The following is a 53,653-nucleotide window of genomic DNA, read 5'->3' on the forward strand; positions in this document are numbered from 1 at the left end:
AGGACGGAAATATCATCGCGCCAGCAGGTTTTCACTGCAGCAATAAGGTTATCGGTGGCGTTGAGGAAATCATCCTTTAGCGCTGCGGGGATCATTGCAGACGTTTCGAATACTTGGCGCGGTTCAAGAAGGTATTCCTGAATCCCGATAGTCGGGCGGGCAATAAAGGCTTTTTTGCGTCCCGTCTGGTGTATACGCCCAAGATAGCGGGCAACCCACTCCATCTGATCGATATTATCCGCTTCAAACTGGCGCCCCCCCAGGCTCGGGAATACAGCGTAGTAAAACCCTTCGTGCGTGAGGAGCGTTTGGTTATTGAATTTCAGCGGTGCGGCAACGGGAACATCGTCATCCAGCAGATCGTGAGCAAACTGATGCTCTTCCTGAATTTGTTCTGCGGACCAGCGTTCAGGACGATAGAATTTTACGACGTAGCGCTGACGATCCTCGTCCTGAAATTGATAGACGCGGTTTTCGTAGCTGTTTAAAGGTGTTAGCCCGGAATCCACCCGAATACCCTGTTCAAACAGGGCATCCATAATGGTGTCCGGGTGTAATGTCTGGAAAGTAAAAGCCTGGTCGTTCATCCGATCATCCGGAAATTATACGAATGATTCAGGATATCATCTTGTGGCGATTTCGGTGCCGCCGCTTACAAGCTTTTACTCTTTAATTACGCCTCGTGCGCGCAATAATGCGGTCTTAAAATCTTCCTCATAATCTTTCTGAATACCAGGAATAACAGCATCTTTGGCAGAGTCGCGCATTTTAAGGTGGTAGATCAGGATGTCGTCAGAAAGGTCAGCCAGATCGCCGTCAAAACCTGACTCTTTCGCCAGTTTCTGTAAAAATTGCATCAGATTTAGCTCTGGCTCTTTTTGCCAGGCGGGCTGTAGGAGTTCAATAACTTCATTAAGACGTTTACATTTCATGGTGGTGCTCCTTTCATTTAGAGTGACACGTTAGCAGGGTCAATCCCACAATAAAAGAGGCGATATTCGTGAATCTTAGCCAGGAAATCATCGGGGTCGTTCTGGCAGGCGGCAGAGCAACGCGAATGGGCGGAAAAGATAAGGGGCTTCAGCTTCTTAATGGAAAACCCTTATGGCAGCATGTCGCCGATACGCTCTCAGGCCAGGTGTCGACAATGGCCATCAGCGCTAACCGGCATATCGACACTTACCGAAGCAGCGGGTACGCCGTCTACCAGGATATCGTTGAGGATTACCCAGGACCGCTGGCCGGTATGCTTTCGGTCATACAACAGTCTCAAGGAGAGTGGTTTATCTTCTGCCCCTGCGATACCCCGTTTATTCCGTCCTGTCTTGCCGAGCGTTTATTACAGCTTCGCAGTACAGCTCCAGTGGTTTGGGTACATGACGGCGAGCGTGACCATCCTGCTATCGCATTAATGCACAGATCGCTAGCTCCTGCTCTGCAGAGCTATCTGGCTGGGGGAGAGCGCAGGGTAATGGTCTTCATGCGTGAGTCTGGCGGCCATTCCGTTGATTTTAGCGATGTGAAATCAGCGTTTGTGAATGTGAATACGCATGAAGATTTGCAGATGATGCAGGAGAAAAAATGATACCTGTTGTAGCCATATCCGCCTGGAGTGGAACCGGGAAAACCACGCTGCTGAAAAAGCTCATTCCTGCGCTGTGTACCAGAGGTATCCGTCCAGGATTGATTAAGCATACCCACCATAATATGGATGTCGATAAACCGGGAAAAGACAGCTTTGAGCTGCGTAAAGCGGGTGCAGCGCAAACGATGGTGGCAAGTTCTCAACGCTGGGCGTTAATGACAGAAACGCCGGACGAGGCGCCGCTGGATCTCGCTTATCTTGTCAGTCGGATGGATCGCTCCACCCTGGATCTGGTGCTGATTGAGGGATTTAAGCATGAGGCCGTGCCTAAGATCCTGCTATTCAGAATCGATGCCGGGCATGATTTTAGTGAGTTAACGCTGGATGAGCATGTGATTGCGGTGGCAAGTGATGTTGTATTGCCACTTGAAGTTCCGGTACTGGATTTAAATGATGTGGATGGGATTGCGGAGTTTATTATGGAGTGGAGTGCGATCTGACTTGCCGGGTGGCGGCTTTGCCTTGCCCGGCCTACAAAATTCGGTGGTTCCGAAACGCAAAAAGGCCATCCTTCCGGATGGCCTCTTCACTTGTTTGATGCCTGGCAGTTCCCTACTCTCACATGGGGAGACCCCACACTACCATCGGCGCTACGGCGTTTCACTTCTGAGTTCGGCATGGGGTCAGGTGGGACCACCGCGCTAAAGCCGCCAGGCAAATTCTGTTAAATCTGTATCAGGCTGAAATTGATTGTTCTGTCTCTTCGCCAAAACATCTTCGGCGTTGTAAGGTTAAGCCTCACGGTTCATTAGTATCGGTTAGCTCAACGCATCGCTGCGCTTACACACCCGACCTATCAACGTCGTCGTCTTCAACGTTCCTTCAGGACCCTTAAAGGGTCAGGGAGAACTCATCTCGGGGCAAGTTTCGTGCTTAGATGCTTTCAGCACTTATCTTTTCCGCATTTAGCTACCGGGCAGTGCCATTGGCATGACAACCCGAACACCAGTGATGCGTCCACTCCGGTCCTCTCGTACTAGGAGCAGCCCCCCTCAATTCTCCAGCGCCCACGGCAGATAGGGACCGAACTGTCTCACGACGTTCTAAACCCAGCTCGCGTACCACTTTAAATGGCGAACAGCCATACCCTTGGGACCTACTTCAGCCCCAGGATGTGATGAGCCGACATCGAGGTGCCAAACACCGCCGTCGATATGAACTCTTGGGCGGTATCAGCCTGTTATCCCCGGAGTACCTTTTATCCGTTGAGCGATGGCCCTTCCATTCAGAACCACCGGATCACTATGACCTGCTTTCGCACCTGCTCGAGCCGTCACTCTCGCAGTCAAGCTAGCTTATGCCATTGCACTAACCTCCTGATGTCCGACCAGGATTAGCTAACCTTCGTGCTCCTCCGTTACTCTTTGGGAGGAGACCGCCCCAGTCAAACTACCCACCAGACACTGTCCGCAACCCGGATCACGGGTCTACGTTAGAACACCAGCCATTAAAGGGTGGTATTTCAAGGACGGCTCCACGCAGACTGGCGTCCACGCTTCAAAGCCTCCCACCTATCCTACACATCAAGGACCAGTGTTCAGTGTCAAGCTATAGTAAAGGTTCACGGGGTCTTTCCGTCTTGCCGCGGGTACACTGCATCTTCACAGCGAGTTCAATTTCACTGAGTCTCGGGTGGAGACAGCCTGGCCATCATTACGCCATTCGTGCAGGTCGGAACTTACCCGACAAGGAATTTCGCTACCTTAGGACCGTTATAGTTACGGCCGCCGTTTACCGGGGCTTCGATCAAGAGCTTCGCGTTACCGCTAACCCCATCAATTAACCTTCCGGCACCGGGCAGGCGTCACACCGTATACGTCCACTTTCGTGTTTGCACAGTGCTGTGTTTTTAATAAACAGTTGCAGCCAGCTGGTATCTTCGACTGATTTCAGCTCCACCCGCAGGGGCTTCACCTACATATCAGCGTGCCTTCTCCCGAAGTTACGGCACCATTTTGCCTAGTTCCTTCACCCGAGTTCTCTCAAGCGCCTTGGTATTCTCTACCTGACCACCTGTGTCGGTTTGGGGTACGATTTCGTGTTACCTGATGCTTAGAGGCTTTTCCTGGAAGCAGGGCATTTGTTACTTCAGCACCGTAGTGCCTCGTCATCACACCTCAGCGTTAAAAGGTACCGGATTTACCTGGAACCTCCGCCTACATGCTTAAACCGGGACAACCGTCGCCCGGCTAACATAGCCTTCTCCGTCCCCCCTTCGCAGTAACACCAAGTACAGGAATATTAACCTGTTTCCCATCGACTACGCCTTTCGGCCTCGCCTTAGGGGTCGACTCACCCTGCCCCGATTAACGTTGGACAGGAACCCTTGGTCTTCCGGCGAGCGGGCTTTTCACCCGCTTTATCGTTACTTATGTCAGCATTCGCACTTCTGATACCTCCAGCAACCCTCACAGGCCACCTTCAACGGCTTACAGAACGCTCCCCTACCCAACAACACATAGTGTCGCTGCCGCAGCTTCGGTGCATGGTTTAGCCCCGTTACATCTTCCGCGCAGGCCGACTCGACCAGTGAGCTATTACGCTTTCTTTAAATGATGGCTGCTTCTAAGCCAACATCCTGGCTGTCTGTGCCTTCCCACATCGTTTCCCACTTAACCATGACTTTGGGACCTTAGCTGGCGGTCTGGGTTGTTTCCCTCTTCACGACGGACGTTAGCACCCGCCGTGTGTCTCCCGTGATAACATTCTTCGGTATTCGTAGTTTGCATCGGGTTGGTAAGCCGGGATGGCCCCCTAGCCGAAACAGTGCTCTACCCCCGAAGATGAGTTCACGAGGCGCTACCTAAATAGCTTTCGGGGAGAACCAGCTATCTCCCGGTTTGATTGGCCTTTCACCCCCAGCCACAAGTCATCCGCTAATTTTTCAACATTAGTCGGTTCGGTCCTCCAGTTAGTGTTACCCAACCTTCAACCTGCCCATGGCTAGATCACCGGGTTTCGGGTCTATACCCTGCAACTTAACGCCCAGTTAAGACTCGGTTTCCCTTCGGCTCCCCTATACGGTTAACCTTGCTACAGAATATAAGTCGCTGACCCATTATACAAAAGGTACGCAGTCACACCACGAAGGTGCTCCCACTGCTTGTACGTACACGGTTTCAGGTTCTTTTTCACTCCCCTCGCCGGGGTTCTTTTCGCCTTTCCCTCACGGTACTGGTTCACTATCGGTCAGTCAGGAGTATTTAGCCTTGGAGGATGGTCCCCCCATATTCAGACAGGATACCACGTGTCCCGCCCTACTCTTCGAGTTCACAGCCTGTGTGCTTTCGTGTACGGGACTGTCACCCTGTACCGTGCGACTTTCCAGACGCTTCCACTAACACACAAGCTGATTCAGACTCTGGGCTGCTCCCCGTTCGCTCGCCGCTACTGGGGGAATCTCGGTTGATTTCTTTTCCTCGGGGTACTTAGATGTTTCAGTTCCCCCGGTTCGCCTCGTTAACCTATGTATTCAGTTAACGATAGTGTGACGAATCACACTGGGTTTCCCCATTCGGACATCGCCGGGTCAAAGGTTCATATCACCTCGCCGGCGCTTTTCGCAGATTAGCACGTCCTTCATCGCCTCTGACTGCCAGGGCATCCACCGTGTACGCTTAGTCGCTTAACCTCACAACCCGAAGATGTTTCACTTCTGATTGCGAAAATTTGAGAGACTCGAACACACCTTAAAGATGTGTCGTTTCAATTTTCAGCTTGATCCAGATTTTTAAAGAGCAAATATCTCAAACGTGACTCGTAAGTCAGTTTTGAGATATGACGGCAGGTGACTTTCACTCACGAACCAGCAAGTGGCGTCCCCTAGGGGATTCGAACCCCTGTTACCGCCGTGAAAGGGCGGTGTCCTGGGCCTCTAGACGAAGGGGACGTGTAGTCTCAATCGCAAGACGCCTTGCTATTTACTTTTCATCAGACAATCTGTGTGAGCACTACAAAGGCAGGTTCTTTAAGGTAAGGAGGTGATCCAACCGCAGGTTCCCCTACGGTTACCTTGTTACGACTTCACCCCAGTCATGAATCACAAAGTGGTAAGCGCCCTCCCGAAGGTTAAGCTACCTACTTCTTTTGCAACCCACTCCCATGGTGTGACGGGCGGTGTGTACAAGGCCCGGGAACGTATTCACCGTAGCATTCTGATCTACGATTACTAGCGATTCCGACTTCATGGAGTCGAGTTGCAGACTCCAATCCGGACTACGACGCACTTTATGAGGTCCGCTTGCTCTCGCGAGGTCGCTTCTCTTTGTATGCGCCATTGTAGCACGTGTGTAGCCCTACTCGTAAGGGCCATGATGACTTGACGTCATCCCCACCTTCCTCCAGTTTATCACTGGCAGTCTCCTTTGAGTTCCCGGCCTAACCGCTGGCAACAAAGGATAAGGGTTGCGCTCGTTGCGGGACTTAACCCAACATTTCACAACACGAGCTGACGACAGCCATGCAGCACCTGTCTCAGAGTTCCCGAAGGCACCAAAGCATCTCTGCTAAGTTCTCTGGATGTCAAGAGTAGGTAAGGTTCTTCGCGTTGCATCGAATTAAACCACATGCTCCACCGCTTGTGCGGGCCCCCGTCAATTCATTTGAGTTTTAACCTTGCGGCCGTACTCCCCAGGCGGTCGACTTAACGCGTTAGCTCCGGAAGCCACGCCTCAAGGGCACAACCTCCAAGTCGACATCGTTTACGGCGTGGACTACCAGGGTATCTAATCCTGTTTGCTCCCCACGCTTTCGCACCTGAGCGTCAGTCTTTGTCCAGGGGGCCGCCTTCGCCACCGGTATTCCTCCAGATCTCTACGCATTTCACCGCTACACCTGGAATTCTACCCCCCTCTACAAGACTCTAGCCTGCCAGTTTCGAATGCAGTTCCCAGGTTGAGCCCGGGGATTTCACATCCGACTTGACAGACCGCCTGCGTGCGCTTTACGCCCAGTAATTCCGATTAACGCTTGCACCCTCCGTATTACCGCGGCTGCTGGCACGGAGTTAGCCGGTGCTTCTTCTGCGGGTAACGTCAATCGCTGAGGTTATTAACCTCAACGCCTTCCTCCCCGCTGAAAGTACTTTACAACCCGAAGGCCTTCTTCATACACGCGGCATGGCTGCATCAGGCTTGCGCCCATTGTGCAATATTCCCCACTGCTGCCTCCCGTAGGAGTCTGGACCGTGTCTCAGTTCCAGTGTGGCTGGTCATCCTCTCAGACCAGCTAGGGATCGTCGCCTAGGTGAGCCATTACCCCACCTACTAGCTAATCCCATCTGGGCACATCTGATGGCAAGAGGCCCGAAGGTCCCCCTCTTTGGTCTTGCGACGTTATGCGGTATTAGCTACCGTTTCCAGTAGTTATCCCCCTCCATCAGGCAGTTTCCCAGACATTACTCACCCGTCCGCCGCTCGTCACCCGGGAGCAAGCTCCCTGTGTTACCGCTCGACTTGCATGTGTTAGGCCTGCCGCCAGCGTTCAATCTGAGCCATGATCAAACTCTTCAATTTAAGTTTGATGCTCGTGAATTAAACTTCGTAATGAATTACGTATGTTCACTCAGAGACTTGGTATTCATTTATTGTCCGAAGACATTAAGAATCCATGTCACTTTGAGTGCCCACACAGATTGTCTGATAAATTGTTAAAGAGCAGTGCCGCTTCGTTTTCGCTGCGGCGCGGGGTGTGCATATTACGCTTTCCCGCTTCAGAGTCAAGCGTTTATTTACGCTATTCTCTGCTGACCCGGCGGCGTGTGTGCCGTTGTTCCGTGTCAGTGGAGGCGCATTATAGGGAGTTATTCCGACGTGACAAGAGGAAATTTAAAAAAAGTTTTCATCCGCGTTTTTTTTCACCACCAGAGGTGAAATCAAGCTACAAATTGTTCTATTTGATGTATCTGCAACCACAATCACATTCGAGGTGGCATAATTATCAGCATGTATCTTTAAGGAATAAAAGCGATGCCATTAAGCGCACAACAGCTGGCCGCCCAAAAAAACCTGTCGTACGTGCTGGCAGAAAAGCTGGCGCAGCGAATTTTAGCGGGTAAATATGCCCCCGGTAGCATCCTGCCGGGTGAAATAGAGCTGGGTGAGCAGTTTGGGGTGAGTCGTACCGCGGTTCGCGAGGCGGTAAAAACCCTGACGGCAAAAGGTATGGTGCTTCCACGTCCTCGCATTGGCACACGCGTAATGCCACAGAGTAACTGGAATTTTCTCGATCAGGAGCTGCTCTCCTGGTGGATGACGGAAGATAACTTTCATCAGGTCGTCGATCACTTTCTGGTGATGCGCAGCAGCCTTGAACCTCAGGCATGTCTGCTTGCCGCTACGCTGGGAACAGCAGAGCAGAAAGCGCAGCTTAACGCGTTGATGGCAGAGATGGTGTTCCTGAAAAAACACTTCAACCGCGAACGCTGGGTTGAGGTCGATATGGCCTGGCATGAACACATCTATATGATGAGCGCCAATCCGTTCCTTACCTCTTTTGCCTCATTATTTCATTCGGTGTATCACACCTACTTTACCTCTATTACACAAAACGAAGTGGTAAAACTGGATTTGCATCAGGCGATAGTGGATGCCATCCAGGAAAGCGACGGGCAACGAGCCCTGAGTGCGTGCCAGGCATTGCTGGCCGCGCCAACCCACCAGCAGGTAAATAAATGACAAAGAAAAAAGCGCGCAGCATGGCCGGATTGCCGTGGATTGCAGCCATGGCGTTTTTTATGCAGGCACTGGATGCCACCATCCTCAACACCGCGCTTCCCGCTATTGCGCAAAGCCTCAACCGTTCCCCACTGGCGATGCAGTCAGCCATCATCAGCTACACCCTGACGGTGGCAATGTTAATACCGGTCAGCGGCTGGCTGGCCGACCGCTTTGGCACCCGCAGAGTTTTCATGCTGGCCGTAACGCTCTTTACGCTCGGTTCGCTGGCCTGTGCGCTCTCCTCATCATTAACAGAGCTGGTTATCTTCCGCGTATTGCAGGGCATCGGCGGCGCGATGATGATGCCCGTGGCGCGCCTTGCCCTACTGCGAGCCTACCCGCGCAGCGAATTACTTCCCGTGCTCAACTTCGTTACCATGCCAGGCCTTGTTGGCCCGATACTTGGACCGGTACTCGGTGGCGTGTTTGTCACCTGGGCAAGCTGGCACTGGATCTTCCTGATTAATATCCCAATTGGCGTTGCGGGGCTGCTGTATGCCCGCAAATATATGCCGAACTTCACCACGCCAAGGCGCAGCTTCGACATGGGCGGCTTTTTCCTGTTCGGCCTGAGCCTGGTGTTATTCTCCAGCGGGATGGAGCTGTTTGGCGAGAAGATCGTCGCAACGTGGATAGCGCTCTCCGTTATCCTGGGCGGTATTCTGTTATTTCTTCTTTATATACGTCACGCGCGCCGCCACCCGACACCGTTAATCTCCCTGGGGCTCTTTAATACCCGAACCTTTTCCGTAGGGATTGCAGGCAACATTGCGTCTCGTCTGGGGACGGGTTGTGTGCCGTTCCTGATGCCATTGATGCTGCAGGTGGGTTTCGGCTACCCGGCCCTGATTGCTGGCTGCATGATGGCGCCCACGGCAATGGGCTCGATTCTGGCAAAATCAACCGTTACGCAGGTGCTGCGCTGGTTTGGCTATCGTAAGACGCTGGTTGGCGTGACGGTCTTTATCGGTTTGATGATTGCGCAGTTTTCGCTGCAGTCCGCCGCGTTACCCGTCTGGATGCTGATCCTGCCGCTGTTTGTGTTGGGCATGGCGATGTCGACGCAGTTCACATCGATGAACACCATCACCCTCGCCGACCTGACTGACGAGAACGCCAGTAGCGGCAACAGCGTGCTGGCGGTAACGCAACAGCTGTCGATCAGTTTAGGGGTTGCCGTGAGTGCAGCGGTGCTGAGGTTTTATGAGGGTTTTGACAACGCAAATACCGTTGAGCAGTTCCACTATACCTTTATTACCATGGGCGCACTTACCGTGGTATCGGCGCTGGTCTTTATGCTGTTAAAACCGAAAGACGGCAGAAACCTGATTAAAGAGCGTCATAAAGAGAAAGCTAAACCGAACCGCGTTCCATCAGAACAGGAGTAAGCTGCAGGCGTTGTTGCTGCAGCGTGGGCTGCGCCATACGGTGGATCAACACATCTATGGCCAGCTCTCCCAGTTCATCCTTCGGCTGATGAATAGTAGTCAGCGGCGGCGTCATGTAGCGGGCAAGTTCAATATCATCGTAGCCAATCACCGCCATATCGTCCGGCACGCGTAGCCCCGCCTGGTACAACGCCTGATAGGCACCAAACGCCATCGCATCATTACCAATAAAGACCGCCTGCGGGCGCTGCGCTTGCGTCAGCAGTTTCTGCATTGCCTCGAAGCCACCGTTAAATTCGAAATCACCAGTGATCCGGTAGCCATCAGGAATGGCGAGCCCTGCTCGATCCATGGCGGAGAGATACCCTTCCAGACGCAAACGCGCCGGGGTTTTATCCAGCGGACCGGTAATACAGGCGATGCGGGTATAGCCTTTATCAATCAGATACTGAGTCGCCATATCACCACCCAGCAGGGAGTTATCCTGAATGAGATCGCTGGTTCCGTCGAATGGGGCCCAGTCCATCATCACGGTGGGAATAGAAGGATAGCGCTGGATGATCTCTTTCGAGGGCTGGTGCGTTTCGGTGCAGAGCAACAGTAGCCCGTCGACGCGTTTTTGCATCAGCGTCTCCAGGTTACGATTCATGCGCTGCTCGTCACCTTCGGTGTTACACAGCACCAGGCTGTAGCCGCGCTCGAAGCAGCTGCGCTCCACGCCGCGAACCAGTTCTGAATAAAAGGGGTTGGTACTTGCGGTGATCAGCATACCGATGGTGCGCGTCTGATTGAGCTTAAGGCTGCGCGCCAGCGCAGACGGCGCATAGTTGAGTTCTTTTACCGCAGCTTCGACTTTTTCCCGAATCGCCTCGCTGACGAAGCGATCTTTATTAATGACGTGGGAGACCGTCGAGGTAGAAACGCCCGCCATACGGGCGACATCTTTCATTGTAGCCAAGCGTTACCCCTGCTGACTTAAGAATTCATCGATCTCTTTACGCCACGGAACGGAAGGCTGGGCGCCCTTGCGCGTCACCGCAATCGCGGCAGCGGCGTGAGCGAAGCGAATAGCATCATCCATTATCTTGCCTTCCAGCAGCGCGGTCACCAGTGCACCATTGAAGGTGTCTCCCGCTGCAATGGTATCAATCGCCTTCACCTTAAAGCCCGGCACACGACGACCTTCGCCATTGACGCTTGCCCACACCCCACGGCTGCCAAGGGTGATAATCACGGTGCCTATGCCCTTATCATGCAGTGCACGCGCGGCTCGTGCGGCATCGTCATCATTTTCTACGCGGATGCCCGTCAGCTTTTCGGCTTCGGTTTCGTTCGGCGTAATGATGTCCACCAGCGCCAGCAGCTCGTCTGATAATACACGTGCTGGGGCCGGGTTCAGTACAACAGTGGTATGATTTTCATGTGCAATTTTTGCGGCGGCCAGCACGCTTTCAACCGGTGATTCCAGCTGCATGAGCAGGGCTTCCGCTCCGGCGATGCTTGCATGTTGCGCTTCTACGCGCTCCGTCGTCAGCGCAGCGTTAGCCCCAGCATGAATACCGATGACATTCTCACCTTCAGCGTTGACGAAAATCAGCGCCACGCCGGTAGATTCCTCTGCAACAACGCTGACCGGTGCGATATCAATGTTGTCGCTCGCGAGCTGCTTGCGTACACGCTCACCGGTATCGTCATCACCCGTGCAGGCGATAAACGCAATATTCGCCCCACTGCGACCCGCGGCCACGGCCTGGTTGGCACCTTTACCGCCAAATGCCACCTGATACTGATTACCCGTGACGGTTTCGCCCGGTGCAGGGAACGATTCAAGGTTAAGAATGTGATCGGCATTGATACTGCCAAGGACGACGAGGTTGCCTGCGGTTTTCATGGTTGGGTTGTCCATCTGAGAGCGCCACCGGTGTTACCCGGTGGCGTATGCCACACTTTTCTTTTATTGGTGTCCCTCAGGCAGCCAGCGACTGCCTGATTCGCCTTTTACTGCTTGATGACCAGCTTCAGGTCAACCGGGTATTTAGCCTGAACTTTTTCGCCCTTCAGCACTTTGTCGGCAGTTTCAACGCCAGTGGCGCCAATCTGCTCAGGCAGCTGAGCGATGGTCGCAGCCAGTTTGCCATCGTTTACTGCTTTTTCACCATCCGGCGTGCCGTCAAATCCGACAACCATCACATCAGATTTACCTGCAGTCTGCAGAGCACGCAGCGCACCGAGCGCCATTTCGTCGTTCTGCGCGAAGACCGCCTGCACATCAGGGTGTGCGGTCAGCAGGTTCTGCATGACGTTCAGACCTTTGGTACGATCGAAGTCTGCTGGCTGGCTCGCCAGCACGTTGAATTTGTGTGCGGCCACAGCCTGCTGGAAGCCTTCGCCACGCTCGCGGGCGGCAGACGTACCGGCAATCCCCTGCAGTTCGATAACTTTCGCGCCTTCGCCAGCTTTCTTCGCGATGTAATCACCCGCGATTTTGCCGCCCAGCACGTTATCAGACGCAATGTGGCTCACCACGTCGCCTTTGGTTGCCTGACGGTCCAGGGTGATCACCGGAATTTTCGCCTGGTTTGCCATCTTCACGGCGTTGCCTACGGCGTCAGAGTCGGTTGGGTTGATCAGCAGAATTTTGGTGCCACGAACGGTTAAGTCCTGAACGTTAGCCAGCTCTTTCGCCGGGTTGTTCTGTGAATCCAGCACCACCAGGTTGTAGCCCAGCTTGTCCGCTTCTTTCTGCGCACCGTCCTTCAGGGAGACGAAGAACGGGTTGTTCAGGGTTGAGACAACCAGCGCGATGGTATCTTTCGCCATGGCGTTAGCACTTACGGTTGCGCTCAGCGCGACAGCAGAAACCAGGGTAGCCAGTTTTTTCATGTTCATATCTAAGATGTCCTGTAGTGTCGTCAGTTACTGTTTTTTGTTGTCTACCAGTACCGCCAGCAAAATCACCACTGCCTTAACGATCATCTGGTAATAGGAGGAAACACCTAACAAATTCAAACCATTATTCAGGAAACCGAGAATCAGTGCGCCGATCAATGTCCCAACAATGCGACCTTTACCGCCCGCAAGACTCGTACCGCCCAGAACCACTGCCGCGATAGCATCCAGCTCATACCCCGTACCCGCCGTCGGCTGCGCGGAAGAGAGGCGCGCCACTTCGATAATGCCCGCCAGTGACGCCAGCAGACCGCACAGGGAGTAGACGATAACTTTGACTTTATTAACGCTGATACCGGACAGGCGCGTTGCCGCTTCGTTACCGCCCAGCGCATAAATATAACGGCCCAGACGGGTATGGTGCAGCATGTACCACGCCGCCAGGAAGACGATAGCCATGATCCAGACCGGTGTCGGAACACCCAGCGGGCGACCGATACCGAACCAGCCAAACAGATCGGCGTTATCGGTGAAGCCGGTATTGACCGGGCTGCCGTTGGTATAAACCATGGTCACCCCGCGCAGCAGCAGCATCATCACCAGCGTGGCGATGAATGCCTGAACGCGACCTTTTGCCACAATCACGCCGGTGACGGCGCCAATCGCGGCCCCTGCCGCCAGGGCCGCGGCCACGGCCACCAGCGCGTTGACTTCAATCCCGACAAGCGAAGCGGCGATCGCGCCGGTAAGGGCCAGCAGGGAACCGACGGACAGATCGATACCTGAGGTCAAAATTACCAGCGTCATGCCGACCGCCATAATGGCATTCACCGACGTCTGCTGCAGAATGTTGAACAGGTTATTAACGGTGAAAAAGTTCGGACTCATGGTCGATACAATCGCGATCAGCACCAGCAGGGCAATCAGCGATTTTTGCTCCATGAGCCACGCCTTTGTGAAATAGCGGCGACCAGAAACAGCCTGGGTAGTCATCTTCTTACTCCTGATTCACGCGATTAAGCTTGCCCACAGCGGCAGCCATCAGAACTTCCTGGGTGGCCTGCTCGCGAGTGAATTCACCGCCGAGATGCCCTTCATGCATAACGATAATGCGATCGCTCATGCCTAATACTTCTGGCATCTCGGAAGAGACCAGAATGATGCTCAGACCGTCGGCCTTAAACTGGTTAATCAGCTGATAGATCTCTTTCTTCGCGCCCACGTCCACGCCGCGGGTTGGCTCGTCGAGGATCAGCACTTTCGGGCGCGTCATCAACCCGCGCGCAATCGCCACTTTCTGCTGATTCCCGCCGGATAACAGGCCAATCGCCTGCTCCATCGACGGGGTTTTGACGTTAAAGAGGCGGATAAAATCGCTGACCGCCTGCTGTTCGTCTTTATGCTTCAGGCTTCCACCGCTATGGCTGAAATAGCGCAGCGCGGTCAGGGACATGTTCTCTTTTACCGACATGCCCAGCACCAGGCCATCGCGTTTGCGGTCTTCGGAGATATAGACGATGCCGTTCGCCAGACCATCCTGCGGAGAGCGGGTGACCACTTCATGGCCGTCAAGGGTGACATAACCGCTGGTGCGCGGCAGTGCGCCGTACAACACTTTCATCAGCTCGGTACGTCCCGCTCCCATCAGGCCCGCCACGCCCAGGATCTCGCCCTGGCGCAGGGTAAAGGTCACGTCGTTCACACCCGGACCGCAGAGGTTGTCCACCTTCAGGCGGATCTCTCCCGGCGCTTTATCCAAATGCGGATATTGATCTTCAAGCTTACGTCCCACCATCATTTCAATGAGCGTATCTTCGGTCAGCGTGGCCACTTCGCGCTCGGCAATAAACTGCCCGTCGCGGAAAACGGTGACGTCGTCGCAGATCTCGAAGATCTCTTTCATGCGGTGAGAGATATAGACAATCCCGCGCCCCTGCGACTTCAGCTCGCGGATAACGCGGAACAGGGATTCGGTTTCAGTATCGGTCAGGGCGTCGGTCGGTTCATCCATAATGATGACCTTCGACTCAAAGCTCAGCACCTTCGCGATTTCCACCATCTGCTGATCGCCAATCGACAAATCGCCTACCAGACGGTCGCTCTTAAAGCGCAGGTTCAGCTTCGCCAGCAGCTTGTCCGCTTCAGCATACATAGTTTTCCAGTCGATTTTGCCGAACCGGTTAACAAACTCGCGGCCGAGGAAGATGTTTTCCGCAATGGTGAGCTGCGGGATCAGGTTCAGCTCCTGGTGAATAATGCCGATACCTGCTTCCTGAGAAGATTTCGGGCCAGTGAAGGTGGTTTCTTTACCCAGCCAGAGGAGTGAACCGGCATCGCGTTGATAGATACCGGTTAGCACTTTCATCATGGTGGATTTGCCGGCGCCGTTTTCCCCCACCAGCGCCATTACGCGCCCGGGGTAGACGTTCAGCGCCGCGCCGGAGAGGGCTTTTACGCCCGGGAACGACTTATCGATCCCTTTGAGTTGCAGTAATGCGTCCATGATGGCCTCAGAAGGTGACGCCAGCACAGAGAATGATATTCGCATACGGGGAACACTCCCCGCTGCGAATTACCGCCTGACTGTCTGCGGTTTGTTGTTTGAACTGCTCGTGCGTTGTGTAACGAATTTCTATGGTGTTTCCCTGGTGTTGTTGCAGTTGCTCAATATGGCTGAGCAACGTTTCGTGGAGTTGCGGATTATGTTGTTTGATTTCCGCCGCGAGAATGGCTGCCTCAACCTGCATCTCCGCCGTCACGACTTCCAGTACCTGCATAAACGAAGGAACACCCTGCGTTAACGCCATATCAATACGGGTTGTGCTGCGCGGAACCGGTAAGCCTGCATCGCAAACCACCAGCGTATCGGTATGCCCAAGGCGGGAAATAACCGATGAGATTTCTGAGTTGAGTACCGTGCCTTTCTTCATTTTCTTGCTCCACTAGCGAAACGTTTCGCTAAAAGTAGTGTAGCGCCAGAAATGTTCAGAAAACCATCATGACGTAACAGATTTGTGATCGACGTCGAAACGTTTCGCTAAGTGAAATATTGATGGGAGAAATAGCCCGACGGCGCTTCGCTTGCAAGGGCCTACGGGTTTGGTAGGCCGGGTAAGCGCAGCGCCACCCGGCATTTTCGAAAGGACTTAAATCTCGACCTGCGTACCCAGCTCTATCACGCGGTTAGGCGGGATCTCAAACTGGTCAGGCGCGCGCAGGGCGTTACGCTGCAGGATCAGGTACAGTTTGCCGCGCAGGCGCAAATACCAAGGGCGCTTGCCGATGATAAGCGATTCGTGAGACATAAAGAACGACGTCTCCATCATCCGGCAGCTCAGCCCTTCAAGACCGCAGCGGTGGAACACCTCTTCCACATTTGGCGTCTCACGCCAGCCGTAGCTCGCCACCACGCGCCAGAATGTCGGGGAGAGCTGCTCGATTTGCACGCGACGCACGTTGTGAACGTAAGGCGCATCTTCAGTGCGCAGCGTCAGCAGGATCACGCGCTCGTGCAGCACTTTGTTGTGCTTGAGGTTATGCATCAGCGCGAAGGGAATGACGTTCAGGGCGCGAGACATGTACACCGCGGTGCCAGGCACGCGGACCGGCGGGGATTTCTCCAGAGAAGCGATCATCGCCTCAAGAGAGTTCCCGTGCTCGTGCATGCGGCGCAGCAGACGGAAACGCTCGCTTTTCCAGGTGGTCATGACGATGAACATCACCAGACCCAGCGTCAGCGGCAGCCAGCCGCCGGAGACAATCTTGTCGAGGTTTGCGGAGAACAGCGGCACGTCAATGCACAGGAAGCCCACCAGAATCATCGCCACGAGGAATTTATTCCAGTGCCAGTTTCGGTACGCCACCGTGGTGGAGAGAAGCGATGTCAGCACCATAGTACCGGTTACCGCAATACCGTACGCCGCCGCCAGGTTGCTGGAGTGCTCAAAGCTGACGATAACAATCACAACAGCGAAGTAGAGCAGCCAGTTAACGAACGGGATGTAGATCTGGCCCGACTCCATCTCAGAGGTATGAATGATGCGCATCGGTGAGAGATACCCCAGACGCACGGCCTGGCGCGTCAGAGAAAACACGCCGGAAATCACCGCCTGAGAGGCAATGACGGTCGCCAGCGTCGCCAGAATCAGCATCGGCACCAGCGCCCAGTCAGGCGCCAGCAGGAAGAACGGGTTCTTGATCGCTTCCGGATTTTTAAGTAACAGCGCGCCCTGGCCAAAGTAGTTCAGCACCAGCGACGGCAGTACCACAATAAACCAGGCCACGCGGATAGGCAGTTTCCCGAAGTGACCCATGTCAGCATATAGCGCTTCAACGCCGGTAATGGAGAGCACGACGGCACCCAGCGCCACGAAGGAAACCACTTTGTATTCAAGGAAGAAATGCACGGCCCAGTAAGGGTTTAGCGCATGCAGCACTTCCGGATTCGCGATAATGCTGCGCAAACCAAGCGCGGCCAGGATCAGGAACCAGGCCAGCATAATCGGCGCAAACAGTTTGCCCACCAGCCCGGTACCGTGCTTCTGGATCATAAACAGCAGCGTCAGGACAATAATGGCCAGAGGAACAACCCATGAATCGAGCTGCGGGGCAATAATTTCCAGCCCCTCTATCGCCGAGAGGACCGAAATCGCGGGCGTGATAACCACCTCTCCGTAGAAGAAGCTGCCGCCAATCAGGCCGATAATCACCAGAACGGAGGTCATTCTGGCTGAGGTGTTGCGCCCTGCAAGGGACATCAGGGTCAGGATCCCACCTTCACCTGCGTTATCAGCACGCATAACGAAGGAGAGATATTTAACGGAAACCACCAGGATCAGCAGCCAGAAGATGAGGGACAGGAAGCCAAATACGGCATCGCGCTCAACACCAAAGCCAAACTGGCCGGACAGACATTCACGAAGCGTATAAAGCGGGCTGGTGCCAATATCACCGTAGACAACCCCGATCGCCGCAAGCGTTATTGCGGGTAATGATTGCTTATTATCAGTGCTCATAGACTAGTCTTTTCGTTTAAATAACAAATGTGTTCCTGGTCCCTTGGCCCACAAAAAGCGCACAGTATGCACGATTCAATGCAAAATCGTACCCCTAAATGCAACCGCATTAATGTAGCGCAAAGAAAATTGCGCCGCACTTCAGTCTATTACCAGCCCTGACTGAAACGTCTATACTCGCTTCAATTGGCCGCCACGACGGCGAAAGGATGCAAAACTATTATGGCTCACTCACATTTATTAGCAGAAAGAATTTCCCGCCTCAGCAGCGCGCTGGAGAAAGGCCTTTTCGAGCGTAGCCACGCCATTCGCCTCTGTTTACTGGCGGCGTTGAGCGGCGAGAGCGTGTTTTTGCTGGGTCCGCCGGGCATCGCCAAAAGCCTGATTGCCCGCAGGCTTAAGTTTGCTTTTCAGAACGCCCGCGCGTTTGAATACCTGATGACCCGCTTTTCCACCCCGGAAGAGGTGTTTGGCCCCCTTTCCATTCAGGCGCTGAAAGATGAAGGGCGCTACGAACGTTTGACGGCGGGGTATCTGCCTGAGGCAGAAATTGTCTTTCTTGATGAGATCTGGAAAGCGGGACCGGCCATTCTGAACACCCTGCTCACGGCGATAAACGAACGTCGGTTCCGCAACGGCGCCAGTGAAGAAAAAATCCCAATGCGCCTGCTGGTGGCCGCCTCAAACGAACTGCCTGAAGCCGACAGCAGCCTGGAAGCGCTGTATGACCGTATGCTGATCCGCCTGTGGCTGGACAAAGTACAGGATAAATCCAACTTCCGCTCCATGCTGGTCAGCCAGCAGGACGAGAGCGAAAATCCGGTACCCGCTTCGCTGCAGGTGACGGATGAGGAGTACCACCAGTGGCAGCAGGATATTGGCAAAATCAAATTGCCGGACGCGGTATTCGAGCTGATCTATCTGCTGCGTCAGCAGCTTGATCACCTTCCCTCGGCGCCCTATGTCTCCGATCGCCGCTGGAAAAAAGCGATCCGTCTGCTGCAGGCTAGCGCCCTGTTTAGCGGCCGCGATGCCGTTGCCCCCATCGATCTGATCCTGCTGAAAGATTGCCTCTGGCACGACGCGGAAGGTATGAATCTGATGCAGCAGCAGCTTGACGTTTTGATGACCGGACACGCCTGGGGGCAGCAGGCGATGCTCAATCAACTGGGGGCGATTGCCCAGCGGCGCATCCAGCTTCAGCAGCAGCAAAGTGATAAAACCGCGCTGAAAGTGAATCGCCTGGGGGGGATGTTCGCACGCAAACCGCACTATGAATTACCCACCGAACTCACCAGCCCGACGCTGACCCTGCTGCTCCAGCAACCGCTTAAGCTGCATGATATGCAGGTGGTGCATGTGACGATTGAGCGCGAGGCGCTGGCACAGTGGCTGGATAAGGGCGGAGAGATCCGTGGAAAGCTCAACGGCATCGGTTTCGCGCAGCCGCTGAATATGGAAGTGGACAGCAGCCAGCATCTGGTAATCCGCGACGTCAGCCTGCAGGGATCGCGTCTGGCGCTGCCGGGCACCGCCTCGGACAGCGTACCGGAAGAGATTAAGCAGCAGCTGGAAGCGCTGGATACGGAATGGCACCAGCAGCACACCCGCTTTAGCGAGCAGCAAAAGTGCCTCTTTATTCATAGCGACTGGTTAGGTCGCATCGAAGCCAGCCTGCAGGACGTCAGCGCGCAGATCAAACAGGCACGTCAATGCTAACGCTGGATACGCTTAACGTCATGCTGGCGGTCAGTGAGGAAGGTCTGATCGAGGAGGTGGTTATTACCCTCCTGGCATCGCCGCAGCTGGCGGCCTTCTTTGAAAAATTTCCGAAGCTCAAAAAGGCGATGACGGACGATCTTCCGCGCTGGCGGGAAAATTTGCGTCAGCGGTTCAGGGAGACCGAAGTTCCGCCTGAGCTAACGGAAGAGGTGGCCTGTTATCAGCAGTGCCAGCGGCTCTCCACATCGCAGTTTATCGTTCAGCTTCCGCAAACCCTGACGCTGCTCGAAAAGGTCCACTCTCCGTTTGCCAGCCAGGCCCGGGCGCTGGTCACGGATAACGCCACGTTCACTCCCGCACTGCACACCCTCTTCTTACAGCGCTGGCGCCTCAGCCTGGTGGTGCAGGCCACGACGCTAAACCAGCAGCTGCTGGACGAAGAGCGCGAACAGCTGCTCAGTGAAGTTCAGGAGCGCATGACCTTAAGCGGCCAGCTTGAGCAGGTGCTGGTGGAGAATGAAAACGCCGCAGGGCGTCTCTGGGATATGAGCGCCGGTCAGCTCCGGCGCGGGGACTATCAGCTGATCGTCAAATACGGCGATTTTCTGGCGCAGCAGCCCGAGCTGATGAAGCTTGCAGAACAGCTGGGTCGCTCAAGGGAGGCAAAGTCGGTCCCAAAGAAAGATGCCCCCATGGAGACTTTCCGCACCCTGGTGCGCGAACCGGCTACCGTGCCGGAGCAGGTCGACGGGCTCCAGCAGAGTGATGACATTTTACGCCTGCTGCCCACGGAACTGAGTACGCTCGGCATGACCGAGCTGGAGTATGAGTTTTACCGTCGGCTGGTGGAAAAACAGCTCCTCACCTACCGGCTGCACGGCGAAGCCTGGCGCGAGAAGGTAAGCCAGCGTCCTGTGGTTCATCAGGATTTTGATGAACAGCCGCGCGGGCCATTCATCGTTTGCGTGGATACGTCCGGATCGATGGGTGGGTTTAACGAGCAGTGTGCGAAGGCGTTCTGTCTGGCACTGATGCGCGTGGCGCTCGCCGATCGCCGTCGCTGCTTCATCATGCTGTTCTCCAGCGAAGTCGTGGGCTATGAGCTGACGAACCAGCAGGGGATCGAGCAGGCAATCCGCTTCCTGAGCCAGCGTTTTCGCGGTGGAACCGATCTGGCAAGCTGTTTTCGCAGCATTGTGGAGCGTATGCAGGGCGGCGACTGGTACGACGCTGACGCAGTGGTGATTTCCGATTTTATTGCCCAGCGGCTGCCGGATGATGTGGTCAATAAGGTGAAGGAATTACAGCGGGTGCATCAACACCGTTTTCATGCGGTGGCGATGTCCGCCCATGGAAAACCCGGCATCATGCGCATCTTCGATCATATCTGGCGCTTTGATACCGGGCTGCGTAGTCGCCTGCTCAGACGCTGGCAGCGTTAATTACAGAAGAGAGCCAACGCTTTCACGTACCTGCTGCGGCCAGACGCCACACTGAACCTGACCGATATGAGGTAATTGCAGCAGCAGCATGGTCAGACGGGACTGGCCGATACCGCCGCCAATCGTCTGTGGCATTTCGCCGCGCAGCAGCGCCTGGTGCCACTCGAGTTTGAGACGGTCTTCATCACCGGTGACCGCCAGCTGGCGCTTCAGCGCGTCAGCATCCACGCGGATCCCCATAGAAGAGAGCTCGAATGCGTCTTCCAGTATCGGGTTCCAGACAAGAATATCGCCGTTCAGCCCGGCAAATTCGCCCTCACCCGCAGTACTCCAGTCATCATAATCAGGCGCACGAACGTCGTGGCGTTTGCCATCAGACAATTTGCCGCCGATACCGATCAGGAACACAGCACCTAATTCTTTGGCGATCGCACGCTCGCGGCCTTTGGCATCCAGATCCGGGAAACGGGTCAGCAGTTCCTGGCTGTGGACAAAGTGGATCGTATCCGGCAGGAACGTTGCCAGACCAAACTCTTTGCTCACTGCCGCTTCGGTTGCTTTGATCCCGGCGTAGATCGCCTCAACGGTGGATTTCAGCGTACCGATATGACGTTCACCATCACCCATTACGCGCTCCCAGTCCCACTGGTCAACGTAAACAGAATGAATCGGTGAAAGGCGATCTTCATCAGGGCGAAGGGCTTTCATGTGCGTGTAGAGCCCTTCGCCCGCGCTGAAGTCGTGTTGTCCCAGGGTCTGACGCTTCCACTTCGCCAGTGAATGAACCACTTCGAACTGGGCGTCTGGCAGTGTTTTCACTTTCACCTGTACCGCTTTTTCGCATCCAGAGAGGTTATCCTGCGTCCCGTCACCCACGCGGCTGAGGATCGGTGCCTGGACTTCAATCAGCCCAAGCTTCTCTTCCAGCTGGCGGGAAAAATGGGATTTTACGAAACTGATCTGGCGTTGTTTTGCGATGTAAGCGGTTTTCATTATTTATACTCCTGCGTCCTGTGGATATTGATTAAGCAACAGAAACGGCGCCTTATTCAATAACCCATCAACAAAAAGCCACCTTCATTTTTGATTCGATAAAATATAGCGCTAGAATAAAGTGATTCATTAATCTTCATAAGAAAAAGCTATGGAAAATTATCAGATCGACAATCTCGACCGCGGCATTCTGGAGGCCTTAATGGCTAATGCCCGCACCGCCTATGCCGAACTGGCAAAACAGTTTGGCGTCAGCCCGGGAACCATTCACGTTCGCGTAGAAAAGATGAAGCAGGCAGGGATCATTACCGGTGCGCGCATTGACGTCAGCCCAAAGCAGCTGGGTTACGACGTCTGCTGCTTCATCGGCATCATTCTTAAAAGCGCCAAAGACTACCCTTCTGCCCTGGCGAAACTGAACGCGCTGGATGAAGTCACCGAGGCGTACTACACCACCGGGCACTACAGCATCTTTATTAAAGTTATGTGCCGATCCATCGACGCGCTCCAGCAGGTACTTATCAACAAGATCCAAACAATAGATGAAATTCAGTCCACCGAGACCCTGATCTCCTTGCAAAACCCGATCATGCGTACCATCCGCCCGTGATCGGGCAAATTCATTCCCACATTTTCCACAGGTAGATCCCAGCTCGTTCACAGCGTACAATGGCCGTCTCTTTATCTGGGCGAGCGATCAATGGCGGACATTACCCTTATCAGCGGCAGCACCCTTGGTGGTGCGGAATACGTAGCGGAACATCTGGCTGAAAAGCTGGAAGAGGCGGGCTTTTCCACGGAAACCCTGCACGGCCCGTTGCTTGAAGATCTCCCGACTGACGGGGTCTGGCTGCTGATCACCTCCACGCACGGCGCGGGGGATCTGCCGGATAATCTGCAACCTTTATATGACGAACTGCTGGAACAGCAGCCCGACCTGTCAAACGTCCGTTTTGGCGCAGTGGGGATCGGCAGTCGTGAATATGACACCTTTTGCGGGGCAATAGAGAAAGTCGAAGCCGCTGTGACCTCCTGCGGAGCAAAACAGCTGGGTGAAACGCTCAAGATCAACATCCTCGATCATGACATTCCGGAGGATCCAGCCGAGATCTGGCTCGCGGAATGGAAAAATTTACTCAAAAACGATTAAAGATCGCGCGAACAGATGTGGATAACTCTGGTTAAAAGCTCGTATTAACCCGTAGTTATCCAAATAACAACCGTAGCGCAGTTTTTGGCCTGTGTATAAAGTCGCGATCTGATCCCAGCTTATACGGTCCAGGATCACCGATCATTCACAGCAAACGATCCTTTCTAACTGCATGATCTTCTTTATGAGATCGGACTTATCCACACAGGTTCGCGATCCTAATAAGAGATCACAATAGAACAGATCTCTAAATAAAAAGATCTTCTTTTTAATAGCCCAGGATCCCAATGCTTTCTCGAAAGACTAAAGTTGAGTAGAATCCACGGCCCGGGCTTCAATCCATTTTCATACCGCTTTACGCGAGGCAGACCACCATGTTTTATCAGGATCCTTTTGACGTCATCATCATTGGCGGGGGTCACGCAGGCACTGAGGCCGCAATGGCCGCAGCGCGAATGGGTCAGCAGACCCTGCTTTTGACACACAATATCGACACGCTGGGACAAATGTCCTGTAATCCGGCGATTGGCGGCATTGGGAAAGGACACCTGGTAAAAGAAGTGGATGCACTTGGCGGCCTGATGGCGAAAGCGATCGATCGGGCCGGCATCCAGTTTAGGATACTAAACGCGAGTAAAGGTCCCGCTGTACGTGCGACCCGTGCCCAGGCAGACCGCGTGCTTTACCGTCAGGCGGTGCGTACCGCCCTGGAGAATCAGCCGAACCTGATGATCTTCCAGCAGGCGGTTGAAGATCTAATCGTTGAGAACGATCGCGTCGTGGGTGCCGTGACCCAGATGGGCCTCAAATTCCGCGCCAAAGCCGTGGTGCTGACCGTGGGTACATTCCTTGACGGTAAAATTCATATTGGTCTCGATAACTACAGCGGTGGCCGTGCCGGCGATCCGCCTTCTATTCCACTGTCTCGCCGTCTGCGTGAACTGCCGCTGCGCGTCAGCCGCCTGAAAACCGGTACGCCGCCGCGTATTGATGCGCGCACCATTGATTTCAGCGTGCTGGCGCAACAGCACGGTGATAACCCAATGCCGGTCTTCTCGTTCATGGGCAATGCGGCACAGCATCCGCAGCAGGTGCCGTGCTATATCACGCATACCAACGAGAAAACCCACGATGTGATCCGCAATAACCTCGATCGCAGCCCGATGTACGCCGGCGTGATCGAAGGGATCGGTCCGCGCTACTGCCCGTCGATCGAGGACAAAGTGATGCGCTTCGCCGATCGTAACCAGCACCAGATCTTCCTGGAGCCGGAAGGGCTGACCTCGAACGAAATTTACCCGAACGGCATCTCCACCAGCCTGCCGTTTGACGTGCAGATGCAAATTGTTCGCTCAATGCAGGGCATGGAGAACGCAAAAATCGTTCGCCCTGGCTACGCTATTGAGTACGATTTCTTCGATCCGCGTGACCTGAAGCCAACCCTGGAGAGCAAATTCATCCACGGTCTGTTCTTTGCGGGTCAGATTAACGGCACCACCGGCTACGAAGAAGCGGCTGCGCAGGGCCTGCTTGCCGGTCTGAACGCCGCGCGTTTCTCTGCTGAGAAAGAGGGCTGGGCACCCGGCCGTTCTCAGGCGTATCTGGGCGTGCTGGTTGACGATCTCTGCACGCTGGGTACCAAAGAACCGTACCGTATGTTTACCTCTCGCGCGGAATATCGCCTGATGCTGCGTGAAGATAACGCCGACCTGCGTTTGACCGAAATCGGCCGCGAGCTGGGTCTGGTCGATGACGAACGCTGGGCGCGCTTTAACGAGAAGCTGGAGCGCATTGAACAGGAACGTCAGCGCCTGAAAACCACCTGGGTGAATCCGCAGGCGGAAACCGCTGCCGAAGTAAACGCTCACTTAACCGCGCCGCTGTCGCGCGAGGCCAGCGGTGAAGATTTGTTGCGCCGTCCTGAAGTCACCTACGAGAACCTGGTCAAACTGACCGCGTTCGCGCCGGGCCTGCAAGATGCTGAAGCGGCAGAGCAGGTTGAGATCCAGGTTAAGTACGAAGGTTACATCGCGCGTCAGCAGAATGAGATCGAAAAACAGCAGCGTAACGAAAACACGCTGCTGCCGGAAATGCTGGACTACCGCCAGGTGACTGGCCTTTCCAACGAAGTGATCGCCAAGCTGAACGATCACAAACCGGTCTCGGTCGGCCAGGCCTCACGTATCTCCGGCGTCACGCCTGCAGCGATTTCCATTCTGCTGGTGTGGCTGAAAAAGCAGGGCATGCTGCGCCGTAGCGCGTAAGGCCCGGAATATTGCCCGGTGGCGCAGCGCTTACCGGGCCTACTGAACCCGTAGGGCGGGTAAGCCAAGCGCCACCCGCCACCTAAGTTTTCCAACAGGTATTCACCGTGCTCAACAAACTCTCTCGTCTGCTGGATCAGGCAGGTATTTCGCTCACCGATCACCAGAAAAATCAGCTGGTGGCCTATGTCGATATGCTGAACAAATGGAATAAAGCGTACAACCTGACGTCTGTTCGCGACCCCAACGAGATGCTCGTTCGCCACATTCTCGACAGCATCGTGGTTGCCCCTTATCTGAAAGGTGAGCGTTTTATCGACGTGGGGACGGGCCCTGGTCTGCCGGGCATTCCGCTGTCGATTGTTCGCCCTGAGAGCCATTTAACGCTTCTGGACAGTCTTGGCAAGCGTGTGCGCTTTTTACGTCAGGTACAGCATGAGCTGAAGCTTGAAAATATTACGCCCGTGCAGAGCAGGGTAGAGGCGTTCCCGGCAGAGCCGCCGTTTGACGGGGTTATCAGCCGCGCATTTGCGTCGCTCAATGATATGGTGAGCTGGTGCAAGCACTTACCTGCTGAGAATGGCCGCTTTTATGCGCTAAAAGGGCAGTTGCCAGGCGATGAGATTGAACAGCTTCCGGACGGTTTTGCTGTTGAATCCATCGAGAAATTAAACATTCCTCAGCTCGATGGCGAACGTCATCTGGTGATAATTAAGCCAAACAATTTTTAAAAAATTAATAAAAAATGTGGAATTTGTGCTGTTCTTCGCATGTTAAAAAACAGCACAACTACAGGGGATTTACTGGTGAGCTCTTAACCTCGTTTTCACTAAGGTTTTTCTTCTGGTTAACCTAGCGACTATTCTTCCCCTGGAAGATAGTCATCTGTGAAAATATAAGTCTGCTAAAAGTGGAAAGCAGTAACCAGAACGCAATGTTAATTATTTATTAAGAATGTCAATAAAACGTTTTTATTGTGTACCGGGCTGTTTTGAAAATAGTTGCGATATTTTGCTTTTAATTTCATAAAGATAAATTTCTGCGATTTGCGCCTTTGATAAATACAACCTTATCGCAAATGTGTGTTTTGTGATCTCGTGCACGCTTTATCGACAACGTTTTCGCGCTGTTTGCAGTTTTGGTCGAAGGTTGGTGCTTTGCTCGAAAGTTAAAAAATAGCGGTGGGGAAAAATATTTAAACATTTATTCACCTTTTCGCTACTTAATGTTTGAAATCACGGGTGCGCACCGTATAATTTGACCGCTTTTTGATGCTTGACTCTGAGCCTTAAAGGACGTTTTATACGACACGCGGCATACCTCGAAGGGAGCAGGAGTAAAAACGTGATGTCTGTGTCGCTCTTGAGTAGAAACGTTGCTCGTAAGCTTCTGTTCATTCAGTTTCTGGCTGTGATAGCAAGTGGACTGCTGTTTAGCCTCAAAGACCCCTTCTGGGGCATCTCCGCCGTGTGCGGGGGTTTGGCGGTTGTGCTGCCAAACGTGTTGTTTATGATTTTTGCCTGGCGTCATCAGGCGCATACACCCGCCAAAGGCCGCGTGGCCTGGTCCTTCGCTCTCGGCGAAGTGTGTAAGGTGTTGCTGACCTTTGCTCTACTGGTGATGGCGCTGGCGGTTTTGAAAGTGGTCTTCATGCCGCTGATAGCAACGTGGGTTTTGGTGCTGGTGGTACAAGTTCTGGCTCCAGCTGTAATCAATAACAAAGGGTAAAAGGCATCATGGCTTCAGAAAATATGACGCCGCAGGATTACATAGGTCACCATCTGAATAACCTTCAGTTGGACCTGCGTACATTCTCGCTGGTGGATCCACATAACCCCCCGGCCACCTTCTGGACGATCAACATCGACTCCATGTTCTTCTCGGTGGTTTTGGGTCTTCTGTTCCTGGCCATGTTCCGCGGTGTTGCTAAACGAGCGACCAGCGGTGTACCAGGGAAATTCCAGACCTTCATCGAAATGATCATCGGCTTCGTCCATGGCAGCGTCAAAGACATGTACCATGGCAAGAGCAAGCTGATTGCTCCGCTGGCCCTGACCGTGTTCGTTTGGGTCTTCCTGATGAACCTGATGGACCTGCTGCCAATCGATCTGCTGCCGTTTATCGGTGAGCACATCTTCGGCCTGCCAGCGCTGCGTGTTGTACCGTCTGCGGACGTGAACATCACCCTGTCGATGGCGCTGGGCGTATTTATCCTGATTCTTTTCTACAGCATCAAAATGAAAGGCGTAAGCGGCTTTGTGAAAGAGCTTACCTTGCAGCCGTTCAACCACTGGGCGTTTATTCCGGTCAACCTGATCCTGGAAGGCGTTAGCCTGCTGTCCAAACCTGTCTCACTGGGTCTGCGACTGTTCGGCAACATGTATGCGGGTGAGCTGATTTTCATTCTGATCGCGGGTCTTCTGCCGTGGTGGTCACAGTGGGTTCTGAATGTGCCGTGGGCCATTTTCCACATCCTGATCATTACGCTGCAAGCCTTTATCTTCATGGTTCTGACGATCGTCTATCTGTCGATGGCGTCTGAAGAGCACTGATTTTTTACCAACACTACTACGTTTTAATTGAAACAAACTGGAGACTGTCATGGAAAACCTGAATATGGATCTGCTGTACATGGCTGCCGCTGTGATGATGGGTCTGGCGGCTATCGGTGCTGCGATCGGTATCGGCATCCTCGGGGGCAAATTCCTGGAAGGCGCAGCGCGTCAACCTGATCTGATTCCTCTGCTGCGTACTCAGTTCTTTATCGTTATGGGTCTGGTGGATGCTATCCCAATGATCGCTGTAGGTCTGGGTCTGTACGTGATGTTTGCTGTCGCGTAGTAGTAGTTTTAAAACCCTAAGCCACAGATATTAAAGAGGTATTGTGCTGTGAACATGAACGCAACAATCCTCGGCCAGGCCATCGCGTTTATTCTCTTTGTCTGGTTCTGCATGAAGTATGTATGGCCGCCTTTAATGGCTGCCATCGAAAAACGTCAGAAAGAAATTGCTGACGGTCTGGCTTCTGCAGAACGCGCTAAGAAAGATTTGGACCTTGCACAGGCCAACGCGACAGACCAGCTGAAAAAAGCGAAAGCGGAAGCTCAGGTTATCATCGAACAGGCTAACAAACGCCGTTCGCAGATCCTGGACGAAGCCAAAGCTGAAGCAGAACAGGAACGTACTAAGATCGTGACACAGGCTCAGGCAGAAATTGATGCTGAGCGTAAACGTGCTCGTGAAGAACTGCGTAAGCAGGTTGCGATTCTGGCTGTTGCTGGCGCCGAGAAGATCATCGAACGTTCCGTGGATGAAGCTGCTAACAGCGACATCGTGGACAAACTTGTCGCTGAACTGTAAGGAGGGAGGGGCTGATGTCTGAATTTGTTACGGTAGCTCGCCCCTACGCCAAAGCAGCTTTTGACTTTGCTGTCGAACACCAAAATGTCGATCGCTGGCAGGATATGCTGGCGTTTGCCGCTGAGGTGACGAAAAACGAACAAATGGCTGAGTTGCTTTCCGGTGCGTTAGCACCTGAAACTCTCGCCGCGTCGTTTATCGCCGTGTGCGGAGAGCAACTGGATGCCAACGGCCAGAACCTGATTAAGGTGATGGCAGAAAATGGTCGTCTCCGTGTGCTCCCGGATGTTCTCGAGCAGTTTGAGCACTTACGTGCCCTTAGTGAAGCAACCGCTGAAGTCGAAGTGACTTCTGCGACTGAACTGAGTAATGAACAGCTTGCGAAAATCACCGCCGCGATGGAAAAACGTCTGTCACGCAAAGTTAAGCTGAATTGCAAAATCGATAAGTCTGTAATGGCAGGCGTAATCATCCGTTCGGGTGATATGGTCATTGATGGCAGCGTACGCGGCCGTCTTGAACGCCTTGCAGACGTCTTGCAGTCTTAAGGGGACTGGAGCATGCAACTGAATTCCACCGAAATCAGCGAACTGATCAAGCAGCGCATTGCTCAGTTCAGTGTTGTGAGTGAAGCTCACAACGAAGGTACTATTGTTTCTGTAAGTGACGGTGTTATCCGTATCCACGGCCTGGCCGATTGTATGCAGGGTGAGATGATTTCCCTGCCGGGTAACCGTTACGCTATCGCACTGAACCTGGAGCGCGACTCCGTAGGTGCAGTTGTGATGGGTCCATACGCTGACCTCGCCGAAGGCATGAAGGTTAAGTGTACTGGCCGTATTCTGGAAGTACCGGTTGGCCGTGGCCTGCTGGGTCGCGTTGTTAACACCCTGGGTGCGCCAATCGACGGTAAAGGTCCGGTTGAGCACGATGGCTTCTCTCCAATCGAAGTTATCGCACCAGGCGTTATCGACCGTCAGTCCGTAGATCAGCCTGTTCAGACAGGTTATAAGTCCGTTGATGCCATGATCCCAATCGGTCGTGGTCAGCGTGAACTGATCATCGGTGACCGTCAGACCGGTAAAACCGCGATGGCTATCGACGCCATCATCAACCAGCGTGACTCCGGCATCAAATGCGTGTACGTGGCCATCGGCCAGAAAGCGTCCACCATTTCTAACGTGGTTCGTAAACTGGAAGAGCACGGCGCACTGTCTAACACCATCGTTGTGGTAGCGACCGCGTCTGAATCTGCTGCACTGCAATACCTGGCGCCATACGCCGGTTGCGCAATGGGCGAATACTTCCGTGACCGCGGTGAAGATGCGCTGATCGTATACGATGACCTGTCTAAACAGGCTGTTGCTTATCGTCAGGTTTCCCTGCTGCTCCGTCGTCCACCTGGACGTGAAGCGTTCCCTGGCGACGTATTCTACCTCCACTCTCGTCTGCTGGAGCGTGCTTCCCGCGTTAACGCGGAATACGTCGAGAACTTCACCAAAGGTGAAGTGAAGGGTAAAACGGGCTCTCTGACCGCTCTGCCGATCATTGAAACCCAGGCGGGTGACGTTTCTGCGTTCGTTCCGACCAACGTAATCTCTATTACCGATGGTCAGATCTTCCTGGAAACCAACCTGTTTAACTCCGGTATTCGTCCGGCAGTTAACCCGGGTATCTCCGTATCCCGTGTTGGTGGTGCTGCTCAGACCAAGATCATCAAGAAACTGTCCGGTGGTATCCGTACCGCGCTGGCACAGTATCGTGAACTGGCTGCGTTCTCTCAGTTCGCATCCGATCTGGACGAAGCAACCCGTAAACAGCTGAGCCACGGTCAGAAAGTGACCGAGCTGCTGAAGCAAAAACAGTACGCACCAATGTCTGTTGCTCAGCAGGGCCTGGTACTGTTCGCGGCTGAACGCGGTTACCTCGAAGATGTGGAACTGGCGAAAATCGGTAGCTTCGAAGCCGCTCTGCTGGCTTACGTCGACCGTGATCACGCTCCGCTGATGCAAGAGATCAACCAGACCGGTGGCTATAACGACGAAATCGAAGGCAAGCTGAAAGCTATCCTCGATTCCTTCAAAGCAACCCAATCCTGGTAATCGTCCGGCGGCTTGTCTCAGGACAAGCCGCCTGGCATTGAGGAGAAGCTCATGGCCGGCGCAAAAGAGATACGTAGTAAGATCGCAAGCGTCCAGAACACGCAAAAGATCACTAAAGCGATGGAGATGGTCGCCGCTTCCAAAATGCGTAAATCGCAGGATCGCATGGCGGCCAGCCGTCCTTATGCAGAAACCATGCGCAAAGTGATTGGTCACCTTGCAAACGGTAATCTGGAATATAAGCACCCTTACCTGGAAGAACGCGAAGTTAAGCGCGTGGGCTACCTGGTGGTGTCGACCGACCGTGGTCTGTGTGGCGGCTTGAACATTAACCTGTTCAAAAAACTGCTGGCGGATATGAAAGCATGGTCTGAAAAAGGCGTTCAGTGCGATATCGCAATGATCGGCTCTAAAGGCGTCTCTTTCTTTAACTCCGTTGGTGGCAACATTGTCGCTCAGGTGACAGGTATGGGTGATAACCCGTCCCTGTCCGAACTGATCGGCCCGGTTAAAGTGATGTTGCAGGCTTATGATGAAGGCCGTCTGGACAGACTGTACGTTGTCAGCAACAAATTCATTAACACCATGTCTCAGGTTCCAACGCTCACTCAGATGCTGCCGTTACCGGCATCAGAAGATGGCGAGCTGAAGCAAAAAACCTGGGATTACCTGTATGAACCCGATCCGAAACCGCTGCTGGATACCCTGCTGCGTCGTTACGTTGAATCTCAGGTTTATCAGGGCGTTGTAGAAAACCTGGCCAGCGAGCAGGCCGCACGAATGGTGGCGATGAAAGCCGCGACCGATAATGGCGGCAGCCTGATTAAAGAGCTGCAGTTGGTTTACAACAAAGCTCGTCAGGCCAGCATTACTCAGGAACTCACCGAGATCGTCTCGGGGGCCGCCGCGGTTTAACCAGGTTTACGAATTACGTAGAGGATTCAAGATGGCTACTGGAAAGATTGTCCAGGTAATCGGCGCCGTGGTGGACGTCGAGTTCCCTCAGGACGCCGTACCACGCGTGTACGACGCGCTTGAGGTACAGAATGGTAACGAGAGCCTGGTGCTGGAAGTTCAGCAGCAGCTCGGCGGCGGTATCGTGCGTACCATCGCGATGGGTTCTTCCGACGGTCTGCGTCGTGGTCTGGAAGTAAAAGACCTTGAGCACCCGATCGAAGTCCCGGTAGGTAAAGCAACACTGGGTCGTATCATGAACGTATTGGGTCAGCCAATCGACATGAAAGGCGACATCGGTGAAGAAGAGCGTTGGGCTATCCACCGCGCGGCACCTTCCTACGAAGAGCTGTCCAGCTCTCAGGAACTGCTGGAAACCGGTATCAAAGTTATCGACCTGATGTGTCCATTTGCGAAGGGCGGTAAAGTTGGTCTGTTCGGTGGTGCGGGTGTAGGTAAAACCGTAAACATGATGGAGCTGATCCGTAACATCGCGATCGAGCACTCCGGTTACTCTGTGTTTGCGGGTGTAGGTGAACGTACTCGTGAGGGTAACGACTTCTACCACGAAATGACCGACTCCAACGTTCTGGACAAAGTATCCCTGGTTTACGGCCAGATGAACGAGCCACCTGGAAACCGTCTGCGCGTTGCGCTGACCGGCCTGACGATGGCTGAGAAGTTCCGTGACGAAGGCCGTGACGTTCTGTTGTTCGTTGATAACATCTATCGTTACACCCTGGCCGGTACGGAAGTATCTGCACTGCTGGGTCGTATGCCTTCAGCGGTAGGCTACCAGCCTACGCTGGCGGAAGAGATGGGTGTTCTTCAGGAACGTATCACCTCTACCAAAACCGGTTCGATCACCTCCGTTCAGGCGGTATACGTACCTGCGGATGACTTGACTGACCCATCTCCAGCAACCACCTTTGCGCACTTAGATGCAACCGTGGTACTGAGCCGTCAGATCGCGTCTCTGGGTATCTACCCGGCCGTTGACCCGCTGGACTCCACCAGCCGTCAGCTGGATCCACTGGTTGTTGGTCAGGAGCACTACGACACCGCGCGTGGCGTACAGTCTCTGCTGCAGCGTTACCAGGAACTGAAAGACATCATCGCCATCCTGGGTATGGATGAACTGTCTGAAGAAGACAAACTGGTGGTAGCACGTGCGCGTAAGATCCAGCGCTTCCTGTCCCAGCCGTTCTTCGTTGCGGAAGTATTCACCGGTTCTCCAGGTAAATACGTTTCCCTGAAAGATACCATCCGTGGCTTTAAAGGCATCATGGAAGGCGAATACGATCACCTGCCAGAGCAGGCGTTCTACATGGTTGGTTCCATCGAAGAAGCTGTGGAAAAAGCCAAAAAACTTTAACGCCTTAATCGGAGGGTGATATGGCAATGACTTACCACCTGGACGTCGTCAGCGCAGAGCAACAAATGTTCTCTGGTCTGGTCGAGAAAATCCAGGTAACGGGTAGTGAAGGTGAACTGGGTATTTTCCCGGGTCACGCACCGCTGCTCACCGCCATTAAGCCTGGTATGATCCGCATCGTTAAACAGTTCGGTCACGAAGAGTTTATCTATCTGTCCGGCGGCATTCTTGAAGTGCAGCCTGGCAGTGTGACCGTTCTGGCCGATACCGCTATTCGTGGCCAGGATCTCGACGAAGCGCGAGCCCTGGAGTCGAAGCGTAAGGCTGAAGAGCACATTAACAGCTCTCATGGTGACGTGGATTACGCTCAGGCGTCTGCGGAGCTGGCCAAAGCGATCGCGAAACTGCGCGTTATCGAGTTGACCAAAAAAGCGATGTAACACCGGCTTGAAAAGCACAAAAGCCAGTCTGGATACCAGGCTGGCTTTTTTTTTCGGCCTTAATTCATGATGAAAAAGATGTAGAATTTTAAGCATCAAACGTTTTTACTTCACACTCAAACTACCGTCAGGATGCGTATGTCAAACAGTGCGATGAGCGTGGTGATCCTTGCCGCAGGCAAAGGGACCCGCATGTATTCCGATCTGCCTAAAGTGCTTCACACGCTTGCTGGAAAGCCAATGGTGCAGCATGTCATTGATGCAGCGAATGAACTGGGTGCCAATCAGGTCCACCTGGTCTACGGCCACGGCGGCGATCTTCTTAAAAAGACGCTGAGCGACGACAAGCTCAACTGGGTGCTTCAGGCTGAACAGCTGGGCACAGGTCATGCGATGCAGCAGGCAGCACCGTTCTTTGCGGATGACGAAGACATTTTGATGCTCTACGGCGATGTCCCGCTGATCTCCGTTGAAACCCTGACTCGCCTGCGTGAAGCCAAACCGCAGGGCGGCATCGGTTTATTAACCGTCGTGCTGGACGATCCAACCGGTTATGGCCGTATCACCCGTGAAAACGGTAACGTCACGGGTATTGTTGAGCACAAAGATGCCAGCGATGAACAGCGCCAGATTCAGGAGATCAACACCGGTATCCTGATTGCCAATGGCGCGGATATGAAGCGCTGGCTGTCCAGACTCGACAACAACAACGCGCAGGGTGAATTCTACATCACCGACATCATTGCGATGGCGTATCAGGAAGGACGTGAGATTGCGGCGGTTCATCCGGCGCGTATTAGCGAAACCGAAGGGGTGAATAACCGCCTTCAGCTTTCCCGTCTGGAGCGTGTTTATCAGTCCGAGCAGGCTGAAAAACTGCTTCTGGCAGGTGTGATGCTGCGCGATCCGGCGCGTTTCGATCTGCGTGGTTCGTTATCTCACGGTCGTGACGTTGAAATTGATACTAACGTTATCCTCGAGGGTAACGTGACGCTGGGTAACCGCGTCAAAATCGGTGCCGGCTGTGTGATTAAAAACAGCATCATCGGTGACGACTGCGAAATCAGCCCGTACAGCGTGGTGGAAGATGCCCGTCTTGACGTGGCCTGTACCATCGGCCCGTTTGCGCGCCTGCGCCCGGGCGCAGAGCTGCTGGAAGGCGCTCACGTGGGTAACTTCGTGGAAATGAAAAAAGCGCGTCTGGGTAAAGGCTCGAAAGCCGGTCATCTGACCTATCTGGGCGACGCGGAAATTGGCAATAACGTGAATATTGGTGCAGGGACCATAACCTGTAATTATGACGGCGCGAATAAGTTTAAAACCATCATTGGTGATGATGTGTTCGTGGGCTCCGATACGCAGCTGGTGGCGCCTGTTACCGTGGGTAACGGGGTGACCATTGCAGCCGGAACAACCGTAACGCGCGATGTGGCCGAGAACGAGCTGGTGTTAAGCCGCGTTCCGCAGGTCAGCAAACAGGGCTGGAAACGTCCGGTGAAGAAAAAGTAACGGATTTACCCCTCTCCCCAAAGGAGAGAGGGGATCGTTCGGTGCGGTGTTTTTCTCCCTCGCCCCTTTGGGGAGAGGGCCGGGGTGAGGGGATAATATAATCCTCCCCCCACAAGCAGTACCCATAAAAATAACCCCACTCTCTACAAGGCTCGGGGCGCCCGGAAAGGGCAAATACAGGTCAGCGACAACGCAGGCATAATGCCTAAATTCGGAATCTAAAATTATGTGTGGAATTGTTGGCGCAGTTGCGCAGCGTGATATTGCTGAAATCCTTCTCGAAGGTTTACGTCGTCTGGAATACCGTGGTTACGACTCTGCCGGTCTGGCTGTCGTCGATGCAGAAGGTCATATGACCCGTCTGCGTCGTCTCGGTAAAGTGCAGATGCTGGCCCAGGCCGCGGAAGAACATCCGCTGCACGGGGGAACCGGTATTGCGCACACCCGCTGGGCGACGCACGGCGAACCGTCTGAAGGCAACGCGCACCCGCATGTGTCTGAACACATCGTGGTGGTGCACAACGGCATTATCGAAAACCACGAACCGCTGCGCGAAGAACTGAAAGCGCGCGGCTACACTTTCGTCTCAGAAACTGACACCGAAGTGATTGCTCACCTGGTGCACTGGGAGCTGGAGCAGGGCGGTACACTGCGTGATGCGGTGCTCCGTGCTATCCCTCAGCTGCGCGGTGCGTACGGTACGGTGATCATGGATTCCCGCGATCCGTCAACGCTTCTGGCCGCGCGTTCCGGTAGCCCGATGGTTATCGGTCTGGGCATGGGTGAAAACTTTATCGCCTCTGACCAGCTGGCGCTCCTGCCGGTTACCCGTCGCTTTATCTTCCTCGAAGAGGGTGATATCGCGGAAGTGACCCGTCGCAGCGTGACCGTCTTCGATACTAAAGGCGAGCAGGTGAAGCGTCAGGAGATCGAATCGAATCTGCAGTACGACGCGGGCGACAAAGGCGCTTACCGTCACTATATGCAGAAAGAGATTTACGAGCAGCCAAACGCCATCAAAAACACCCTGACCGGGCGCATTAGCCACGGTGAAGTGGATCTGAGCGAGCTGGGCGCAAACGCGAACGAACTGCTCAGCAAGGTCGAGCATATTCAGATCGTGGCCTGCGGCACCTCCTACAACTCCGGTATGGTTTCTCGCTACTGGTTTGAATCCCTGGCGGGCGTGCCGTGCGATGTGGAAATCGCGTCTGAATTCCGCTATCGCAAATCTGCGGTGCGTCGTAACAGCCTGATGATAACCCTTTCCCAGTCCGGCGAAACGGCGGATACGCTCGCAGCGCTGCGTCTGTCTAAAGAGCTGGGCTACCTGGGCTCTCTGGCCATCTGTAACGTCCCGGGCTCCTCGCTGGTGCGTGAATCCGATCTGGCGCTGATGACTAAAGCGGGCACCGAAATCGGCGTGGCTTCAACCAAAGCGTTTACCACGCAGCTGACCGTTCTGCTGATGCTGGTGGCGAAGCTTGCGCGTCTGAAAGGTGAAGATGCGTCCGTTGAGCATGACATCGTTCATGGTCTGCAGGCGCTGCCAAGCCGTATTGAGCAGATGCTGTCTCAGGACAAACGCATCGAAGCGCTGGCGGAAGATTTCTCTGACAAACATCACGCCCTGTTCCTGGGTCGTGGCGATCAGTATCCGATTGCGCTGGAAGGCGCACTGAAGCTTAAAGAGATCTCCTACATCCACGCGGAAGCCTATGCGGCAGGCGAGCTGAAACACGGCCCGCTGGCGCTGATTGACGCGGATATGCCGGTCATCGTTGTGGCACCTAACAACGAACTGCTGGAAAAACTGAAATCTAACATCGAAGAAGTGCGTGCCCGTGGGGGTGTTCTGTACGTCTTCGCCGACAAAGATGCCGGTTTTGTCAGCAACGACAACATGCACATCATCGAGATGCCGCATGTGGAAGAGGTGATTGCACCGATCTTCTATACCGTTCCGCTGCAGCTGCTGGCTTACCATGTGGCGCTGATCAAAGGCACCGACGTTGACCAGCCGCGTAACCTGGCGAAATCAGTTACCGTAGAATAATCCCTTCAGGCTCCACCCTCGGGTGGAGCTTTTTTATCCCGCCCGGTTTGTTTTTAATCAATCCTGTCTCGTTTTTAATAATGACAATTTGTCATCTTCAGCTACTTTTTTCAGTGTCACATAAAGAAAATATTTCTGAAAACGTATTGTCATAAAAGTGGCTAACACGATGAAAATTAAGCTTTATTGTGTGGTATTTTAAGTTAAATTTTCATTGTCATAAAACTGTCATAATTCGTACATTTATCTGTCACCTGTTTGTCCTATTTTGCTCATCGTAGCCACTAAACAACGATTTATGAAAATCTTGCAGGAGACATTATGAAAGTTATGCGTACCACTGTCGCAACTGTTGTCGCCGCGACCTTATCTCTGAGCGCGTTCTCTGTATTTGCAGAAGCAAGCCTGACTGGCGCTGGTGCAACCTTCCCTGCGCCGGTGTATGCCAAATGGGCGGATACCTACCAGAAAGAAACCGGTAACAAGGTTAACTATCAGGGTATCGGCTCCTCCGGTGGCGTGAAACAAATTACCGCGAACACGGTTGATTTCGGCGCATCTGACGCTCCGCTGTCTGATGATAAGCTGGCTCAGGAAGGCCTGTTCCAGTTCCCTACCGTGATCGGTGGCGTGGTCCTGGCGATCAACCTGCCGGGCGTGAAGTCGGGCGAGCTGGTGCTGGACGGCAAAACGCTGGGTGACATCTACCTGGGCAAAATCAAAAAATGGGATGACGAAGCGATCGCTAAGCTCAACCCAGGCCTGAAGCTGCCTTCTCAGAACATCGCCGTGGTTCGCCGCGCGGATGGTTCCGGTACGTCTTTCGTGTTCACCAGCTACCTGGCGAAAGTGAACGAAGAGTGGAAATCTAAAGTCGGCTCCGGCTCAACCGTTAACTGGCCTACCGGTCTGGGCGGTAAAGGTAACGACGGTATCGCCGCGTTCGTACAACGTCTGCCTGGCTCCATCGGCTACGTAGAGTATGCGTACGCGAAGCAGAATAACCTGTCCTACACCAAACTGGTGTCTGCAGACGGCAAACCGGTTAGCCCGACCGAAGAGAACTTTGCTAACGCTGCCAAAGGCGCTGACTGGAGCAAATCCTTCGCTCAGGATCTGACTAACCAGAAGGGCGAAGGTGCATGGCCAATCACCTCTACCACCTTCATCCTGGTGCACAAAGAGCAGAAGAAACCTGAGCAGGGCGCTGAAGTGCTGAAGTTCTTCGACTGGGCATACAAAAACGGCGGCAAACAGGCTAACGCTCTGGATTACGCCACCCTGCCGGACAACGTAGTTGAGCAGATTCGTGCTGCATGGAAAACCAACGTGAAAGACAGCAGCGGTAAAGCGCTGTACTAACAGGATATATTTAACGAAGATGGCGGGTGGCGCTGAGCTTGCCCGCCCTACGGTTTAAGCTGTAGGCCCGGTAAGCGTCAGCGCCACCGGGCATATTCGTAAAAACGTCTCAAACAGAAGAGTAATTTATGGCTGCAACCAAGCCTGCATTTAACCCTCCGGGTAAAAAAGGTGACATGATTTTCAGCGCGCTGGTCAAACTGGCTGCGCTGATTGTGCTATTGCTGCTGGGCGGCATTATCGTGTCTCTGATTTTCTCCTCATGGCCGAGCATCCAGAAATTCGGTTTCTCCTTCCTGTGGACCAAAGAGTGGGACGCGCCGAACGACATCTACGGTGCTCTGGTGCCTATTTACGGCACGCTGGTAACCTCGTTCATCGCCCTGCTGATTGCGGTTCCGGTAAGCTTTGGTATTGCCCTGTTCCTGACGGAGCTGGCGCCAGGCTGGCTGCGTCGTCCGCTGGGGATTGCCATCGAACTGCTGGCAGCTATTCCGAGTATCGTCTACGGCATGTGGGGCCTGTTCATCTTTGCCCCGCTGTTCGCTACATATTTCCAGGAACCGGTGGGTAATGTCCTTTCTGCCATTCCGTTTGTGGGGGCCCTGTTCTCTGGCCCGGCTTTCGGTATCGGCATTCTGGCGGCAGGTGTGATCCTCGCCATCATGATAATTCCGTACATTGCGGCGGTCATGCGTGATGTGTTCGAACAAACGCCGGTGATGATGAAAGAGTCGGCCTACGGCATCGGCTGCACCACCTGGGAAGTAATCTGGCGCATTGTCCTTCCGTTCACGAAAAATGGGGTGATCGGGGGCGTGATGCTGGGCTTAGGTCGTGCGCTGGGTGAAACCATGGCGGTCACCTTTATCATCGGTAACACCTACCAGCTCGACAGCGCGTCGCTCTACATGCCGGGTAACAGTATTACCTCGGCGCTGGCGAATGAATTTGCGGAAGCGGAATCCGGGCTGCACGTGGCGGCGCTGATGGAGCTGGGTCTGATTCTGTTCGTTATTACCTTCATTGTTCTGGCGATTTCCAAGCTGATGATTATGCGTCTCGCTAAAAATGAGGGAGCACGCTAATGGCCACTCTCGAAATGCAAGCAACTGCTGAACTGGCGGAATCCCGCCGCAAAATGCAGGCCAGACGCCGCATGAAAAACCGCATTGCCCTAACGCTCTCAATGGCGACGATGGCATTCGGCCTGTTCTGGCTGGTCTGGATCCTCTTCTCGACAATCGTTCGTGGGATTGACGGAATGTCACTCTCGCTGTTCACCGAAATGACGCCGCCGCCGAACACGGCGGGCGGTGGCCTGGCGAATGCGCTGGCCGGCAGCGGGTTGCTGATCCTCTGGGCAACGGTATTCGGCACGCCGCTGGGCATCATGGCGGGGATTTACCTGGCAGAATACGGTCGTAAATCCTGGCTGGCGGAAGTGATTCGCTTCATTAACGATATTTTGCTGTCAGCCCCGTCTATCGTGGTGGGTCTGTTCGTTTACACCGTTGTTGTGGCGCAGATGGAACACTTCTCCGGCTGGGCGGGTGTGATTGCCCTGGCGCTGCTGCAGGTGCCGATTGTGATTCGAACCACCGAGAACATGCTGAAACTGGTGCCGGACAGCCTGCGTGAAGCGGCTTATGCACTGGGTACGCCGAAATGGAAGATGATCTCTGCAATTACGCTGAAGGCGTCCGTATCCGGGATCATGACCGGTATCCTGCTGGCGGTTGCGCGTATCGCGGGTGAAACTGCGCCGCTGCTGTTTACGTCCCTCTCCAACCAGTTCTGGAGCACGGACATGATGCAGCCGATCGCCAACCTGCCGGTGACGATCTTTAAATTTGCGATGAGCCCATTCGCGGAATGGCAGCAGCTGGCCTGGGCCGGGGTGCTGATCATTACCCTTTGCGTACTGTTGCTGAACATTCTGGCGCGCGTCATTTTCGCGAAGAAGAAACACGGTTAATTTTTTACGGCGCGGCAGCTCGCGGCGCCGAATGAGGAAATGAGTCAATGAGTATGGTTGATACTGCCCCGGGTAAGATTCAGGTTCGTGATTTGAACTTCTACTACGGCAAATTCCATGCCCTGAAGAACATCAACCTGGATATCGCTAAGAACCAGGTCACGGCATTTATCGGTCCATCCGGCTGTGGGAAATCCACGCTGCTGCGTACCTTTAACAAAATGTATTCGCTCTATCCGGAGCAGCGCGCTGAAGGGGAAATCATCCTCGATGGCGAAAATATTCTGACCCAGGCTCAGGATATCGCCCTGCTGCGCGCCAAAGTGGGGATGGTGTTCCAGAAACCCACGCCGTTCCCGATGTCCATTTATGACAACATCGCCTTTGGCGTTCGCCTGTTTGAAAAGCTCTCCCGCGCCGATATGGACGAGCGCGTGCAGTGGGCTTTGACCAAGGCCGCATTATGGAACGAAACCAAAGATAAGTTGCACCAGAGCGGTTACTCTCTCTCCGGTGGTCAGCAGCAGCGTCTGTGCATTGCGCGCGGTATTGCGATTCGCCCGGAAGTGTTGCTGCTGGATGAGCCGTGTTCAGCGCTGGACCCGATCTCAACCGGTCGTATTGAAGAACTGATCACCGAGCTGAAGCAGGATTACACCGTGGTTATCGTGACCCATAACATGCAGCAGGCTGCACGTTGCTCCGATCACACGGCGTTTATGTACCTGGGTGAATTGATTGAGTTCAGCAACACGGACGATCTCTTCACTAAGCCCGCGAAGAAACAAACCGAAGATTATATTACTGGCCGCTACGGTTGATTTGCCTTAGTGCATGTGGAGAAACCATGGACAACCTCAATCTTAATAAACACATTTCCGGCCAGTTCAACGCAGAGCTGGAAAGCATTCGCACCCAGGTGATGACCATGGGCGGTATGGTCGAGCAGCAGCTTTCTGATGCGATTACGGCGATGCACAACCAGGACAGCGAGCTGGCGAAACGCGTCATTGAAGGCGACAAAAACGTCAACATGATGGAAGTCGCTATCGACGAGGCCTGCGTGCGCATTATCGCGAAACGTCAGCCGACGGCGAGCGACCTGCGTCTGGTGATGGCCATTATCAAAACCATCGCCGAGCTGGAACGTATTGGTGACGTTGCGGATAAAATCTGCCGCACCGCGCTGGAGAAGTTCTCTCAGCAGCACCAGCCGCTGCTGGTCAGCCTGGAGTCGCTGGGCCGCCACACCGTGCAGATGCTTCATGACGTGCTGGATGCCTTTGCGCGAATGGATCTTGACGAAGCGGTGCGTATCTACCGTGAAGATAAAAAGGTCGATCAGGAGTATGAAGGCATCGTGCGTCAGCTGATGACTTACATGATGGAAGATTCCCGTACGATCCCAAGCGTACTGACCGCCCTGTTCTGCGCGCGCTCCATCGAGCGTATCGGCGACCGCTGCCAGAACATTTGCGAATACATTTTCTACTTCGTGAAAGGTCAGGACTTCCGTCACGTGGGCGGCGACGAGCTGGATAAGCTGCTGGCGGGTAAAGATCCGAAAGAGTAATCCTGTCATCTGATAACAACGCCGGTACTCACCGGCGTTGTTATTTCTAGTGTAATCACAATTTTCCCCTTCATCCGTTGCCTGACGTTCGAAACGCGCTAACGTGAGACGAAAAAAACAGCAAAGGATGAGATATGAAAAATTCATTAGCGTGCCTGGCGATGGCCATCAGCATCGGGATCGGTACTGGAACAGACGTTATTGCCGCACCGTTGCCGGTCACACCTGACCAGACTACCCCGGTCAGCCACTATGTGACCCAGGTTAATGCGGATAAAAGCATTACGTTTCGCCTGTTTGCACCCGGTGCAACGCGAGTCTCCGTGGTGACGGGGTCAATGCCTGAAAGCCAGGTTTCCCATGATATGACGAAAGAGAAAAATGGCGTCTGGTCATGGAAAAGCGAGCCGATGGCCCCGAATCTCTACGAATATTATTTCGACGTCGATGGTTTCCGTTCAGTCGACACGGGAAGCCGCTATCAAAAACCTCAGCGGCAGGTGAATACCAGCCTGATTCTGGTTCCGGGCAGTATTCTCGACGATCGTCCTGTACCGCATGGCGATCTGACGACCCTGACCTGGCACTCGCCGTCGCTCAGGTCAGAGCGCCGCGTCTATGTATGGACTCCCCCTGGCTACAACGGCACAGGGGAACCCTTACCGGTTCTCTACTTCTACCATGGTTTTGGCGATACCGGGCTCTCGGCCATCGACCAGGGCCGTCTGCCGCAAATCATGGATAACCTGATGGCCGAGGGGAAAATCAAACCGATGCTGGTGGTGGTACCCGACACCGAGACGGAGAGCGCTGAGGCCATCCCCGAGAACTTCCCACCGGCAGAACGACGGAAGTCTTTCTATCCGCTTAATGCGAAAGCCGCAGACCGTGAACTGATGAGCGAGATTATTCCGCTGGTGGATACACGCTTCAACGTGCGTAAAGATGCGGCCGGCCGGGCACTGGCGGGATTGTCACAGGGCGGTTATCAGGCGCTGGTCTCCGGTATGAACCATATGGACAGCTTCGGCTGGCTGGGAACGTTCAGCGGCGTTACCACGACAACCGTGCCTGACGAAGGCGTGGCCGCACGCTTTAAGCAGCCTGAGGCCATTAACCGGCAGCTGCATAACTTCACCGTCGTTGTGGGAGAGCGCGATTCGGTGACCGGCAAAGATATCGCCGGTCTGAAAGCGGAGCTGGAAAAACAGGGCATCAAATTCGACTATAAGATGTACCCCGGTCTGAATCACGAAATGGACGTCTGGCGTCCGGCCTATGCAGAGTTTGTTCAAAAGCTCTTCAGATAAACCTGTCGCCCTCCCTGAAGGGAGGGGCGGCTTAGCGCGTAATATCCCACCCGCGAGCCTTCCACAGCGCGGGTAGCTGCGCCAGATCGGTAAAGGTCGTGACTTTTGGATGATCGATCGGCTTGTTGTGCGGGTCGGCGCAGAAGTAAAACACCTCCATTCCCGCATCAATCCCCGACTGCGCACCCGCAGACGAGTCATCCACCAGAATGCAGTTCTCTACGTTAACGTTCATCGCTTTTGCCGCATGGAACATCAGCGCCGGGTCCGGCTTCCAGCGCTGGATATCGTAGCCGCTGAACAGTTTTTCCGGGAAGTGGTGCAGCATCTCAAGCTTGCCCAGCGAGTGCTGCATTTTGCTGACCGGACCGTTGGAGACCACGCAGATCGGCACCGTCATGGCATCCAGCAGCGCGTTTGCGCCCGGAATCACCTCCAGCTCCGAATCGAACAGGCGTGCAACCTCGGCGCGGTACACCGGTTCCAGTGCCGCCTTCTCAAGAACGACGCCGTGTTCTTCGTTAATGATGTCGATGATCTCGTAGAGCTTCACGCCCTTAAAGCGTTTAAACACCTCTTCGAGTTCCAGAGTAATGCCAAACTCCTGGAACATGGTGACATACGCGCGGGAACAAATGACCTCACTGTCGACCAGCGTACCGTCGCAGTCGAAAAATACCGCTTCAATTCCGGACATGCCTTTCCCTTTTAACAAGTTTAACGTTTACGTACGGCGGTTCACCGGGACGCAATCGTTGCCGTATAAGCAAAATCAATGAAAAAAGTATCACGTAACCGCCACTATTGTCGCATTTTGGTATAGGATAGCGACGAATTTTCCCTCCTTGTTCGGAAATTGATGATGAGTCAACAACACACTACCCAGACATCTGGTCAGGGTCTGCTTGAGCGCGTTTTTAAACTGCGCGAGCACGGCACAACGGCACGCACCGAAGTGATCGCTGGTTTCACCACCTTCCTGACGATGGTCTATATCGTTTTTGTGAACCCACAAATTCTGGGCGTTGCTGGCATGGATACCAGCGCCGTCTTTGTAACCACCTGCCTGATCGCCGCCCTTGGCAGCATTCTGATGGGTGTATTCGCTAACCTGCCAGTTGCATTGGCACCGGCGATGGGCCTGAATGCGTTCTTCGCGTTCGTGGTTGTTCAGGCGATGGGGCTACCTTGGCAGGTGGGCATGGGCGCTATCTTCTGGGGCGCGGTTGGCCTGCTGCTGCTGACCATTTTCCGCGTACGTTACTGGATGATTGCAAACATTCCCGTGAGCCTGCGCGTGGGCATTACCAGCGGTATCGGTCTGTTCATCGGTATGATGGGGCTGAAAAACGCCGGCGTTATCGTGGCGAACCCGGATACGCTGGTGAGCATCGGTCACCTGACCTCGCATAACGTGCTGCTTGGCGTGCTGGGCTTTTTTATCATCGCGATCCTCGCTTCCCGCAATATTCACGCGGCAGTGCTGGTGTCCATCGTGGTGACCACGCTGCTGGGCTGGATGCTGGGCGACGTTCACTATAACGGCATCGTTTCCGCTCCACCGAGCGTTTCTACCGTTGTTGGTCATGTTGATCTGGCGGGTTCCCTGAACCTGGGCCTGGCGGGCGTGATTTTCTCCTTCATGCTGGTGAACCTGTTCGACTCCTCCGGTACGCTGATCGGCGTGACTGACAAAGCGGGTCTGGCAGATGAGAAAGGCAAATTCCCGCGCATGAAGCAGGCGCTGTTTGTGGACAGTATCTCCTCCGTGACCGGCTCATTTATCGGGACCTCGTCTGTTACCGCTTACATTGAATCCTCTTCCGGCGTGTCCGTGGGCGGCCGTACCGGCCTGACGGCGGTTGTGGTGGGTATTCTGTTCCTGCTGGTGATCTTCCTCTCGCCACTGGCGGGCATGGTGCCTCCGTACGCGGCGGCCGGCGCGCTGATCTATGTGGGGGTGCTGATGACCTCCAGCCTGTCTCGCGTGAAGTGGGATGATTTAACCGAAGCGGTGCCGGCGTTTATTACCGCCGTGATGATGCCGTTCAGCTTCTCGATTACCGAAGGTATCGCGCTGGGCTTTATCTCTTACTGCGTAATGAAGATCGGTACCGGCCGCTTCCGCGACCTCAGCCCTTGCGTCATCATTGTGGCGCTGCTGTTTGTGCTGAAGATTGTGTTTATAGACGCGCACTAAGGTGCGGTTTGTGGTGTCAGGTGGCGCTTCGCTTACCTGACCTACTGACGAGTGTAGGCCCGGTAAGCGCTAGCGCCACCGGGCTTTTTTATCAGGCTTTTACCCGCTTAATATAATCCCCGAACGCCGTCAGCTGGCCAGAGAGATGGTCGCGCGTGCTCTGATCTACCACTTCACCCGTTTGCGGGTCGACTTTGTTCTGAATCACACCACCCATAAATTCCGGCTTGTTCATCACCATCGCATCCAGGAAGACCAGGATCTGACGCAGATGATACTGGCAGCGAGCGCCGCCAATCGCGCCCATTGAGCTGGTCTGGATCAGCACCGGTTTGCCTGACAGAGGCTGTTCAGGTAAACGGGACAGCCAGTCGATGGCATTCTTCAGGCCACCCGGAACCGAGTAGTTATATTCCGGCGTGACGATGACCACGCCGTCAGCCTGGCGGATCTGCTCTGCCAGCGCCTCGACGCTCTGCGGGAACCCTTCTTCCTGCTGGACGTCCGCATCATACAGCGGAATATCGCCAATAGACGGCAGGGCGCTAATTTCCATACCTGCCGGTGCCAGCTGTGGCAGCGTGCGGGCAACCATCCCGTTAAATGAACCTTTGCGCAGGCTTCCCAGTAACGTAACTATTTTCAACGTATCAGACATGATTACTCCTGTTTCATCATGATGACCCTGATTGGATCAGCTAAGGGTGAATACTTTTTCTGCCGGTAAACTGGTTAAACGCATCAGGCGTGCGGCGGGCTCGTTGGCGCGCTCGGGCACATCAGGAAGGCTACGCCATCCCTGTTGACTGTCAAATTCCCAGATTTTCATGCGTTCAATGGCAGGGGTAACCGCAATGGACCAAATGAGCACATCCTCTGCGTCACTGAGTGCCTCCACCAGCGTGGCCTGGGCGGCACGCAGACGTCCGGAGCCAGGCAACAGCTGCAGCAGGCTGGCGTCGTCTGAGGCGCATCCGCAGAGCTTACGAATGCTCTGGCGCAGGGTAATGAGCTGGGCTCGGGCTTCGACAGGATCGTTCTGGTTGCGTACCCACAGCTTCTCATTGCTGGAGAGCGGATAGTCTTCATGTGCGTTACCGCCATGGAAGCTGCGCGTTGCGCGCTGAAGTTCCATATCGAGCCCACAATCCCCTTCGGTGGTCAGCGCGACGCCAATGATATTGCCCGCGTAGGCAATCGAAAAACGAGGGAGATCCGGGTCGACAAAGACCGGGCGGCCTTCGGGTTGGGTAATGATGTCCGGCAGCTCGCTGGTGCCGTACAGCATAAACAGCAGTTCTGCGAGAAGTGCTCTGGACGCTAAAAACCGCGTCCTCCGGTGTTCCGGGAGATCGAGTGCTTCACGGTGACAGGCTGAAGAAATTCTTGCCGATACGAGACGTCCTTCCGTAAGTATCCCTCTTGCAAAGTGCGTAGCCATTTTTCGCTCCTTGATAATGGTCGTAATCGGTTAAACGGTTACATGATTATCGCTTAACTTGACTCCTGTTTTAATCAGTAAATGGGAGTAAGAGAAGCCTCAGGACCGAACTTTACATTTTCTTAGGCAAAAATTGGATCGCTCGCACCGTACAGCGCCTTGATGGTTTCCCGCAACCATAAAATTTTCGGATTATGGCTGTTCCGTTTATGCCAGATCAGCGTGAAGGGAACGGTGAGCTTTTCAGCCTGCGCTTCGTCAATGGGAATAGGAAGCGCGATCAGCTTCCGCTGGTGGAGTTCATTGTAGTGATGGCAGTAATGCGGAGCCGTGGCGATATAGTTATGACCGGGCTGTGCTGCCATAAACATCGACTGCTCAAAGCCCGGCACGCTCATGGCAATGTTTCTCTCCCGACCCATCTCCTTTAGCACTTCGTCCAGTGCCCAGGTGTCGCTGCGTTCCCAGAAGATACTGATGTGCGGGTAGCGCAGAAAGGTCTCGAGGTTCCATTCATCCTGTAGCGCGGGGTGATCCTCACGCAGATACACGCACGGACGGTCGCTGAACAGGATCTCATAGTCGATGAACCACGGCATTAGCTTCAGCAATTCACGCGATCGCGGGTGCGTTTCGCGTCCGGTGAATCCCAGGTCCACCTCTCCACGCGTAATGGCGTCCAGAGAGTCGTAATCCCAGTGGCGCATTTTCACCGTAGCCTGCGGATAGCGCTGGTTCACCTGCTCCAGCAGGGCATTGAAGCGGATCAGCATCAACGGCGTTTCCGCGGCCAGCACGAACGTCAGCCCGCCCGGAGAATCATGGTGGAATTTATCGAGGATCTGGTTGCCGATTTGCATCCAGTCAGCCAGATCCTGCTCAAGACTCACCGTCAGCGGCGTCGGCAGCAGCCCTAGCGGCGTTTTAACAAACAGCGGGTCCTCGAACCAGTCGCGCAGCTTGGCCAGCGATTTGCTCACCGCCGACGGCGTCACGTTCATCCGCTTTGCCGCTTTGGTGACGCTGCGCTCCTGCAGCAAAAGCTGCAGGCACAGCAACAGGTTAAGATCGAGACTGCTGATGGGCTTCTTCATAGTGCGCCGCGGGCTGGATGACCATAAGTAAGGTAATGCAGAGTATGCTACAGCCAATCAGAACCCCGATCAGCATATTCAGCGCGTTAAGCCCGATGACCGCCGCCAGCCAAATCCACAGCGACGAGCCGCAGACCTGCGCGATCCCCAGTACCGAGCTTGCCACGCCTGCCCGCAGCGAAAATGGGCCAAGCGCCTGGCTCATCGCTACGCCAAAGCCAACCGAGAACCCGGCACAAATCAGCGTAATACCCGCCAGCATGACCGCATGTGAGCTGGTGGTCGCCAGGATCGCGCCGGCGGCGAGGAATAAAACCTGTGAGGTCAGCATCAATGTGCGCTGGCTGAAAACATTTAGCGCAAACGGCGTCGAAAACGAAACGGCCATACTGACCATCGCGGTTAATGCCATCACCGTTGAATACTGACCGCGATCGAAGCCCATGGTCTCCATCAGCAAAACCGGGGAAACGTTTACATAGGTCAGGATCACCGCCACGCTTAACGTGGTCACGGCCAGACGGCTAAGGAAAAAGCGGTTGATGAGCCTCTCTGCCGGGTGAATGGTTGCGGTATGGCCGGTATTCTGCGAGCCCGGGTGGGTCTCTTTCAGCACGGCAATTGACAGGACAAACACCAGCACGCCCATCGCCGCCATGGTCCAGAACAGGCTCTGCCAGGGGAATTTCAGCATGATGAGATAGCCCACAACCGGGGCCAGCACCGGGATGATGCAGGTAATGCCGTTCATCATCGACAGCACTTTGGCGCGACGCTGGGCGCTTAAGGTGTCGCGCAAAATGGCAAACGCCACCACGTAGCAACCGCCCGCCCCGATGCCCTGGATAAAGCGCCCGGTCAGAAACACGGTGCTGTTTTGCGCCTGTGAGCAGAGAAGGGACGCCAGGGCAAAAACGATGGCACCGGAGATAGCGACAGGCTGACGGCCTGCCTTATCCGCGATCTTCCCCGCAAACACCATCGACGACGCCATCCCCGCGAGGTAGGCCGAAAACGCGATGTGCAGCTGCGCTTCGCTGGCGCCCAGATCGCGGGCGATATGCGGTAATCCCACCAGATACATATCAATGCCTGACGGATAAAGCAGAACTAAAGCGAAACTACAAAACAGAAAACGCGCCATAAACCCCCCATAGATGAAGGCATGCAGGATAGGGGGTGAAAAGGGATTAGGCGAGTTGCCATTTGGACAATGGTGATTTCCCAGGAGGAAATCACCATAGATTAGCGGGAATTATTTACCAATACAGAAGCTTGAGAAGATCCGTCCCAGCAAATCGTCCGAGGTAAACTCCCCGGTGATCTCGCTCAGATTCTGCTGCGCCAGACGCAGCTCTTCCGCCAGCAGTTCACCCGCCCACGCGCCGATCAGCTGCGCTTTACCCTGGACAAGGTGGTTAGCCGCCTCTTCCAGCGCCTGCAGGTGACGGCGACGCGCCAGGAAGCCGCCTTCCATGCTGGTGTCAAAGCCCATGCTCTGCTTGAGATGATTGCGCAGGTCGTCCACGCCCTCACCGGTACGCGCCGACAGGCGGATTAGTGAGTGACCATTCACATCGCTGATGCCCAGCGTTTCGCCAGTCACGTCTGCCTTATTACGTACCACGGTGATCGGCAGTTTGGTCGGCAGGCGGGCAATAAAGTCCGGCCAGATCTCTGCCGGGTCAACGGCGTCGGTCGTGGTGCCGTCCACCATAAACAGCACGCGGTCGGCCTGCTCGATCTCCTGCCAGGCGCGTTCGATACCGATGCGCTCAACCTCGTCGCTGGCATCGCGCAGACCGGCGGTGTCGATGATGTGCAGAGGCATGCCGTCGATGTGGATGTGCTCGCGCAGTACGTCGCGAGTGGTGCCGGCAATGTCGGTTACGATTGCCGCTTCACGGCCCGCCAGGGCGTTCAGCAGGCTCGATTTCCCGGCGTTAGGGCGTCCGGCAATCACCACCTTCATCCCTTCGCGCAGCAGGCTGCCCTGGCGCGCTTCGGCGCGAACGGCGTCGAGATCGCTCATCACCTGGTTGAGCTGGGCTTCGATTTTACCGTCAGAGAGGAAGTCGATCTCCTCATCAGGGAAGTCGATAGCCGCTTCCACGTAGATGCGCAGGTGAGTAAGTGCTTCCACAAGGTGATTCACACGCGCGGAGAATGCCCCCTGCAGCGAGTTCAGGGCGGAGCGGGCCGCCTGTTCAGAACTGGCGTCGATCAGGTCAGCAATGGCCTCAGCCTGCGCCAGGTCGAGCTTGTCGTTGAGGAAGGCACGTTCGGAGAACTCGCCCGGCTTGGCAATGCGCAGGCCCGGCAGGGTCAGAATACGTTTTAACAGCAGGTCGAGGATAACCGGGCCGCCGTGGCCTTGAAGCTCGAGCACGTCTTCGCCGGTGAAGGAGTTAGGGCCGGGGAACCACAGCGCAATGCCCTGGTCCAGCGGCGTGCCGTCGGTATCTTTAAACGGCAGGTAATCAGCGTAGCGCGGCTTTGGCAGTTTACCCAGCACCGCTTCGGCCACCTCGCGCGCCTTCAGGCCGGAGATGCGCAGAATGCCTACACCACCGCGTCCCGGTGGGGTTGCCTGGGCGACGATAGTGTCGTTATGGCTCATGGTTGGTCTCGTTCAATACAAATAAAAAAGGCGGTCAATCGACCGCCCTTATTTTAGCGTTAACTTACCGAATCAGGACTTTTTCTTTTCGCGGCTATGCAGGCCACGTTTTTCCAGACCACGGTAAATCAGCTGCTGCTGGATAATGGTCACCAGGTTGCTGACGATATAGTACAGCACCAGACCTGACGGGAACCACAGGAAGAACACGGTGAAGATGACCGGCATAAAGGTCATGATCTTCTGCTGCATCGGGTCGGTCACGGTGGTCGGCGACATCTTCTGAATGAAGAACATCGTCACGCCCATCAGGATCGGCAGGATGTAGTACGGGTCCTGTGCGGACAGGTCATGGATCCACAGAGCGAACGGCGCGTGGCGCAGCTCAACGGAACCCATCAGCATGTAGTACAGCGCAAGGAAGATTGGCATCTGAATCAGCAGCGGGAAGCAGCCGCCCAGTGGGTTCACTTTCTCTGCTTTGTACAGGGCCATCATTTCCTGGCTCTGACGCTGTTTGTCATCGCCCAGACGCTCACGCATTGCCTGAATCTTCGGCTGCAGCATGCGCATCTTCGCCATGGAGGTGTACTGCGCTTTAGTCAGCGGGTACATGATGCCACGAACGATGAAGGTGATAACGATGATGGAGAAGCCCCAGTTACCCAGGAAGCTGTGGATGAACTTCAGCAGCTTAAACAGCGGCTGAGAGATGAACCACAACCAACCGTAATCCACGGTCAGATCCAGGTGCGGCGCAACAGCGGCCATTTTGTCCTGAATTTCCGGGCCGACCCACAGGGTGCTTGCCAGCTTACCGGTTTGACCCGGCTGTACCAGAACCGGCTGAGATTTGTAGCCGATGGCTGCAATACCGTTGCCCAGGTTCGCGGTATAGAAGTTGTTGGTACCGTCGTTATTTGGCACCCACGCAGTGGCGAAATACTGCTGCAGCATTGCCACCCAACCGCCTTTAGCGCTGACGTTCAGGTTTTCGTTATCGGCAATGGTGTCGAATTTGTATTTCTCATACTTCGCGTCTGGCGTGGAGTACGCCGCGCCACGGAAGGTATGCAGCGCAAAGTTGCTGCTTCCGGTGTCACGGTGAGACGGCAGATTGATGGACTGCTTCAGCTGACCGAAGGTGGACAGTTCCAGCGGTTTCGCACTGGCGTTCTGTACGCTGTAGCCCACGTTCACCGCATACTCACCGCGCTTCAGGGTGAAGGTTTTGGTGAAGGTGTTGCCTGCGGCGTCGGTATAGGTCATCGGGATAACGAGTTCGTTCTGGCCATCAGCCAGCACAAAGGTGTCATTCTCGACGGTATACAGTGGACGCGCACCGTTAGCCGGGTTATCCGGGCCATCACGACCGGTCAGGCCGCTCTGCGCCTGGTAGATAAACTCAGGCGTGGTTTCCAGTAACTGGAACGGTTCGTTAGACTTCAGCTCTTTCGGGTAGGTCAACAGCAGCGCCTGCTCAACATCACCACCACGGGTGTTGATTGTCAGCTCAAGCACATCGGTCTTAACCGTAATCTGTTTCCCCTGGCCACTGGCCGGTACGCCCTGGTCGGCGGCGCTACCCGCTGCGGTGGTCGTAGTCTGCGTGGTCTGCTGCTGGGGTTGAGGATTTTTATCCTGCTCCCATGCCTGCCAGATCATGAAAGACACGAACAACAAAGCGATGATAAGAAGATTGCGTTGCGAATCCATCGTTAGTGTTCTCTGGTATCAAAGGGTCCTGGAGGGACGGGGTCGTCTCCACCGGGGTGTAAAGGGTGGCATTTTAATACGCGTTTCACCGTCAACCAACTGCCTTTTATCACTCCAAACCTGCGCAATGCCTCAATTCCGTAGCTTGAGCATGTTGGTGTGAAACGGCAGTGCGGCCCGAGTAGCGGACTAATCAGGCGTTGATAGACCCGAATGAGGGCTATCAGGACCCGTGAGCCAGGCGACAGTGGCGGCGCCATAATTTTTCCAACGCTTCCGAGAGAGCACGGTTATCGAGGTCGGCAACCCCCTTTTTAGCCACCACCACGAAATCCATTGAAGGCAGTTCGTGCTGACGTAAACGGAAGCTTTCACGCGTCAGACGTTTAATCCGATTGCGTTCATGCGCACGCTTAACATTTTTCTTGGCGACTGTGAGACCGATGCGGGGATGCCCCAGCGAATTTTGGCGGCCGAGGATGGTGATTTGCGGCGTGCCAGCCCGTAGTGGCTGCTGGAAGACGAAAGTGAAATGAGCGGGAGTTAACAAACGTAACTCCCTGGGAAATGCTAGCTTAACCACTCAGGGGTTAGCTTTATTACTTGGAAACGGTCAGACGAGCGCGGCCTTTAGCACGACGACGTGCCAGAACCTGACGACCATTTTTAGTAGCCATACGAGCACGGAAGCCGTGAGAACGGTTGCGCTTCAGTACAGACGGTTGAAAAGTGCGTTTCATGGCGATTTCTACCTAAACTTGAATAAATTCACTGACTTTTGCGTATACCCGAACGAGTTTCGAACGACTAACGCCTCAGCGTGGGTGATTAAAGAGGCCGGATTGTAATAATTGTACACTCCGGAGTCAATTCTCTTTCCTTATTTCCCGCGTATTTCCGCACGTTTTCGCGTGGAAAATGAGCAACGGACGACGCAGGAAGATGAGCATCACGCGCCGGGTCGAGGATTATACGGGCTCACCGACAAAGCGCAAGGATCGTCCCGGATCTTCGTTAGATCATTTAAGCAATAAATTGTCTGTGCTCATTAATTTTTCCAATATGCGGACTAAATCGCGGGGCACTCACGCCAGGATCGTTTACACTTACCCGGTTCTGGATCTTCCTGTGGATAAATTGGGAAGAATCTGTGAGAAACAGAAGATCTCTGGCTCAGTTTAGGCTATGATCCGCGGTCCCGATCGGGATCCCAGGATCCTGGTCAGGATAAATTGCAGATAGCAATTCGCACGTCCCCCTTTACACAGGGTCATGTCGATGTGCGCCAACAATCATGAATATTCAATAGTTTTCTTTTATTGTTCGAGTGGAGTCCGCC

Annotated in this window: 48 protein-coding genes, 1 tRNA gene and 3 rRNA genes (1 of these 52 only partly in view); 28 read left to right on the top strand and 24 right to left on the bottom strand. The window is 54.4% G+C overall.

Annotation, left to right across the window (positions count from 1 at the left end; all coding sequences use genetic code 11):
- Both AC4IBF_RS21520 and AC4IBF_RS21525 read right to left on the bottom strand, forming a co-directional pair.
- Positions 1 to 587, bottom strand: the 5' portion of a protein-coding gene (locus tag AC4IBF_RS21520) for a serine/threonine protein kinase (RefSeq protein WP_325814530.1). It extends 400 nt beyond the left edge of the window; only the first 587 of its 987 coding nucleotides appear in the window; the start codon lies at positions 585 to 587; its stop codon lies beyond the left edge, outside the window.
- A 75-nt stretch (positions 588 to 662) separates the two neighbouring features.
- Positions 663 to 932 (bottom strand): YihD family protein, encoded by a 270-nt coding sequence (locus tag AC4IBF_RS21525; protein ID WP_008501866.1) that lies wholly within the window; start codon positions 930 to 932, stop codon positions 663 to 665.
- Positions 933 to 1,000: 68 nt separating this feature from the next.
- Between AC4IBF_RS21525 and mobA the strand changes: the two genes are divergently transcribed.
- Positions 1,001 to 1,585: a molybdenum cofactor guanylyltransferase MobA gene (gene mobA / locus AC4IBF_RS21530; RefSeq protein WP_115876963.1), complete on the top strand. Its 585-nt coding sequence runs from the start codon at positions 1,001 to 1,003 to the stop codon at positions 1,583 to 1,585.
- A complete protein-coding gene (gene mobB, locus AC4IBF_RS21535) occupies positions 1,582 to 2,085 on the top strand; it encodes a molybdopterin-guanine dinucleotide biosynthesis protein MobB (RefSeq protein ID WP_491463085.1) in 504 nt (167 codons plus the stop codon). The genes mobA and mobB overlap by 4 nt, the downstream gene beginning before the upstream one ends.
- Positions 2,086 to 2,184: 99 nt before the next feature.
- On the opposite strand, the gene rrf is transcribed toward mobB, so the two are convergent.
- The 4 genes from rrf to AC4IBF_RS21555 all read right to left on the bottom strand — a co-directional run bounded on the left by rrf (position 2,185) and on the right by AC4IBF_RS21555 (position 7,158).
- Positions 2,185 to 2,300: ribosomal RNA gene (rrf, locus tag AC4IBF_RS21540) — 5S ribosomal RNA — on the bottom strand.
- 72 nt (positions 2,301 to 2,372) lie between these two features.
- Positions 2,373 to 5,276 (bottom strand): 23S ribosomal RNA (locus AC4IBF_RS21545).
- A gap of 182 nt (positions 5,277 to 5,458) precedes the next feature.
- Positions 5,459 to 5,534, bottom strand: a tRNA-Glu gene (locus AC4IBF_RS21550).
- 84 nt (positions 5,535 to 5,618) lie between these two features.
- Positions 5,619 to 7,158 (bottom strand): 16S ribosomal RNA (locus AC4IBF_RS21555).
- Together the 16S, 23S and 5S rRNA genes with 1 tRNA gene alongside form the textbook arrangement of a ribosomal RNA operon.
- A gap of 453 nt (positions 7,159 to 7,611) precedes the next feature.
- On the opposite strand from AC4IBF_RS21555, the gene AC4IBF_RS21560 reads away from it, so the two are divergent.
- Together AC4IBF_RS21560 and mdtD are read left to right on the top strand one after the other, a co-directional pair.
- A complete protein-coding gene (locus AC4IBF_RS21560; RefSeq protein ID WP_136195843.1) occupies positions 7,612 to 8,319 on the top strand; it encodes a FadR/GntR family transcriptional regulator in 708 nt (235 codons plus the stop codon).
- A complete protein-coding gene (gene mdtD / locus AC4IBF_RS21565) occupies positions 8,316 to 9,749 on the top strand; it encodes a multidrug transporter subunit MdtD (protein ID WP_115876784.1) in 1,434 nt (477 codons plus the stop codon). Before AC4IBF_RS21560 ends, mdtD begins: the two co-directional genes overlap by 4 nt.
- Here the strand turns inward: mdtD and rbsR are convergent.
- The 7 genes from rbsR to kup all read right to left on the bottom strand — a co-directional run bounded on the left by rbsR (position 9,715) and on the right by kup (position 17,653).
- Positions 9,715 to 10,707 carry a ribose operon transcriptional repressor RbsR gene (rbsR, locus tag AC4IBF_RS21570; RefSeq protein WP_111964226.1) on the bottom strand — a complete coding sequence of 331 codons (993 nt, stop codon included), beginning with the start codon at positions 10,705 to 10,707 and terminating at the stop codon, positions 9,715 to 9,717. The two genes, mdtD and rbsR, sit on opposite strands and share 35 nt — an antisense overlap.
- A gap of 3 nt (positions 10,708 to 10,710) precedes the next feature.
- On the bottom strand, positions 10,711 to 11,640 hold the full coding sequence (rbsK, locus tag AC4IBF_RS21575; RefSeq protein ID WP_491463328.1) for a ribokinase: 930 nt from the start codon (positions 11,638 to 11,640) through the stop codon (positions 10,711 to 10,713).
- 107 nt (positions 11,641 to 11,747) lie between these two features.
- Positions 11,748 to 12,638: a ribose ABC transporter substrate-binding protein RbsB gene (gene rbsB, locus AC4IBF_RS21580; protein WP_008503498.1), complete on the bottom strand. Its 891-nt coding sequence runs from the start codon at positions 12,636 to 12,638 to the stop codon at positions 11,748 to 11,750.
- 27 nt (positions 12,639 to 12,665) lie between these two features.
- The gene (gene rbsC, locus AC4IBF_RS21585; protein ID WP_021242657.1) at positions 12,666 to 13,631 is read right to left on the bottom strand and encodes a ribose ABC transporter permease; all 966 of its coding nucleotides are present in this window, start codon (positions 13,629 to 13,631) and stop codon (positions 12,666 to 12,668) included.
- Between the two features lie 4 nt (positions 13,632 to 13,635).
- Positions 13,636 to 15,141 carry a ribose ABC transporter ATP-binding protein RbsA gene (rbsA, locus tag AC4IBF_RS21590; protein WP_021242658.1) on the bottom strand — a complete coding sequence of 502 codons (1,506 nt, stop codon included), beginning with the start codon at positions 15,139 to 15,141 and terminating at the stop codon, positions 13,636 to 13,638.
- Positions 15,142 to 15,148: 7 nt separating this feature from the next.
- Entirely contained in the window at positions 15,149 to 15,568 is a 420-nt protein-coding gene (rbsD, locus tag AC4IBF_RS21595) for a D-ribose pyranase (protein ID WP_003862392.1), read from the bottom strand.
- A gap of 216 nt (positions 15,569 to 15,784) precedes the next feature.
- On the bottom strand, positions 15,785 to 17,653 hold the full coding sequence (gene kup, locus AC4IBF_RS21600) for a low affinity potassium transporter Kup (protein WP_023309781.1): 1,869 nt from the start codon (positions 17,651 to 17,653) through the stop codon (positions 15,785 to 15,787).
- A gap of 222 nt (positions 17,654 to 17,875) precedes the next feature.
- Here kup and ravA point away from each other — a divergent pair, with 222 nt between their 5' ends.
- Together ravA and viaA are read left to right on the top strand one after the other, a co-directional pair.
- Positions 17,876 to 19,372, top strand: coding sequence for an ATPase RavA (gene ravA, locus AC4IBF_RS21605; protein WP_491463086.1), 1,497 nt, complete (start codon positions 17,876 to 17,878; stop codon positions 19,370 to 19,372).
- Complete coding sequence (viaA, locus tag AC4IBF_RS21610) at positions 19,366 to 20,817, top strand: ATPase RavA stimulator ViaA (RefSeq protein ID WP_491463087.1); 1,452 nt, start codon at positions 19,366 to 19,368, stop codon at positions 20,815 to 20,817. Before ravA ends, viaA begins: the two co-directional genes overlap by 7 nt.
- On the opposite strand, the gene asnA is transcribed toward viaA, so the two are convergent.
- Entirely contained in the window at positions 20,818 to 21,810 is a 993-nt protein-coding gene (asnA, locus tag AC4IBF_RS21615) for an aspartate--ammonia ligase (RefSeq protein ID WP_133295375.1), read from the bottom strand. It lies immediately after the preceding gene.
- 151 nt (positions 21,811 to 21,961) lie between these two features.
- Here asnA and asnC point away from each other — a divergent pair, with 151 nt between their 5' ends.
- The 21 genes from asnC (at position 21,962) to AC4IBF_RS21720 (ending at position 43,243) form a co-directional block, all read left to right on the top strand.
- Entirely contained in the window at positions 21,962 to 22,420 is a 459-nt protein-coding gene (gene asnC / locus AC4IBF_RS21620; RefSeq protein ID WP_008500198.1) for a transcriptional regulator AsnC, read from the top strand.
- 90 nt (positions 22,421 to 22,510) lie between these two features.
- Positions 22,511 to 22,960, top strand: coding sequence for an FMN-binding protein MioC (mioC, locus tag AC4IBF_RS21625; RefSeq protein ID WP_008500197.1), 450 nt, complete (start codon positions 22,511 to 22,513; stop codon positions 22,958 to 22,960).
- Positions 22,961 to 23,334: 374 nt separating this feature from the next.
- Positions 23,335 to 25,224 (top strand): tRNA uridine-5-carboxymethylaminomethyl(34) synthesis enzyme MnmG, encoded by a 1,890-nt coding sequence (mnmG, locus tag AC4IBF_RS21630; protein WP_491463088.1) that lies wholly within the window; start codon positions 23,335 to 23,337, stop codon positions 25,222 to 25,224.
- Between the two features lie 107 nt (positions 25,225 to 25,331).
- Complete coding sequence (gene rsmG / locus AC4IBF_RS21635; protein WP_491463089.1) at positions 25,332 to 25,955, top strand: 16S rRNA (guanine(527)-N(7))-methyltransferase RsmG; 624 nt, start codon at positions 25,332 to 25,334, stop codon at positions 25,953 to 25,955.
- Positions 25,956 to 26,571: 616 nt separating this feature from the next.
- A complete protein-coding gene (gene atpI / locus AC4IBF_RS21640; protein ID WP_008500194.1) occupies positions 26,572 to 26,952 on the top strand; it encodes a F0F1 ATP synthase subunit I in 381 nt (126 codons plus the stop codon).
- 8 nt (positions 26,953 to 26,960) lie between these two features.
- Positions 26,961 to 27,776 carry a F0F1 ATP synthase subunit A gene (gene atpB, locus AC4IBF_RS21645; protein ID WP_008500193.1) on the top strand — a complete coding sequence of 272 codons (816 nt, stop codon included), beginning with the start codon at positions 26,961 to 26,963 and terminating at the stop codon, positions 27,774 to 27,776.
- A gap of 49 nt (positions 27,777 to 27,825) precedes the next feature.
- Entirely contained in the window at positions 27,826 to 28,065 is a 240-nt protein-coding gene (gene atpE / locus AC4IBF_RS21650) for a F0F1 ATP synthase subunit C (RefSeq protein WP_000429386.1), read from the top strand.
- A 48-nt stretch (positions 28,066 to 28,113) separates the two neighbouring features.
- Positions 28,114 to 28,584, top strand: coding sequence for a F0F1 ATP synthase subunit B (gene atpF, locus AC4IBF_RS21655; RefSeq protein ID WP_014072436.1), 471 nt, complete (start codon positions 28,114 to 28,116; stop codon positions 28,582 to 28,584).
- Positions 28,585 to 28,598: 14 nt separating this feature from the next.
- On the top strand, positions 28,599 to 29,132 hold the full coding sequence (atpH, locus tag AC4IBF_RS21660) for a F0F1 ATP synthase subunit delta (protein ID WP_023309790.1): 534 nt from the start codon (positions 28,599 to 28,601) through the stop codon (positions 29,130 to 29,132).
- Between the two features lie 12 nt (positions 29,133 to 29,144).
- Positions 29,145 to 30,686, top strand: coding sequence for a F0F1 ATP synthase subunit alpha (gene atpA, locus AC4IBF_RS21665; protein WP_006808751.1), 1,542 nt, complete (start codon positions 29,145 to 29,147; stop codon positions 30,684 to 30,686).
- 51 nt (positions 30,687 to 30,737) lie between these two features.
- On the top strand, positions 30,738 to 31,601 hold the full coding sequence (atpG, locus tag AC4IBF_RS21670; RefSeq protein ID WP_133295377.1) for a F0F1 ATP synthase subunit gamma: 864 nt from the start codon (positions 30,738 to 30,740) through the stop codon (positions 31,599 to 31,601).
- A 31-nt stretch (positions 31,602 to 31,632) separates the two neighbouring features.
- On the top strand, positions 31,633 to 33,015 hold the full coding sequence (gene atpD, locus AC4IBF_RS21675; RefSeq protein WP_003862362.1) for a F0F1 ATP synthase subunit beta: 1,383 nt from the start codon (positions 31,633 to 31,635) through the stop codon (positions 33,013 to 33,015).
- A 20-nt stretch (positions 33,016 to 33,035) separates the two neighbouring features.
- Entirely contained in the window at positions 33,036 to 33,455 is a 420-nt protein-coding gene (locus tag AC4IBF_RS21680) for a F0F1 ATP synthase subunit epsilon (protein ID WP_003862360.1), read from the top strand.
- 138 nt (positions 33,456 to 33,593) lie between these two features.
- On the top strand, positions 33,594 to 34,964 hold the full coding sequence (gene glmU, locus AC4IBF_RS21685) for a bifunctional UDP-N-acetylglucosamine diphosphorylase/glucosamine-1-phosphate N-acetyltransferase GlmU (protein ID WP_115876777.1): 1,371 nt from the start codon (positions 33,594 to 33,596) through the stop codon (positions 34,962 to 34,964).
- Positions 34,965 to 35,190: 226 nt separating this feature from the next.
- Entirely contained in the window at positions 35,191 to 37,020 is a 1,830-nt protein-coding gene (gene glmS / locus AC4IBF_RS21690; RefSeq protein WP_048990817.1) for a glutamine--fructose-6-phosphate transaminase (isomerizing), read from the top strand.
- Between the two features lie 321 nt (positions 37,021 to 37,341).
- Positions 37,342 to 38,382, top strand: a complete 1,041-nt coding sequence (pstS, locus tag AC4IBF_RS21695) for a phosphate ABC transporter substrate-binding protein PstS (protein WP_008500186.1) — start codon at positions 37,342 to 37,344, stop codon at positions 38,380 to 38,382.
- A 128-nt stretch (positions 38,383 to 38,510) separates the two neighbouring features.
- Positions 38,511 to 39,470 (top strand): phosphate ABC transporter permease PstC, encoded by a 960-nt coding sequence (gene pstC / locus AC4IBF_RS21700; protein ID WP_023309793.1) that lies wholly within the window; start codon positions 38,511 to 38,513, stop codon positions 39,468 to 39,470.
- Entirely contained in the window at positions 39,470 to 40,360 is an 891-nt protein-coding gene (gene pstA, locus AC4IBF_RS21705) for a phosphate ABC transporter permease PstA (protein ID WP_111964235.1), read from the top strand. The genes pstC and pstA overlap by 1 nt, the downstream gene beginning before the upstream one ends.
- Positions 40,361 to 40,407: 47 nt before the next feature.
- On the top strand, positions 40,408 to 41,181 hold the full coding sequence (gene pstB, locus AC4IBF_RS21710) for a phosphate ABC transporter ATP-binding protein PstB (RefSeq protein ID WP_008500183.1): 774 nt from the start codon (positions 40,408 to 40,410) through the stop codon (positions 41,179 to 41,181).
- A gap of 26 nt (positions 41,182 to 41,207) precedes the next feature.
- On the top strand, positions 41,208 to 41,933 hold the full coding sequence (gene phoU, locus AC4IBF_RS21715; RefSeq protein ID WP_008500182.1) for a phosphate signaling complex protein PhoU: 726 nt from the start codon (positions 41,208 to 41,210) through the stop codon (positions 41,931 to 41,933).
- A gap of 161 nt (positions 41,934 to 42,094) precedes the next feature.
- Entirely contained in the window at positions 42,095 to 43,243 is a 1,149-nt protein-coding gene (locus tag AC4IBF_RS21720; protein ID WP_348942530.1) for an alpha/beta hydrolase-fold protein, read from the top strand.
- Between the two features lie 31 nt (positions 43,244 to 43,274).
- Here AC4IBF_RS21720 and yieH read toward each other — a convergent pair whose 3' ends face one another.
- Positions 43,275 to 43,940 carry a 6-phosphogluconate phosphatase gene (yieH, locus tag AC4IBF_RS21725; protein WP_136195846.1) on the bottom strand — a complete coding sequence of 222 codons (666 nt, stop codon included), beginning with the start codon at positions 43,938 to 43,940 and terminating at the stop codon, positions 43,275 to 43,277.
- Between the two features lie 165 nt (positions 43,941 to 44,105).
- On the opposite strand from yieH, the gene adeP reads away from it, so the two are divergent.
- A complete protein-coding gene (gene adeP, locus AC4IBF_RS21730) occupies positions 44,106 to 45,443 on the top strand; it encodes an adenine permease AdeP (protein ID WP_145974506.1) in 1,338 nt (445 codons plus the stop codon).
- 91 nt (positions 45,444 to 45,534) lie between these two features.
- On the opposite strand, the gene AC4IBF_RS21735 is transcribed toward adeP, so the two are convergent.
- From AC4IBF_RS21735 to rpmH, 9 genes are all read right to left on the bottom strand, one after another.
- Positions 45,535 to 46,101, bottom strand: coding sequence for an NADPH-dependent FMN reductase (locus AC4IBF_RS21735; RefSeq protein WP_045372098.1), 567 nt, complete (start codon positions 46,099 to 46,101; stop codon positions 45,535 to 45,537).
- Positions 46,102 to 46,137: 36 nt separating this feature from the next.
- Entirely contained in the window at positions 46,138 to 46,884 is a 747-nt protein-coding gene (locus AC4IBF_RS21740) for a 4'-phosphopantetheinyl transferase family protein (protein ID WP_133295381.1), read from the bottom strand.
- A gap of 122 nt (positions 46,885 to 47,006) precedes the next feature.
- Entirely contained in the window at positions 47,007 to 47,978 is a 972-nt protein-coding gene (gene yidZ / locus AC4IBF_RS21745) for an HTH-type transcriptional regulator YidZ (protein ID WP_111964239.1), read from the bottom strand.
- Positions 47,947 to 49,122, bottom strand: coding sequence for an MFS transporter (locus AC4IBF_RS21750; RefSeq protein WP_133295382.1), 1,176 nt, complete (start codon positions 49,120 to 49,122; stop codon positions 47,947 to 47,949). Before AC4IBF_RS21750 ends, yidZ begins: the two co-directional genes overlap by 32 nt.
- Positions 49,123 to 49,233: 111 nt before the next feature.
- Entirely contained in the window at positions 49,234 to 50,598 is a 1,365-nt protein-coding gene (gene mnmE / locus AC4IBF_RS21755) for a tRNA uridine-5-carboxymethylaminomethyl(34) synthesis GTPase MnmE (RefSeq protein ID WP_115876770.1), read from the bottom strand.
- Positions 50,599 to 50,670: 72 nt separating this feature from the next.
- Positions 50,671 to 52,314 (bottom strand): membrane protein insertase YidC, encoded by a 1,644-nt coding sequence (gene yidC / locus AC4IBF_RS21760; RefSeq protein WP_115876769.1) that lies wholly within the window; start codon positions 52,312 to 52,314, stop codon positions 50,671 to 50,673.
- 2 nt (positions 52,315 to 52,316) lie between these two features.
- Positions 52,317 to 52,574: a membrane protein insertion efficiency factor YidD gene (yidD, locus tag AC4IBF_RS21765; protein ID WP_001307474.1), complete on the bottom strand. Its 258-nt coding sequence runs from the start codon at positions 52,572 to 52,574 to the stop codon at positions 52,317 to 52,319.
- The gene (gene rnpA / locus AC4IBF_RS21770) at positions 52,538 to 52,897 is read right to left on the bottom strand and encodes a ribonuclease P protein component (protein ID WP_032640303.1); all 360 of its coding nucleotides are present in this window, start codon (positions 52,895 to 52,897) and stop codon (positions 52,538 to 52,540) included. Before rnpA ends, yidD begins: the two co-directional genes overlap by 37 nt.
- Positions 52,898 to 52,913: 16 nt before the next feature.
- A complete protein-coding gene (gene rpmH, locus AC4IBF_RS21775) occupies positions 52,914 to 53,054 on the bottom strand; it encodes a 50S ribosomal protein L34 (protein ID WP_000831330.1) in 141 nt (46 codons plus the stop codon).
- Positions 53,055 to 53,653 lie beyond the last annotated feature (599 nt).

It is taken from the genome of Enterobacter sp. Taxon_8 (assembly GCF_058354585.1).

Coding starts and splice junctions, on each gene's coding strand:
- AC4IBF_RS21525 (WP_008501866.1), bottom strand. CDS start 932: ATGAAATGTAAACGTCTTAATGAAGTTATTGAACTCCTACAGCCCGCC.
- mobB (WP_491463085.1), top strand. CDS start 1,582: ATGATACCTGTTGTAGCCATATCCGCCTGGAGTGGAACCGGGAAAACC.
- AC4IBF_RS21560 (WP_136195843.1), top strand. CDS start 7,612: ATGCCATTAAGCGCACAACAGCTGGCCGCCCAAAAAAACCTGTCGTAC.
- mdtD (WP_115876784.1), top strand. CDS start 8,316: ATGACAAAGAAAAAAGCGCGCAGCATGGCCGGATTGCCGTGGATTGCA.
- rbsK (WP_491463328.1), bottom strand. CDS start 11,640: ATGAAAACCGCAGGCAACCTCGTCGTCCTTGGCAGTATCAATGCCGAT.
- rbsB (WP_008503498.1), bottom strand. CDS start 12,638: ATGAACATGAAAAAACTGGCTACCCTGGTTTCTGCTGTCGCGCTGAGC.
- rbsC (WP_021242657.1), bottom strand. CDS start 13,631: ATGACTACCCAGGCTGTTTCTGGTCGCCGCTATTTCACAAAGGCGTGG.
- rbsA (WP_021242658.1), bottom strand. CDS start 15,141: ATGGACGCATTACTGCAACTCAAAGGGATCGATAAGTCGTTCCCGGGC.
- rbsD (WP_003862392.1), bottom strand. CDS start 15,568: ATGAAGAAAGGCACGGTACTCAACTCAGAAATCTCATCGGTTATTTCC.
- kup (WP_023309781.1), bottom strand. CDS start 17,653: ATGAGCACTGATAATAAGCAATCATTACCCGCAATAACGCTTGCGGCG.
- ravA (WP_491463086.1), top strand. CDS start 17,876: ATGGCTCACTCACATTTATTAGCAGAAAGAATTTCCCGCCTCAGCAGC.
- viaA (WP_491463087.1), top strand. CDS start 19,366: ATGCTAACGCTGGATACGCTTAACGTCATGCTGGCGGTCAGTGAGGAA.
- asnA (WP_133295375.1), bottom strand. CDS start 21,810: ATGAAAACCGCTTACATCGCAAAACAACGCCAGATCAGTTTCGTAAAA.
- asnC (WP_008500198.1), top strand. CDS start 21,962: ATGGAAAATTATCAGATCGACAATCTCGACCGCGGCATTCTGGAGGCC.
- mioC (WP_008500197.1), top strand. CDS start 22,511: ATGGCGGACATTACCCTTATCAGCGGCAGCACCCTTGGTGGTGCGGAA.
- mnmG (WP_491463088.1), top strand. CDS start 23,335: ATGTTTTATCAGGATCCTTTTGACGTCATCATCATTGGCGGGGGTCAC.
- atpI (WP_008500194.1), top strand. CDS start 26,572: ATGTCTGTGTCGCTCTTGAGTAGAAACGTTGCTCGTAAGCTTCTGTTC.
- atpB (WP_008500193.1), top strand. CDS start 26,961: ATGGCTTCAGAAAATATGACGCCGCAGGATTACATAGGTCACCATCTG.
- atpE (WP_000429386.1), top strand. CDS start 27,826: ATGGAAAACCTGAATATGGATCTGCTGTACATGGCTGCCGCTGTGATG.
- atpH (WP_023309790.1), top strand. CDS start 28,599: ATGTCTGAATTTGTTACGGTAGCTCGCCCCTACGCCAAAGCAGCTTTT.
- atpA (WP_006808751.1), top strand. CDS start 29,145: ATGCAACTGAATTCCACCGAAATCAGCGAACTGATCAAGCAGCGCATT.
- atpG (WP_133295377.1), top strand. CDS start 30,738: ATGGCCGGCGCAAAAGAGATACGTAGTAAGATCGCAAGCGTCCAGAAC.
- atpD (WP_003862362.1), top strand. CDS start 31,633: ATGGCTACTGGAAAGATTGTCCAGGTAATCGGCGCCGTGGTGGACGTC.
- AC4IBF_RS21680 (WP_003862360.1), top strand. CDS start 33,036: ATGGCAATGACTTACCACCTGGACGTCGTCAGCGCAGAGCAACAAATG.
- glmU (WP_115876777.1), top strand. CDS start 33,594: ATGTCAAACAGTGCGATGAGCGTGGTGATCCTTGCCGCAGGCAAAGGG.
- glmS (WP_048990817.1), top strand. CDS start 35,191: ATGTGTGGAATTGTTGGCGCAGTTGCGCAGCGTGATATTGCTGAAATC.
- pstS (WP_008500186.1), top strand. CDS start 37,342: ATGAAAGTTATGCGTACCACTGTCGCAACTGTTGTCGCCGCGACCTTA.
- pstC (WP_023309793.1), top strand. CDS start 38,511: ATGGCTGCAACCAAGCCTGCATTTAACCCTCCGGGTAAAAAAGGTGAC.
- pstA (WP_111964235.1), top strand. CDS start 39,470: ATGGCCACTCTCGAAATGCAAGCAACTGCTGAACTGGCGGAATCCCGC.
- pstB (WP_008500183.1), top strand. CDS start 40,408: ATGAGTATGGTTGATACTGCCCCGGGTAAGATTCAGGTTCGTGATTTG.
- phoU (WP_008500182.1), top strand. CDS start 41,208: ATGGACAACCTCAATCTTAATAAACACATTTCCGGCCAGTTCAACGCA.
- AC4IBF_RS21720 (WP_348942530.1), top strand. CDS start 42,095: ATGGCCATCAGCATCGGGATCGGTACTGGAACAGACGTTATTGCCGCA.
- yieH (WP_136195846.1), bottom strand. CDS start 43,940: ATGTCCGGAATTGAAGCGGTATTTTTCGACTGCGACGGTACGCTGGTC.
- adeP (WP_145974506.1), top strand. CDS start 44,106: ATGAGTCAACAACACACTACCCAGACATCTGGTCAGGGTCTGCTTGAG.
- AC4IBF_RS21735 (WP_045372098.1), bottom strand. CDS start 46,101: ATGTCTGATACGTTGAAAATAGTTACGTTACTGGGAAGCCTGCGCAAA.
- AC4IBF_RS21740 (WP_133295381.1), bottom strand. CDS start 46,884: ATGGCTACGCACTTTGCAAGAGGGATACTTACGGAAGGACGTCTCGTA.
- yidZ (WP_111964239.1), bottom strand. CDS start 47,978: ATGAAGAAGCCCATCAGCAGTCTCGATCTTAACCTGTTGCTGTGCCTG.
- AC4IBF_RS21750 (WP_133295382.1), bottom strand. CDS start 49,122: ATGGCGCGTTTTCTGTTTTGTAGTTTCGCTTTAGTTCTGCTTTATCCG.
- mnmE (WP_115876770.1), bottom strand. CDS start 50,598: ATGAGCCATAACGACACTATCGTCGCCCAGGCAACCCCACCGGGACGC.
- yidC (WP_115876769.1), bottom strand. CDS start 52,314: ATGGATTCGCAACGCAATCTTCTTATCATCGCTTTGTTGTTCGTGTCT.
- yidD (WP_001307474.1), bottom strand. CDS start 52,574: ATGGCGCCGCCACTGTCGCCTGGCTCACGGGTCCTGATAGCCCTCATT.
- rpmH (WP_000831330.1), bottom strand. CDS start 53,054: ATGAAACGCACTTTTCAACCGTCTGTACTGAAGCGCAACCGTTCTCAC.